General features: G+C 69.9%; 52 protein-coding genes and 1 tRNA gene (2 of these 53 cut by a window edge). 19 read left to right on the forward strand and 34 right to left on the reverse strand.

Translation table 11 applies throughout. The features are described from left to right. The 4 genes from ligA to GA0111570_RS08785 form a co-directional block, all read right to left on the reverse strand. Positions 1–1,222 carry the 5' portion of an NAD-dependent DNA ligase LigA gene (gene ligA, locus GA0111570_RS08770; protein ID WP_217634102.1) on the reverse strand. It extends 902 nt beyond the left edge of the window, so 1,222 of the gene's 2,124 nt are visible here — the first part of the coding sequence; the start codon lies at positions 1,220–1,222; the stop codon falls past the left edge of the window. Between the two features lie 141 nt (positions 1,223–1,363). Further along, positions 1,364–2,368: a uroporphyrinogen decarboxylase/cobalamine-independent methonine synthase family protein gene (locus GA0111570_RS08775; RefSeq protein WP_092609430.1), complete on the reverse strand. Its 1,005-nt coding sequence runs from the start codon at positions 2,366–2,368 to the stop codon at positions 1,364–1,366. After that, positions 2,365–3,450, reverse strand: coding sequence for a tRNA 2-thiouridine(34) synthase MnmA (gene mnmA, locus GA0111570_RS08780; protein WP_092609434.1), 1,086 nt, complete (start codon positions 3,448–3,450; stop codon positions 2,365–2,367). The genes GA0111570_RS08775 and mnmA overlap by 4 nt, the downstream gene beginning before the upstream one ends. Before the next feature lie 46 nt (positions 3,451–3,496). Further along, a complete protein-coding gene (locus GA0111570_RS08785; protein WP_092609437.1) occupies positions 3,497–4,696 on the reverse strand; it encodes a cysteine desulfurase family protein in 1,200 nt (399 codons plus the stop codon). Between the two features lie 117 nt (positions 4,697–4,813). Between GA0111570_RS08785 and glgX the strand changes: the two genes are divergently transcribed. After that, a complete protein-coding gene (gene glgX / locus GA0111570_RS08790; protein ID WP_092609440.1) occupies positions 4,814–7,009 on the forward strand; it encodes a glycogen debranching protein GlgX in 2,196 nt (731 codons plus the stop codon). Positions 7,010–7,219: 210 nt separating this feature from the next. Here glgX and glgP read toward each other — a convergent pair whose 3' ends face one another. After that, positions 7,220–9,775 (reverse strand): alpha-glucan family phosphorylase, encoded by a 2,556-nt coding sequence (gene glgP / locus GA0111570_RS08795; RefSeq protein WP_092609443.1) that lies wholly within the window; start codon positions 9,773–9,775, stop codon positions 7,220–7,222. 126 nt (positions 9,776–9,901) lie between these two features. Here glgP and GA0111570_RS08800 point away from each other — a divergent pair, with 126 nt between their 5' ends. From GA0111570_RS08800 to glgB, 4 genes are read left to right on the forward strand one after another with little or no spacing between them, the layout of a single operon-like run. Then, complete coding sequence (locus GA0111570_RS08800; protein WP_245703092.1) at positions 9,902–12,241, forward strand: alpha-1,4-glucan--maltose-1-phosphate maltosyltransferase; 2,340 nt, start codon at positions 9,902–9,904, stop codon at positions 12,239–12,241. A gap of 10 nt (positions 12,242–12,251) precedes the next feature. Beyond that, on the forward strand, positions 12,252–14,027 hold the full coding sequence (gene treS / locus GA0111570_RS08805; RefSeq protein WP_092609449.1) for a maltose alpha-D-glucosyltransferase: 1,776 nt from the start codon (positions 12,252–12,254) through the stop codon (positions 14,025–14,027). Beyond that, positions 14,008–15,465, forward strand: coding sequence for a phosphotransferase (locus GA0111570_RS08810; protein ID WP_092609452.1), 1,458 nt, complete (start codon positions 14,008–14,010; stop codon positions 15,463–15,465). Before treS ends, GA0111570_RS08810 begins: the two co-directional genes overlap by 20 nt. Positions 15,466–15,469: 4 nt before the next feature. Next, a complete protein-coding gene (gene glgB, locus GA0111570_RS08815) occupies positions 15,470–17,383 on the forward strand; it encodes a 1,4-alpha-glucan branching protein GlgB (protein WP_092609455.1) in 1,914 nt (637 codons plus the stop codon). Between the two features lie 109 nt (positions 17,384–17,492). Here the strand turns inward: glgB and GA0111570_RS08820 are convergent, their stop codons facing one another. After that, positions 17,493–18,401, reverse strand: a complete 909-nt coding sequence (locus tag GA0111570_RS08820; RefSeq protein ID WP_092609458.1) for a co-chaperone YbbN — start codon at positions 18,399–18,401, stop codon at positions 17,493–17,495. Positions 18,402–18,505: 104 nt separating this feature from the next. Here GA0111570_RS08820 and pgm point away from each other — a divergent pair, with 104 nt between their 5' ends. Beyond that, a complete protein-coding gene (gene pgm, locus GA0111570_RS08825; RefSeq protein WP_092609461.1) occupies positions 18,506–20,143 on the forward strand; it encodes a phosphoglucomutase (alpha-D-glucose-1,6-bisphosphate-dependent) in 1,638 nt (545 codons plus the stop codon). 154 nt (positions 20,144–20,297) lie between these two features. Further along, positions 20,298–21,356 (forward strand): YihY/virulence factor BrkB family protein, encoded by a 1,059-nt coding sequence (locus GA0111570_RS08830; protein WP_175557413.1) that lies wholly within the window; start codon positions 20,298–20,300, stop codon positions 21,354–21,356. Positions 21,357–21,430: 74 nt separating this feature from the next. Here the strand turns inward: GA0111570_RS08830 and GA0111570_RS08835 are convergent, their stop codons facing one another. Together GA0111570_RS08835 and GA0111570_RS08840 are read right to left on the reverse strand one after the other, a co-directional pair. After that, positions 21,431–21,988: a PH domain-containing protein gene (locus GA0111570_RS08835; protein ID WP_245703094.1), complete on the reverse strand. Its 558-nt coding sequence runs from the start codon at positions 21,986–21,988 to the stop codon at positions 21,431–21,433. A 12-nt stretch (positions 21,989–22,000) separates the two neighbouring features. Beyond that, positions 22,001–22,156 (reverse strand): hypothetical protein, encoded by a 156-nt coding sequence (locus GA0111570_RS08840; protein ID WP_217634109.1) that lies wholly within the window; start codon positions 22,154–22,156, stop codon positions 22,001–22,003. A 231-nt stretch (positions 22,157–22,387) separates the two neighbouring features. Between GA0111570_RS08840 and GA0111570_RS08845 the strand changes: the two genes are divergently transcribed. Beyond that, the gene (locus GA0111570_RS08845) at positions 22,388–22,639 is read left to right on the forward strand and encodes a hypothetical protein (RefSeq protein WP_092609470.1); all 252 of its coding nucleotides are present in this window, start codon (positions 22,388–22,390) and stop codon (positions 22,637–22,639) included. A 201-nt stretch (positions 22,640–22,840) separates the two neighbouring features. On the opposite strand, the gene meaB is transcribed toward GA0111570_RS08845, so the two are convergent. Then, positions 22,841–23,812: a methylmalonyl Co-A mutase-associated GTPase MeaB gene (gene meaB, locus GA0111570_RS08850; RefSeq protein ID WP_245703095.1), complete on the reverse strand. Its 972-nt coding sequence runs from the start codon at positions 23,810–23,812 to the stop codon at positions 22,841–22,843. 123 nt (positions 23,813–23,935) lie between these two features. On the opposite strand from meaB, the gene mce reads away from it, so the two are divergent. Continuing rightward, positions 23,936–24,430 carry a methylmalonyl-CoA epimerase gene (gene mce, locus GA0111570_RS08855; protein WP_245703097.1) on the forward strand — a complete coding sequence of 165 codons (495 nt, stop codon included), beginning with the start codon at positions 23,936–23,938 and terminating at the stop codon, positions 24,428–24,430. A 123-nt stretch (positions 24,431–24,553) separates the two neighbouring features. Next, positions 24,554–26,035, forward strand: coding sequence for a DivIVA domain-containing protein (locus GA0111570_RS08860; protein WP_092609476.1), 1,482 nt, complete (start codon positions 24,554–24,556; stop codon positions 26,033–26,035). Positions 26,036–26,062: 27 nt separating this feature from the next. Here GA0111570_RS08860 and nucS read toward each other — a convergent pair whose 3' ends face one another. Continuing rightward, on the reverse strand, positions 26,063–26,779 hold the full coding sequence (nucS, locus tag GA0111570_RS08865; RefSeq protein WP_092609478.1) for an endonuclease NucS: 717 nt from the start codon (positions 26,777–26,779) through the stop codon (positions 26,063–26,065). 65 nt (positions 26,780–26,844) lie between these two features. On the opposite strand from nucS, the gene GA0111570_RS08870 reads away from it, so the two are divergent. Beyond that, positions 26,845–27,117 carry a hypothetical protein gene (locus tag GA0111570_RS08870; protein ID WP_092609481.1) on the forward strand — a complete coding sequence of 91 codons (273 nt, stop codon included), beginning with the start codon at positions 26,845–26,847 and terminating at the stop codon, positions 27,115–27,117. Then, a complete protein-coding gene (locus tag GA0111570_RS08875) occupies positions 27,114–27,935 on the forward strand; it encodes an alpha/beta fold hydrolase (RefSeq protein WP_092609484.1) in 822 nt (273 codons plus the stop codon). Before GA0111570_RS08870 ends, GA0111570_RS08875 begins: the two co-directional genes overlap by 4 nt. 76 nt (positions 27,936–28,011) lie before the next feature. Here the strand turns inward: GA0111570_RS08875 and GA0111570_RS08880 are convergent, their stop codons facing one another. Next, complete coding sequence (locus GA0111570_RS08880; protein WP_092609486.1) at positions 28,012–28,764, reverse strand: peptidylprolyl isomerase; 753 nt, start codon at positions 28,762–28,764, stop codon at positions 28,012–28,014. A gap of 53 nt (positions 28,765–28,817) precedes the next feature. On the opposite strand from GA0111570_RS08880, the gene GA0111570_RS08885 reads away from it, so the two are divergent. Further along, positions 28,818–29,516: a cob(I)yrinic acid a,c-diamide adenosyltransferase gene (locus GA0111570_RS08885; protein WP_092609489.1), complete on the forward strand. Its 699-nt coding sequence runs from the start codon at positions 28,818–28,820 to the stop codon at positions 29,514–29,516. 27 nt (positions 29,517–29,543) lie between these two features. On the opposite strand, the gene GA0111570_RS08890 is transcribed toward GA0111570_RS08885, so the two are convergent. From GA0111570_RS08890 to lysA, 20 genes are all read right to left on the reverse strand, one after another. Next, positions 29,544–30,011: a DUF2550 family protein gene (locus GA0111570_RS08890; protein WP_092609492.1), complete on the reverse strand. Its 468-nt coding sequence runs from the start codon at positions 30,009–30,011 to the stop codon at positions 29,544–29,546. A 127-nt stretch (positions 30,012–30,138) separates the two neighbouring features. After that, entirely contained in the window at positions 30,139–30,570 is a 432-nt protein-coding gene (locus tag GA0111570_RS08895; protein ID WP_092609495.1) for a F0F1 ATP synthase subunit epsilon, read from the reverse strand. Positions 30,571–30,573: 3 nt separating this feature from the next. Then, a complete protein-coding gene (gene atpD / locus GA0111570_RS08900) occupies positions 30,574–32,025 on the reverse strand; it encodes a F0F1 ATP synthase subunit beta (RefSeq protein WP_092609498.1) in 1,452 nt (483 codons plus the stop codon). A 20-nt stretch (positions 32,026–32,045) separates the two neighbouring features. Continuing rightward, positions 32,046–32,999, reverse strand: coding sequence for a F0F1 ATP synthase subunit gamma (locus GA0111570_RS08905; RefSeq protein ID WP_092609501.1), 954 nt, complete (start codon positions 32,997–32,999; stop codon positions 32,046–32,048). A gap of 1 nt (position 33,000) precedes the next feature. Next, positions 33,001–34,635, reverse strand: coding sequence for a F0F1 ATP synthase subunit alpha (gene atpA, locus GA0111570_RS08910; RefSeq protein ID WP_092609523.1), 1,635 nt, complete (start codon positions 34,633–34,635; stop codon positions 33,001–33,003). A gap of 103 nt (positions 34,636–34,738) precedes the next feature. After that, a complete protein-coding gene (locus tag GA0111570_RS08915; RefSeq protein ID WP_092609526.1) occupies positions 34,739–35,545 on the reverse strand; it encodes a F0F1 ATP synthase subunit delta in 807 nt (268 codons plus the stop codon). Beyond that, the gene (locus GA0111570_RS08920) at positions 35,542–36,078 is read right to left on the reverse strand and encodes a F0F1 ATP synthase subunit B (RefSeq protein WP_092609529.1); all 537 of its coding nucleotides are present in this window, start codon (positions 36,076–36,078) and stop codon (positions 35,542–35,544) included. The genes GA0111570_RS08915 and GA0111570_RS08920 overlap by 4 nt, the downstream gene beginning before the upstream one ends. 8 nt (positions 36,079–36,086) lie before the next feature. Then, on the reverse strand, positions 36,087–36,308 hold the full coding sequence (gene atpE / locus GA0111570_RS08925; RefSeq protein ID WP_092609532.1) for an ATP synthase F0 subunit C: 222 nt from the start codon (positions 36,306–36,308) through the stop codon (positions 36,087–36,089). An 85-nt stretch (positions 36,309–36,393) separates the two neighbouring features. Continuing rightward, positions 36,394–37,227: a F0F1 ATP synthase subunit A gene (gene atpB / locus GA0111570_RS08930; RefSeq protein ID WP_092610196.1), complete on the reverse strand. Its 834-nt coding sequence runs from the start codon at positions 37,225–37,227 to the stop codon at positions 36,394–36,396. 70 nt (positions 37,228–37,297) lie between these two features. Further along, a complete protein-coding gene (locus GA0111570_RS08935) occupies positions 37,298–37,585 on the reverse strand; it encodes an AtpZ/AtpI family protein (RefSeq protein WP_092609536.1) in 288 nt (95 codons plus the stop codon). 36 nt (positions 37,586–37,621) lie between these two features. Continuing rightward, complete coding sequence (locus GA0111570_RS08940; RefSeq protein WP_092609539.1) at positions 37,622–38,131, reverse strand: hypothetical protein; 510 nt, start codon at positions 38,129–38,131, stop codon at positions 37,622–37,624. A gap of 90 nt (positions 38,132–38,221) precedes the next feature. After that, complete coding sequence (locus GA0111570_RS08945; RefSeq protein ID WP_092609542.1) at positions 38,222–39,358, reverse strand: glycosyltransferase family 4 protein; 1,137 nt, start codon at positions 39,356–39,358, stop codon at positions 38,222–38,224. 3 nt (positions 39,359–39,361) lie between these two features. Then, on the reverse strand, positions 39,362–40,234 hold the full coding sequence (locus GA0111570_RS08950) for an L-threonylcarbamoyladenylate synthase (protein ID WP_092610199.1): 873 nt from the start codon (positions 40,232–40,234) through the stop codon (positions 39,362–39,364). Between the two features lie 13 nt (positions 40,235–40,247). Next, the gene (gene prmC, locus GA0111570_RS08955) at positions 40,248–41,114 is read right to left on the reverse strand and encodes a peptide chain release factor N(5)-glutamine methyltransferase (protein ID WP_092609545.1); all 867 of its coding nucleotides are present in this window, start codon (positions 41,112–41,114) and stop codon (positions 40,248–40,250) included. Then, positions 41,111–42,217: a peptide chain release factor 1 gene (gene prfA, locus GA0111570_RS08960; RefSeq protein ID WP_092609548.1), complete on the reverse strand. Its 1,107-nt coding sequence runs from the start codon at positions 42,215–42,217 to the stop codon at positions 41,111–41,113. The genes prmC and prfA overlap by 4 nt, the downstream gene beginning before the upstream one ends. Positions 42,218–42,314: 97 nt before the next feature. Next, positions 42,315–42,536 carry a 50S ribosomal protein L31 gene (gene rpmE / locus GA0111570_RS08965; RefSeq protein ID WP_092609551.1) on the reverse strand — a complete coding sequence of 74 codons (222 nt, stop codon included), beginning with the start codon at positions 42,534–42,536 and terminating at the stop codon, positions 42,315–42,317. Positions 42,537–42,667: 131 nt separating this feature from the next. Continuing rightward, a complete protein-coding gene (gene rho / locus GA0111570_RS08970) occupies positions 42,668–44,788 on the reverse strand; it encodes a transcription termination factor Rho (protein ID WP_092609554.1) in 2,121 nt (706 codons plus the stop codon). 259 nt (positions 44,789–45,047) lie between these two features. Further along, positions 45,048–45,941 (reverse strand): homoserine kinase, encoded by an 894-nt coding sequence (gene thrB / locus GA0111570_RS08975; protein ID WP_092609557.1) that lies wholly within the window; start codon positions 45,939–45,941, stop codon positions 45,048–45,050. Between the two features lies 1 nt (position 45,942). Continuing rightward, a complete protein-coding gene (locus tag GA0111570_RS08980; protein ID WP_092609560.1) occupies positions 45,943–47,247 on the reverse strand; it encodes a homoserine dehydrogenase in 1,305 nt (434 codons plus the stop codon). Between the two features lie 99 nt (positions 47,248–47,346). Next, positions 47,347–48,762 (reverse strand): diaminopimelate decarboxylase, encoded by a 1,416-nt coding sequence (gene lysA, locus GA0111570_RS08985; RefSeq protein WP_092609563.1) that lies wholly within the window; start codon positions 48,760–48,762, stop codon positions 47,347–47,349. A 128-nt stretch (positions 48,763–48,890) separates the two neighbouring features. Here lysA and GA0111570_RS08990 point away from each other — a divergent pair. The 4 genes from GA0111570_RS08990 to GA0111570_RS09005 all read left to right on the forward strand — a co-directional run bounded on the left by GA0111570_RS08990 (position 48,891) and on the right by GA0111570_RS09005 (position 54,614). After that, positions 48,891–48,962: transfer RNA gene (locus GA0111570_RS08990), tRNA-Arg, on the forward strand. 112 nt (positions 48,963–49,074) lie between these two features. Next, positions 49,075–50,355 (forward strand): glycosyltransferase family 87 protein, encoded by a 1,281-nt coding sequence (locus tag GA0111570_RS08995; protein ID WP_092609566.1) that lies wholly within the window; start codon positions 49,075–49,077, stop codon positions 50,353–50,355. Between the two features lie 224 nt (positions 50,356–50,579). Beyond that, a complete protein-coding gene (locus tag GA0111570_RS09000; RefSeq protein WP_092609569.1) occupies positions 50,580–54,419 on the forward strand; it encodes a multifunctional oxoglutarate decarboxylase/oxoglutarate dehydrogenase thiamine pyrophosphate-binding subunit/dihydrolipoyllysine-residue succinyltransferase subunit in 3,840 nt (1,279 codons plus the stop codon). Positions 54,420–54,425: 6 nt separating this feature from the next. Beyond that, positions 54,426–54,614, forward strand: coding sequence for a DUF6104 family protein (locus GA0111570_RS09005; RefSeq protein ID WP_092609572.1), 189 nt, complete (start codon positions 54,426–54,428; stop codon positions 54,612–54,614). 98 nt (positions 54,615–54,712) lie between these two features. On the opposite strand, the gene GA0111570_RS09010 is transcribed toward GA0111570_RS09005, so the two are convergent. Beyond that, positions 54,713–55,126, reverse strand: a complete 414-nt coding sequence (locus GA0111570_RS09010; RefSeq protein ID WP_092609574.1) for a hypothetical protein — start codon at positions 55,124–55,126, stop codon at positions 54,713–54,715. 234 nt (positions 55,127–55,360) lie between these two features. Here GA0111570_RS09010 and GA0111570_RS09015 point away from each other — a divergent pair, with 234 nt between their 5' ends. Further along, the gene (locus GA0111570_RS09015; protein WP_092609577.1) at positions 55,361–55,612 is read left to right on the forward strand and encodes a WhiB family transcriptional regulator; all 252 of its coding nucleotides are present in this window, start codon (positions 55,361–55,363) and stop codon (positions 55,610–55,612) included. 42 nt (positions 55,613–55,654) lie between these two features. On the opposite strand, the gene GA0111570_RS09020 is transcribed toward GA0111570_RS09015, so the two are convergent. After that, entirely contained in the window at positions 55,655–57,106 is a 1,452-nt protein-coding gene (locus tag GA0111570_RS09020) for a sensor histidine kinase (RefSeq protein WP_092609580.1), read from the reverse strand. A 154-nt stretch (positions 57,107–57,260) separates the two neighbouring features. On the opposite strand from GA0111570_RS09020, the gene GA0111570_RS18415 reads away from it, so the two are divergent. Next, positions 57,261–57,335, forward strand: a complete 75-nt coding sequence (locus GA0111570_RS18415) for a 50S ribosomal protein bL37 (protein WP_369797015.1) — start codon at positions 57,261–57,263, stop codon at positions 57,333–57,335. 100 nt (positions 57,336–57,435) lie between these two features. On the opposite strand, the gene GA0111570_RS09025 is transcribed toward GA0111570_RS18415, so the two are convergent. Beyond that, positions 57,436–57,470, reverse strand: partial view of an anti-sigma factor family protein gene (locus GA0111570_RS09025; protein ID WP_425438621.1) — the end only. It continues 361 nt past the right edge of the window; only the last 35 of its 396 coding nucleotides appear in the window; its start codon lies beyond the right edge, outside the window — the gene reads right to left on this strand; the stop codon is at positions 57,436–57,438.

A 57,470-nucleotide genomic window follows, 5' to 3' on the forward strand; every position in this document is an offset into this window, starting at 1 on the left:
ACGGGTGCTCGGTGCCGTCCCGCAGGTCGACCACCGGGCCCAGCACCTCGGGGATCACGTCGCCGGCCTTGCGCAGCACCACGGTGTCGCCGATCAGCACGCCCTTGCGGACCACCTCGGTGGCGTTGTGCAGGGTGGCCTGGGCGACCGTCGACCCGGCGACCACGACCGGCTCCATCACCGCGTACGGGGTGACCCGACCGGTCCGTCCCACCCCGACGCGGATGTCGAGGAGCTTGGTGGTGACCTCCTCCGGCGGGTACTTGTAGGCGATCGCCCATCGCGGGGCGCGCGAGGTGAAGCCCAGCCGGTCCTGCAGCGCCCGGTCGTCGACCTTGACCACCGCGCCGTCGATCTCGTGCACGAAGTCGTGGCGACGCTGGGCGACCTCCTCCACGAACGCCCAGACCTGCTCGCTGTCGTCGACCAGCCGGGAGTACTGGCTGACCGGCAGGCCGAAGTCGGCGAGCACCTCGTACGCGTGGGACTGGCGGGCCAGCTCCAGCCGGGTCCCGGGCTCGTCGGAGCTGGCGCCCCAGCCGTGGGCGGTGAAGCCCAGCCGGCGTGACCGGGTCACCTCCGGGTCCTTCTGGCGCAGGGATCCGGCTGCGCTGTTGCGGGGGTTGGCGAAGGGCGCCTTGCCCGAGGCGACCAGCTCCTCGTTGATCCGCCGGAACTGCTCCAGCGACAGGTAGACCTCGCCGCGCACCTCCAGCAGGGCCGGCACGGGCTGCCCGGAGTGGGAGACCAGCCGGTCGGGGATCACCTGGATCGTCCGTACGTTGGCGGTCACGTCCTCCCCCACCCGGCCGTCGCCGCGTGTGGCGGCGCGGACCAGCGCGCCGTCCTCGTACACCAGGTCGACCGCCAGCCCGTCGATCTTCAGCTCGCAGACGAAGCCTCCCGCGCCCGGATGCTCCCCCAACCGGTCGACGGTCCGGTCGACCCAGGCGAACAGCTCCTCCTTGCTGAAGACGTTGTCCAGGCTGGTCATCGGCTGCAGGTGGGTGACCGGGGAGAACGTCGCGCCGGTGGGCGCCCCGACCTGCTGGGTCGGCGAGTCGGGGGTCCGCAACTCGGGGAACCGGTCCTCGATCTGCTCCAGCTCGCGCATCAGCGCATCGAACTCGCCGTCGGAGATCGTCGGGGCATCCAGCGCGTAGTAGCGGTGCCGGTGCTCGGTGATCTCGGTCGCCAGCTGGTCGTGGCGTTCGCGGACCACCTCGTCCGGCGCGGCGGCGGGGTCCGCGGGCGAGACGGGGTCCGAGGGCGAGTCAGGATCCGAGAATGGGGCAGCAGGGTCCGGGCGGGAGTCGGTCACGGGCCCCAATCTAGTGAGGACGCCGCCGGATCGGCACCAGGCTCAGCGGGCCAGCTCCTCGTCCACGATCGCGGCGGCGGAACCGAGCCGGCGCAACAGCTCGGTCGCGGGACGTACGGTCCAGCCCGCCAGCCCGCAGGCGGGGGTGAGTACCACCTGGTCTGCGATCGCCGGCCCGAGCTCCAGCGGGCGCAGCACCCCGAGGGCCTGACGGGCGAGCGCGTCGACGGTCGGCAGCACGTCCGGCACGGCGGTGGGCGCCACCCCCAGGTGCAGCACGAGCCCGCCCTCGAGCAGGGCTGCGAGCTGGTCCAGGTCGGGGCGCGCCAGCATGTCGGCGTCCACCCCGATCCCGCCGATCCCGGCCGCGACGAGGTCACCGATCCCGGCATGGCGGGCACACGAGTGGACCAGGGTGGCGGCCCGGGCGGTGCCCCGGGCGACGACTTCCTCGACCAGCACCCGCAGGTGCTCGGAGGTCTCGTGGGCGCCCCAGGCCGGGTAGCGGCGCAGGCCCGACGCCGTCGGGACGGCGCCCTCGCGGACCGATCCGAGCAGCGGTTCGTCCCACTGGATGCCGACCTCGGCGCCGGGCACCCGGCGGTGGACCTGGCTGACCAGGTCCACCGAGGCCTCCACCAGCGCATCGCGCAGGTCACGGGTCGCGCCGGCATCGCCCAGCACCCGGCCCCCGCGGGGCAGCTCCACGGCGGCGGCGAGGGTGAACGGGCCGGTGAGGGTGACCCTCAGCGGGCCCGCGAAGCCCTGGGACTGCTCCTCCAGCACGTCCAGGTCCTGGCGCAGCAGCGAGCGGGCCCCGCGCTGGGCCAGCGAGCTGCCGTCGGTCAGTCGCCAGCCGGCCGGCTGCAGGTCGAAGGCGAGCGCTCGGATCGCACCGCACGTGCGGCCGACCATGTCGGAACCCGGCCCGCGCCCGGGCAGTTCGGGCAGGTAGGCGCCCGTGGGCAGTTCGCCCAGGGTGAGGCGGACGGTGGCGGCCATGTCCGCGCCGGGCCAGGAGCCGACGCCGCTGTGGGTGACGCTCATGCCGCGGCCCGATGTGCGGTGGAGTCGATGGTCGCCGAACCGACCACCCGGTCCTGGTCGTACAGCACCACGGCCTGTCCGGGGGCGATCCCGTGCGCGGCAGCGTCCAGCAACACCCTCACGCCGTCGTCGCTCGCCTCCACGCTGCAGCCGAGCGGCTCACCGTGGGCGCGGACCTGGACGCTGGCCCGCCACCGGCCGGGACGCTTCGGGCCGGCCCAGCTGGGCCGGCCGGCGGTGATGGTGTCGACCGCCAGTGCCTCGTGCGGCCCGACCGTCACCGTGTTGGTGACCGGGCTGATGTCCAGGACGTACCGGGGGCGGCCGTCGGGGGCGGGGATGCCCAGGTGCAGCCCTCTGCGTTGCCCGACGGTGAAGTGGTGGGCCCCGTCGTGCCGGCCCACCTCGGTGCCGTCGGCGTCGACGATGGCGCCCTCGGCCGTGCCGAGCTCGCGGTCCAGGAACGCGGCGGTGTCCCCGTCGGGGATGAAGCAGATGTCGTGCGAGTCCGGCTTGCTCGCCACCGTCAGCCCGCGGGCGGCGGCCTCGGCGCGCACCTGCGACTTGGGCGAGTCGCCCAGCGGGAAGAGCGAATGTGCCAGCTGCTCGGCGGTCAGCACGCCCAGCACGTACGACTGGTCCTTGTCCGGGTCGACCGCCCGGTGCAGCTCGACGCCGTCGGGCCCCTGGACCAGGCGGGCGTAGTGACCGGTCGCCACGGCGTCGAAGCCGAGCGCCAGCCCGCGGGCCAGCACCGCGGAGAACTTGATCGACTCGTTGCAGCGCAAGCAGGGATTGGGCGTACGCCCGGCGCGGTACTCAGCGATGAAGTCCTCGACCACGTCGACCCGGAACTCCTCGGACAGGTCCCAGACATAGAACGGGATGCCGAGCGCGTCGGCCGCCCGCCGGGCGTCATGGGAGTCCTCCAGCGAGCAGCATCCCCGCGCCCCGGTGCGGAACGACTGGGGGTTGCGGGACAGTGCCAGGTGCACCCCGGTGACGTCATGGCCGGCGTCGACCATCCGTGCCGCCGCCACGGCGGAGTCCACTCCGCCCGACATCGCCGCCAGAACCTTCATCGCCGGTCTCCTCCCTGATGGTGCCGACCGATGGTAGCGCGGGCCCTCACCGCCTGGATCCGAACGTCGCGCCGCGGGCCCGTCGGGCCCGCTCGAGTGCCTCGGGCAGCACCCGGAGCAGGGTGTCGACGTCGGCCTCGCCGGTCTCGGCGCCGAAGGAGAAGCGCAGGGTGGAGCGGGCCTCGTCCTCGGCCAGCCCGGCGGCGAGCAGCACGTGGCTGGTCCGGCTGACCCCGGCGGTGCAGGCCGACCCGACCGAGGCGTCGACGCCGGCGGCGTCCAGCAGCAGCAGCAGGTCGTCGGCCTCGCAGCCGAGGAAGGCCACGTTGACCAAGGACGGGCTGGCGGTCTCCGGCAGGTGGGGGCGTACGTCGGGCAGTCCGGCCAGTCCGTCGAGCAGCCGGGTACGCAGGCGCCGCCATCGGGCGGCGTGCTCCTCGAGCCGGGCCACCGCCTCGACCACCGCAGCGGCAAATCCGACGGCGAGCACCGGCGCGAGCGTGCCCGAACGGATCCCCCGCTCCTGGCCGCCGCCGAAGACGATCGGCGCCGGGGACACGCCACGGCGGACCAGCAGGGCGCCGATACCTACCGGGCCGCCGACCTTGTGTGCCGTGACCGTCGCCAGGTCAAGCCCGCTGGCCGCGAAGTCGAAGGGGACGTGCCCCACCGCCTGGACGGCGTCGGAGTGCGACCAGGCGCCTGCGCTGCGGCAGGCCTCGGCGAGGGCCTGGACCGGCTGGACCGCGCCGGTCTCGTTGTTGACCCACATCAGGGATGCCACGGCGGTCTCGCGCCCGGCCGCACCGGCCAGCGCCCCGGCCAGGACCGCCGGGTCGGCGATGCCGTCGGGACGGACCGGCAGCCGGTCGACCACTGCCCCGTCCCGGACCAGGGCGGGGACCAGGTCGTGCAGGGCGTGGTGCTCGATGCTGCTCAGCAGGACGCGCGGGCGGCCGTGCGGCTCGCCGGGGCCGGCGGCACGCCGGGCGATCCAGGACCCGTGGACGGCCAGGTTGTCCCCCTCCGTCCCGCCCGAGGTGAACACCAGTTCCGTAGGATGGGCACCGAGGGCCGCGGCGACCTCCTCGCGGGCCTCCTCGAGCACGCGGCGGGCAGCGCGTCCGCTGGCGTGCAGGCTCGAGGCGTTGCCCACGAGGCCCGATCGCGCCCACATCGCTGCGGCAGCGGTCGCGGTGAGTGGGCTTGTGGCGGCATGGTCGAGGTACGTACGTGGAACGTCCATCGTGTCCCTTTCGACCGAAAACAGAACTGTACGGTATTCTCGCATGGCTCTTGGCCAGTCGATCCCACGGCAACGGCGCCGGCCCGCGACTGTCCCATCCGAATCTAAGGACGTGTCATGAGTGGCGTCACCCTTCCGGCTCCCACCGACTCCAGCGTGCTCGGCGCGCGGATGCTCGACGGCGGTGTCCGCTTCGGCTTGTGGGCGCCCCGGGCCACGCGTGTGGAGTTGGCCCTCGTCGCCGCCCTCGACCGCAGCCAGAAGAACTTCGACATGGACCGCGGTGAGGACGGCGTCTGGACCGTCTTCGTTCCCGGCGTCCCGGCCGGCCAGCAGTACGGCTACCGCGTCCACGGCGAGTGGTCCCCCGAGACCGGTGAGCGGTACAACCCGGCCAAGCTGCTGCTGGACCCGTACGCCCGGTCCATCACCGGTGGCGTCGACTACTCCGGCCCGATCCTGGACCACACCGCCGAGTCGGACTACCTGCCCGACCCGATGGACTCGTTCGCCTCGGTGCCGCTGAGCGTCGTGGTCGCCGACACCGCGCCCCCCACCCCGATCGCGGCGCGTCGCCCGCTGTCGGAGAGCGTGATCTACGAGGCCCACGTCAAGGGCCTCACCCACCTGTACCCGGCCGTCCCCGAGCACCTGCGCGGCACCTACGGCGGCCTCGCCTACCCCGCGGTGATCGAGCACCTGCAGGACGTCGGGGTGACGGCGATCGAGCTGCTGCCGGTGCACCACTTCGTCTCCGAGCCCTTCATCATCGGCCGGGGCCTGGTCAACTACTGGGGCTACAACACCCTGGGCTACTTCGCCCCCCACGCGGCCTACTGCTCGGTCGGCACCCGCGGCGAGCAGGTGGCGGAGTTCAAGTCCATGGTCAGTGCCCTGCACGAGGCCGGGATCGAGGTGATCCTCGACGTGGTCTACAACCACACCGGCGAGGGGGGCCACGAGGGCCCGACGCTGTCCTGGCGTGGCATCGACCACGGCGCCTACTACCGGCTCACCTCCGACATGCGCAACGACTACGACGTGACCGGCTGCGGCAACTCGGTCGACACCTCCCAGCCCGGCGTGCTGCAGATGGTGCTGGACTCGCTGCGCTACTGGGTCACCGAGATGGGCGTGGACGGCTTCCGCTTCGACCTGGCCACCGAGCTGATCCGCAACGACAAGCACTACGTCGTCCAGGAACACGAGTTCAAGCAGTTGGTCGCCGCGGATCCGGTGCTGCGCGACATCAAGATGATCTCCGAGCCGTGGGACATGGGCCCGTACGGCTACCAGGTCGGCGCCTGGGGACCCGGGTGGAGCGAGTGGAACGACAGGTTCCGCGGCTACACCCGCGACTTCTGGCGTGGCGCCGTGCACGGGGTGCAGGAACTGGCCACCCGGTTGTCCGGGTCCGGTGAAATCTTCCAGCACTCCGGACGGCTGCCCGATGCCTCGGTCAATTTCGTCACCGCCCATGACGGCTTCACCATGCGCGACCTGGTCACGTACGACGTGAAGCACAACAACGCCAACGGCGAGGCCAACCGCGACGGCTCCGACGACAACCGGTCGTGGAACTGCGGCGTGGAGGGCGAGACCGACGACCCCGAGATCAACGCGCTGCGACACCGCCAGGTCCGCAACATGATGGCGACCCTGCTGCTGTCCACCGGCGTCCCGATGATCACCGCGGGGGACGAGATCGGCCGGACCCAGATCGGCAACAACAACGCCTACTGCCAGGACTCCCCGATCTCCTGGGTGCACTGGGACACCTCCGAGGAGTGGGCCGACGTGACCGAGCTGGTGCGTACGCTCACCAGGCTGCGGGCGGACCACCCGGTGCTGCGGCCCTCGGAGTGGCGCAACGGCGAACCGGTCCTCGGTCCGGAGGGCCAGGACCTGGGACGCAAGAACCTCGCCTGGTTCGACGGTGACGTGATGGAGATGGACGAGGAGGACTGGCGCGACGGTACCCGCCGGACCCTCGGCATGTACGTCTCCGACGAGACCGAGGCGTTCCTGGTCTGGGTGCACGGCGGCGAGGAGCCGACCGAGGTGCCCCTGCCCGGCACCCCCTGGGCCGAGAGCTACACCGTCGTCGCGCACACCGGAGAGCCCGACGAGCTGCCGGTCGGCCCGCTGCCCCACGGGGCCGGACTGGGCCTGCCCGGGCGTTCGGTGACCGTGCTGGCGGTGACCCTCCCGAGCCCCGAGGCGCTGCTGCCCGCCGAGGCCCTGGCGGACGTCGACCCGGTCGGCGCCGAGGGACAGGTCGGACTCTCCGACGACGAGGCCGAGGAGGCCTGAGCCCGGGCCCGACTGTCCTGCAGGACCGACCAGACCCGACGGTCCGGCCACCACGGCCCAGCAACAACGGCCCAGCAACAACGGCCCAGCAACAACGGCCCAGCAACAACGGCCCAGCAACAACGATCCGACCACGACGGAGGCCGGCACCCCGCGGGGTGCCGGCCTCCGTCGTCCGGCGGGGCGCGCCTGCGGTCGGCGCGCCGACCGTCAGTCGGTCGAGAGGGCGGCCAGGCCCATCTCGGCGATGTTCGACAGCTGGTCGTGCCTGGGCACGACCCGGCAGGTCACGCCGACCGAACCCGGCCGGTCCAGCTCGATCGTCGCCCGGTAGCGACGGGCTCCGTCCACCACCTCGCCAGCGGTGGCCGTGATCGTGCGGATCGAGTGCAGCTCGTCGTCGTCGTCGACCTCGCCGACGACCATCTGGACGTCGACGTCGTCGGGGGTGAGCTCGCCGAGGTTGACCAGGGCGTTGATCTCGAGGGCAGTGCCCAGCGACATCGCGCTCTGCTCCAGCCCCTCGACCCGCGAGACCGAGACCTGCGGCCAGGCTGCGCGGATCCGCTGCTTCCATGCGGCGGTGTCGGCCGCGGTACGACCCTGGGCGATCTTGGCCGAGGCCTTCGCCGTCGGCACGTACATCGTCTCGGTGTACTCACGTACCATCCGCGAGGCCAGGATCTTGGGGGTGAGGCCCGAGGTGATGTCGCGGATCATCTGGATCCACTTGGTGGGCAGCCCGTTGCCGTCGCGCTCGTAGAACCGCGGGACGATCTCGTTCTCGATGATGTCGTACAGTGCCGCGGCCTCCTGCGCATCGCGCTGGTCGGCGTTGGCGATGTTCTCCATCGAGGGGATCTCCCACCCGAACTTCGGGTCGTACCACTCGTCCCACCAGCCGTCCCGGACCGAGAGGTTGGCGGCACCGTTCATGGCGGCCTTCATCCCCGAGGTGCCGCAGGCCTCCTGCGGGCGCAGCGGGTTGTTGATCCACACGTCGCAGCCCGGGTAGAGCGGGCGGGCCATCGACATGTCGTAGTCCGGCAGGAACACCAGTCGCTCGCGCACGTCCGCCGCGTCGGCGAAGCGGACCATCTCCTGGATCAGGCCCTTGCCGATGTTGTCGGCGGGGTGCGCCTTGCCTGCGATGACGATCTGGATCGGGCGCTGCGGGTCGTTCAGCAGCTTCTTGAGCCGCTCGGGATCGCGCAGCATCAGCGTCAGGCGCTTGTACGAGGCGGCGCGGCGGGCGAACCCGAAGGTCAGGATGTTCGGATCCAGCGCATGCTCGACCCACTCGGAGTTGCCGGAGAGTCCCCGGTTCCGGATCGAGGCTGCGAGGCGCTCGCGGGCCATGTTGACCAGCTCGCCACGCATCCGCTGCTTCAGGCTCCAGATGGTGTTGTCGTCCACCCGGTCCAGGGCGGACCAGTCGTAGCCGTCGATGACGGTCTCGCTGTCACCGGTGGGGGTCTCCAGCAGTTCCAGCAGGCCGGAGTGGATCCAGGTCTTGTGGTGCACGCCGTTGGTGACCGACCCGATCGGGACCTCGGAGACGTCGAAGGAGCGCCACAGGCCCTGGAACATCTCCCGGGACACCTCGCCGTGCAGCTGGGAGACGCCGTTGGCACGCTGCCCCAGCCGGAAGCCGAGCACGGCCATGTTGAACACGCCGTGGTCACCCCCGACGTAGTCCTCGGTGCCGAAGGCCATGATCTGGTCCAGCGGCAGCGGAGCGAAGTTGCGGAACTGGTCCACCACCATGTCACGCGGGAACCGGTCGATACCGGCCGGCACCGGGGTGTGGGTGGTGAACAGGGAGCCTGCCCGGGTGTACTCGACGGCGGTCGGGAAGTCGATGCCGTCGTTCATGTACTCGCGGATGCGCTCCAGGCCGAGGAAGCCGGCGTGGCCCTCGTTGGCGTGGTACACCGTCGGGGTCGGCTCGCCGGTGATGCGGCAGTACTCGCGCAGCGCACGGACGCCACCGATGCCCAGCAGGACCTCCTGGGCCAGCCGGTGCTCGACGCCGCCGCCGTACAGGCGGTCGGTCACCGAGAGCGCGGCGTCGGAGTTGCCCTCCACGACGGAGTCCAGCATCAGCAGCGGGACACGCCCGACCTGGGCGATCCAGATCCGGGCCCGGTAGGTCTCCTGGCGCAGCGGCACCTCGACGGTGACCGCCTCGCCGTCGGCGTCGCGCAGCAGGGTCAGCGGCAGGTCCAGGGGCGCGAGGAGCGGGTAGCGCTCCTGCTGCCAGCCCTGGGCGTCGAGGGACTGGCGGAAGTACCCGTGCCGGTAGAGGAGGCCGACACCGATGATCGGCACCCCGGAGTCGGAGGCCGCCTTCAGGTGGTCGCCGGCGAGGATTCCCAGGCCGCCGGAGTACTGCGGGAGCACCTCGGAGACACCGAACTCGGCGGAGAAGTATGCGATCCGCTCCGGGGCGTCCTCGACGTCCGCGGAGTACTTCTGGTACCAGCGGTCCATGGTCAGGTAGTCGTGCAGGTCCCGTTGGGCGTACTCGACCTGTCGGGTGAACCGGGTGTCCTTGGCGAGCGACTGGAGTCGCCCGGCGTCGATCTGGGACAGCATCTTGCGGGGATCGTGACCCGTGGACTCCCACAGGGACGGATCCATCGCCCGGAACAGCTCCTTGGTCGGCCCGTTCCAGTACCAGGAAAGGTTGAGGGCCAACTCCTCGAGGGGCTTGAGGGACTCGGGCAGCACGGGATGAACCGTGAATCGTCGGATTGCTCGCACGGATGCAGCCTATCGGCCCGGCCGACCCGTCTCGCACCTCGGAGCCGCAACTTGCCACGGGGCCACCGACCGCCCGATCAGACCCCCTTCCTGTTCACCGGCCTCGGGGCCCGCTAGGTTGGACCCGTGACTCCCGAGATGCCCTCAGACGAGACCACCACCCCGCAGCCGACCGCCAAGGCCACGACCCGCAAGGCCGCCGCCAAGAAGAGCCCGGCCAAGAAGGCCGCGACGAAGAAGGCGAGCACGACCGCGCGCAGGTCCACTTCCACGGCCGCGGCCACGGAGACCGACGGCACGACGCCGGCGACAGCAGCGGCCGCACCGGCCGACGCCCCCGCACCGGCGGTCTCCGACACGCCGGTCGCCGGAGGGAAGTTCCCGGCCCGGCACACCCCCGAGGAGTTCGCCGCCGACACCCCCGCGGCACCGGCCCCCCGGACCGAGCTGTCCGCGGTCGAGCCCGGGGCCCCTGCCGTCGGCAGCCGCTTCGGGCGCATCCCGGTGACGGATGTCTCCCCCGTCCTTGCCGGTGGCGCCTACCCCGCGAAGGCGGTGGCCGGTGAGGCGTTCCCGGTCCGCGCCACTATCTTCCGCGAGGGCCACGACGCTGTCAGCGCCTCGGTGATCACCATCTCCCCGGAGGGCGAGGAGACCCGGACCGACATGCAGCGCGCCGGTACGCCGGGGCTGGATGGCTGGGAGGCCTGGGTCACGCTGCCGACCGAGGGTGACTGGCGCTTCCGCGTCGAGGGCTGGGACGACCCCTGGGCCACCTGGCTGCACGCGGCCGAGATCAAGCTCACCAAGAAGATCGACGTGGACCTGGTCTGCGCGGAGGGACAGCTGCTGCTCGAGGGCGCGGCACTCCGCGCCGAGCAGGCCGGCAAGCGCTCCGACGCCGCGGTCCTGCGCGGCGCCTCGATCGCCCTGCTGGCCGAGCGCCCCGTCGACGAACTGGTCGAGCTGATCGACAGCAACGGAGTCCGCCGGGCGATGCGACTGCACGGGCCCCGCCTGCTGGTCTCCCCGTCCCCGGAGTACCCGGTGCGCGCCGACCGGGAGCGCGCCCTCTTCTCCAGCTGGTACGAGTTCTTCCCGCGGTCCCAGGGTGCCTACCAGGACGAGGACGGCCTGTGGCACTCCGGCACCTTCGCCGGCTCGATCGAGCGGCTCGAGGACGCCGCGGCGATGGGCTTCGACGTGGTCTACCTGCCACCGGTCCACCCGGTCGGCCAGGCCTTCCGCAAGGGCCGCAACAACACCCTGACCCCGGAGCCGGGCGACCCCGGCTCGGTCTGGGCGGTGGGCTCCGCCGAGGGCGGGCACGACGCGATCCACCCCGACCTGGGCACCTTCGAGGACTTCGACAGGTTCGTCGGTCGGGCCAAGGAGCTCGGCGTCGAGGTCGCCATCGACCTGGCCCTGCAGGCCTCGCCGGACCACCCCTGGGCCAAGGAGCACCCCGAGTGGTTCACCGAGCGCGTCGACGGCACCATCGCGTACGCGGAGAACCCGCCGAAGAAGTACCAGGACATCTACCCGATCAACTTCGACCGCGACCCGGAGGGGATCTACCACGAGGTCCTGCGGATCGTACGGCTGTGGATCGACCACGGCGTGACGATCTTCCGCGTCGACAACCCGCACACCAAGCCGCTGAACTTCTGGGCCTGGCTGCTGGCCGAGGTGCACCGGACCAACCCCGAGGTGCTCTTCCTCGCCGAGGCGTTCACCCGCCCGGCGATGCTGCAGTCGCTGGGTCGGATCGGCTTCCACCAGAGCTACACCTACTTCACCTGGCGCACCGAGCGCTGGGAGCTGGAGGAGTACGTCAACGAGCTGGCCTACGAGACCGCAGCGTGGGTGCGGCCGAACTTCTTCGTCAACACCCCCGACATCCTGCACGCGTACCTGCAGTACGGCGGCCCGGCGGCGTTCACCATCCGCGCCGTGCTGGCGGCCACGCTCTCGCCCAGCTGGGGCATGTACTCGGGCTACGAGCTGTTCGAGCACGAGGCCGTACGCCCGGGGTCGGAGGAGTACCTCAACTCCGAGAAGTACGAGTACCGCCCGCGCAACTACGACCAGCAGCCCAACCTGAAGCTGCTCGTCGGCAAGCTCAACGCCGCACGCAAGGCCCACCCGGCCCTGCAGCGGCTGCGCAACATCCAGTTCCAGAACTCGGAGAACCCGCAGGTCATCGCCTACATCAAGCGGACCGGCGAGGGGGACGACGCCGACGCGGTGATCGTGGCGGTGAACCTGGACTCGCAGCACACCCAGGAGTCGACGATCCACCTCGACATGGGCCTGTTCGGGCTGGGCGAGGCCGACAAGCTCCGCGTCCGCGACGAGCTCACGGGACAGGAATTCGACTGGGGGGCCCACGACTTCGTGCGGCTCACCCCGCAGCAGCCGGCGCACGTGCTGGCTGTCATCTCGACCGAACAGCACCAGGACTGACCGGGGGACCATGACGGCGGCAGCCGATACACAGTGGTTCAGGACCGCTGTCTTCTATGAGGTGATGATCCGCAACTACGCGGACTCCGATGGCGACGGCATCGGCGACCTCGCGGGGCTGGCAGATCGCCTCGACTACCTGCAGTGGTTGGGGGTGGACTGCCTGTGGCTGCCGCCGTTCTTCCCGTCTCCGCTGGCGGACGGCGGCTACGACATCAAGGACTACCGCGGGGTGATGCCCGAGCTCGGGACGCTCGACGACTTCCGTACGTTCGTCGACAACGCCCACGAGCGAGGCATCCGGATCGTCATCGACTTCGTGATGAACCACACCTCGGACCAGCACCCCTGGTTCCAGGAGTCGCGCCGGGACCCCGAGGGTCCGTACGGCGACTACTACGTGTGGCGCGACGAGGCCGAGGAGTACCTCGACGCGCGGGTGATCTTCGTGGACTCCGAACCGTCGAACTGGAGCTACGACGAAGTGCGCGGCCAGTACTTCTGGCACCGCTTCTACCACCACCAGCCCGACCTCAATTTCGAGAACCCCCGGGTCCTCGACGAGATGCTGTCGGCGCTGCGCTTCTGGGCCGACATGGGCATCGACGGGTTCCGGCTCGACGCGGTCCCCTACCTGGTCGAGGAGGACGGGACCAACTGCGAGAACCTGCCCGGCACCCACGACCTGCTCAAGGCGGTGCGCCGCGAGCTGGACGAGCACTACCCGGGAGTGGTGCTGCTGTGCGAGGCGAACCAGTGGCCGCACGACGTGGTGGAGTACTTCGGGGATGGGGACGAATGCCAGATGGCCTTCCACTTCCCCGTCATGCCGCGGCTCTACATGGGGCTGCGCCAGCAGGACCGGACCTGCATCTCGGACATCCTCGCCGACACCCCGCCGATCCCGGAGGGATGCCAGTGGGGGACGTTCCTGCGCAACCACGACGAGCTGACGCTGGAGATGGTCTCCGACGAGGACCGCGAGTACATGTGGAACGAGTACGCCCCCGATCCGCGGATGAAGTGCAACATCGGGATCCGTCGCCGGCTGGCCCCCCTGGTCGACGGGGACCACACCCGGATCCGGTTGCTGCACGCCCTGTTGCTCGCCCTGCCCGGTTCCCCGTGCCTCTACTACGGCGACGAGATCGGGATGGGCGACAACATCTGGCTGCACGACCGGGACGGGGTACGGACCCCGATGCAGTGGCGCGACGCCCCCGGCGCCGGCTTCTCCACGGCGGAGGAGAAGGACTTCTACCTACCGCTGATCGTGGACCCGGAGTACGACCGCTCGATGGTCAACGTCGAGGCGCAGATGATGGATCCGGGCTCGCTGCTGCAGTGGGTCCGGGCCATGTTGGTGATCCGCCGCGCCCATCCGGTTTTCGGGACCGGCGACTTCACCGACCTGGGCGGGGACAACACCGCGGTGTTCACCTTCCTGCGCCACGACGCGCACGAGACGCTGCTGTGCCTGAACAACCTCTCCCCCGAGCCCCAGTCCGTCAGCCTGGACCTGTCTGCCTATGCGGGCCGTACGCCCCGGCACCTGGCCCGCGACGAGGTGCACCCGAGGATCGGCACCGAGCCGTACACCATCCAACTGCCCGGCCACGGCTTCAGCTGGCTGGTGCTGGAGGAGCAGGAACAACTGCCGCCGGTCGTGATGGCGGCTCCGGCGGTGTCGCCGGGAACACATCGCGAACACGCCCACAGCGGCGGGTCCCGACGCCATGATGGACAGAACCCCCAGGAGGCAGCACGTGGTCGACAGCTTCGATGACCTCGCGACGCGGGCCCTCGGCTCGGCCCGGTGGTACGCCGGCAAGGGGCGGCCGCTGCGCATCATCGCCGTGACCGCGCTGCCGTGGTACGGCGAGGGCCCGGGCCGTCCCGGAGCCGACGAGGGCACCGGCCTGGTCGGCGTCCGTCCCGTGCTGGTCACCGTCGGGCATGACGACGTGCGACCCGCGGACGTCGACACCTACCAGTTCCTGCTGGCGGTCAGGCACCCGGGCCGGGCCCCCGCGCCCGGCTCGTACGGAACCTGCGCCGATCGCCGGGTGACCGACAGCCGTGAGCCGCTCGAGGTCGCGGATGCGACCCAGGACCCGGAGGCGATGGCGATGGTGCTGGCCGCGATCTCCACCGCCGAGAAGCCGGACCCGACCCCGGGTGGCACGATCAGGCACCACTCACTGGTCGAGCTGCCCCACACCGACCTCTCCCCCCACCCGTTCCGCGGGGAGCAGTCGAACACGTCGGTCTTCTTCGGCGACGCCCTGATGCTGAAGGTCTTCCGGCGGCTGGAAGCGGGCCACAACCTCGACATCGCGGTGCACGCGGCCCTCGGCAAGGACAACGCCAGCTCCACCGCGGTGCTGTACGGCTGGACCGAGGGCCACTGGCGCCACGGCACCGACGAGACGACCGCCGACCTCGCCATGCTGGTCGAGCGCTTCCGCGAGGCCGAGGACGGCTGGGACCTGGCCTGCGCGGCCTGCACCGCCGGGGAGGACTTCGCCACGGAGGCCGCCGCCCTCGGACGTGCCCTGCGCGAGGTCCACGAGGGGCTGGCCCGGCACTTCCCCACCGCCCGGGTCGATGCCGGCCCGATCGGGGCGCGGATGGGCGAGCGGCTCGACCAGACCTGTGGCATCGCACCGCAGCTGCTGCCGTACGGCACGGGGCTGGGCGCGATCTTCGCGGCGCTGGACGAGCACGTGCTGGACGTCCAGCACGTGCACGGGGACTTCCACCTCGGCCAGGTGCTGCGCACCCCCGACGGCTGGCGCGTGATCGACTTCGAGGGCGAGCCGCTCAAGACGCTCACCGAGCGATGGGCCCCCGATTCGCCGTGGCGCGACGTGGCGGGCATGCTCCGCTCCTTCGACTACGCGGCCGCGACCGGCGCCCAGCTCCGCACCAGGGCAGCGGCCGCCGCCGGTGACCCCGGCTCCGCCGGACCAGGGCTCACGCCGCGCCAGTGGCGGCAGAATTGCCGAGACTCGTTCCTCGAGGCGTACCACCAGGGCACCCCGACGGGCTTCGATCTGGCAGTCTTGCGAGCGTACGAGGCCGACAAGGCCGTGTACGAAGTCGTCTATGAAATCCGCAACCGTCCCGACTGGGTATCCATCCCGCTCGGCGCGGTCGCGGAGCTCGTCTCACCGTCGCCGATCACCAACGACGGGCAGTCACCGATCCATGAGGAGAAGTAACGCCATGCATGACTACTTTGGAGGGCTGACGGGGTGGGACCTCGAGGGGTTCCACCAGGGCGGCGACACTGAGGTGTGGCGCCGGCTGGGGGCCCACCTGTGCACCGTCGAGGACGACGAGCGAGGCACGCTGCACGGCACCCGCTTCGCCGTCTGGGCGCCCAACGCCCGTGAGGTCCACCTGGTCGGCGACTGGAACGGCTGGCAGCACGGCGCCCAGCAGATGCAGCTGATCCCCGGATCCGGCTGCTGGGGCGCCTTCGTCGAGGGCGTCGGCGAGGAGGCACTCTACAAGTTCAAGATCCTCGGTGCGGACGGCCAGTGGCACGAGAAGGCCGACCCGATGGCCCGCAAGGCCGAGGGCCCGCCGAACACCGCGTCCATCGTCACCGTCGACAACTACCCCTGGCACGACCACGGCTGGATGGAACGCCGCCGCGAGTCGCACCTCTGGCAGGAACCGATGAGCATCTACGAGGTGCACATCGGCTCCTGGAAGCCCGGCAAGACCTACCAGGAACTCGCCGAGGACCTGGTCGAGTACGTCAAGTGGCAGGGCTACACGCACGTGGAGTTCATGCCGCTGGCCCAGCACCCGTTCTCCGGGTCCTGGGGCTACCAGGTCACCGGCTACTTCGCCCCGATGTCGAAGTACGGCAGCCCGGACGACCTGCGCTTCCTGATCGACCGGCTGCACCAGGCCGGCATCGGCGTCATCATGGACTGGGTCCCGGGCCACTTCCCGAAGGACGCCTGGGCGCTCGGCCGCTTCGACGGCACCGCCCTGTACGAGCACGAGGACCCGCGCCTGGGCGAGCACCCGGACTGGGGCACGTACATCTTCAACTTCGGTCGAAACGAGGTGAAGAGCTTCCTGGTCTCCAACGCGCTCTACTGGCTCAGCGAGTTCCACGTCGACGGCCTGCGCGTCGACGCGGTGGCGTCCATGCTCTACCTGGACTACTCCCGCGAGGAGGGCCAGTGGGTGCCCAACCAGTACGGCGGCAACGAGAACCTCGAGGCCATCGACCTGCTGCGCTACACCAACCGCCACATGTACGAGCGTGAGCCCGGCTGCGTGATGATCGCCGAGGAGTCCACCTCCTTCCCCGGCATCACCAAGCCGGTCGACCAGGGCGGCCTGGGCTTCGGGTTCAAGTGGAACATGGGCTGGATGAACGACACGCTGCGCTACCTGGGGCACGAGCCGATCCACCGCCAGTACCACCACAACAACATGACCTTCGCGATGGTCTACCAGTACTCGGAGAACTTCGTGCTGCCGATCAGCCACGACGAGGTCGTGCACGGCAAGGGATCGATGCTCGGCAAGATCCATGGGGACGACTGGCAGCGGTTCGCCACCCTGCGGTCCTACTACGCCTTCATGTGGTCCCACCCGGGCAAGCAGCTGCTCTTCCAGGGCTGCGAGCTCGCCCAGCGCGGCGAGTTCAACGACCAGCAGGGCGTGGACTGGCTGGCCCAGCCGCACTGGGGCCACCACGGCATGCAGGAGCTGGTCAAGGACCTGAACGCGATCTACAAGGCCACCCCGGCCCTGTGGGAGCTGGACCAGGACCCGGCCGGGTTCCGCTGGATCAACGCAGACGACGCGGCCGCGAACATCTTCAGCTTCGTCCGGTTCGACAAGAGCGGCAACGCCCTGGCCGCGGTGCTCAACTTCTCCCCCGTCCCGCACGCCAACTACCGCATCGGCCTGCCGATGCCCGGAGTGTGGAAGGAGGTCCTGAACACCGACGCCGAGATCTACGACGGCTCCGGTGAGTGGGGCAACCTGGGCGAGGTCCACACCGAGGAGGTCTCGAACAACGGCCTGCGCCAGAGCGCCTCCGTGGTGGTACCGCCGCTGGGGGCGGTCTGGTTCACCCACCAGGCGGACAACGTGCTCGAGGGCTGACCACCGGTGGCCGCTGCGCGTCATCGGCCACCACCCGCAGCTCTGTCGGACATGCGAGGGCCGCCCTTCCCGGGAACGGGGAGGGCGGCCCTCGTGGTGCTACCGGAGCTCAGAAGAGGGCGCTGGCCAGGTCGCGGCGGGCCTTCAGCACCGCCGGGTCGTTCGGGTCGAGGGTCTCGAACAGGTCCAGCAGTCGCTGGCGCAGCGGCTCGCGGTCCTCACCGTACGTCGTGCGGATCAGGCCGATGATCAGGCCGAAGGCCTCCTCCGGGCGCCCCTGGACCAGGGCGAGGTCCGCACCGTCCAGCACGGCGTCGACGTCCTTCGGCTGCGCGGCCAGCCGGGCCCGGACCTCGGCCTCGTCGAGCCGACCGGCGCGCGCCCACAGGCCGGCCTGGACCTTGCCGAGGCGGGCCTCGGAGTCCGAGGGCTGGACCTTCAGCAGGGCGGCGAAGGCCTCCTCCGCCGCCGCGAAGTCACCGGTCGCCATGGCCTGGTCGGCCGCGGCGTACTTGGGATCGCGGGCCGCTTCCGGCGCGTCCTCATCGGTCTGGACCAGCACGGGCTCGGCCCGGCCGGCGATGCCGTTCGCCAGCGCGGCCTGCAGCAGCTGGTCGATCACCCCCGCGATGTCGTCCCGGGAGACGACACCCTGGAACATCGGCAGGGCCTGGCCGGCGAGCAGGCCCAGGACGGTCGGCAGTGCCTGCACCTGGAGGGCGCCGGCGATCTCCGGGTGGGCGTCGCAGTCCACCCGCCCGAGCAGCCAGCGGCCCTCGGCGGCGTTCGCCAGAGCGGCCAGGTCGGCCGAGAGCCGATCGGCACCCTGGGCGCGCGAGGAGGTGAGCTCCAGCACCACCGGGTACTGCATGGAGCGCCGGATCGTCGCCTCCAGGTTGGACTCGTCGACCGACACCACCCAGCTGTGCCTGGTGCCGCGGGCCCCCGCCGTCGGGCGTGGCCGCTGCAGTCCCGAGAGGTCGACGGCACCGGGTCGGTTGAAGGTGGGATCAGTCATCGTTGCTCCGTGCTCCTGGTCATCCGAGAAAAGAGTAGGCAACAGCCCCCGGAATCCGGGTGAAGGCCTGCGGGGTCAACCCTACTAGGGGGCATGATGACCTCATGGCTCACGAACGCGCTGGTCAGCCAGCACTCCCCGAAGATCTCATCGACGTCGACGACGTCCTCTCCGCCTACTACGACCTGACGCCGGACCCCGCAGACCCGAACCAACAGGTCGTCTTCGGCACCTCGGGCCACCGGGGCTCGAGCCTGGACCGGGCGTTCAACGATGCGCACATCGCCGCGATCACGCAAGCGATCGTCGAGTACCGCACCGAGCAGGGCTTCACCGGCCCGCTCTACATCGGCAAGGACACCCACGCGCTGTCCCTGCCCGCCTGGCGTACCGCGATCGAGGTCCTGGTCGCCAACGGCGTGGACGTCCGCGCCGAGCGCGAGGACGAGTACACCCCGACGCCCGCCGTCTCGCGCGCGATCGTGGTCCACAACCGCGACAAGGCGGACTCCGCGGCGCCCGCCGACGGCATCGTCGTCACCCCCTCCCACAACCCGCCGCGTGACGGCGGCTTCAAGTACAACCCGCCGCACGGTGGGCCGGCCGACACCGATGCGACGTCCGTCATCGCCAGCCGCGCCAACGCCCTGATCGCGGACCCGTCCGACATCAAGCGGATCAGCTACGAGCAGGCCGACCCCCAGGTGACCCGCTTCGACTACCGGACGGCGTACGTCGAGGACCTCGCCAACGTGATCGACCTGGACGCGATCCGCAAGGCAGGGGTCCGGATCGGCGCCGATCCGATGGGTGGCGCCTCGGTACAGTACTGGCAGTACATCGCCGAGACCCTCGGGCTGGACCTGACGGTGGTCAACCCGAAGGTCGACCCGACCTGGTCCTTCATGACCCTCGACACCGACGGCAAGATCCGGATGGACTGCTCCTCGCCGAACGCGATGGCCTCGCTGATCCAGAACAAGGACACCTACGACATCGCCACCGGCAACGACGCGGACGCCGACCGGCACGGCATCGTCACCCCCGATGCGGGACTGATGAACCCGAACGCCTACCTGTCGGTCGCCATCCAGTACCTGTACACGCACCGCCCCCAGTGGCCGCAGGGCTGCGCCATCGGCAAGACCCTGGTGTCCTCCTCGATGATCGACCGCGTCGCCGAGGACATCGGCCGGGAGCTGATCGAGGTCCCGGTCGGGTTCAAGTGGTTCGTCCCGGGCCTGCGCGACGGTTCGGTCGGGTTCGGCGGCGAGGAGTCCGCCGGCGCGTCCTTCCTCACCCTCGACGGGCAGACCTGGACCACCGACAAGGACGGCATCATCCTCGACCTGCTGGCCAGCGAGATCAAGGCCGTCACCGGTCGTACGCCCTCGGAGCTCTACGCCGACCTGGTCGCCACCCACGGCCAGCCGTACTACGCGCGCACCGACGCCGACGCGACCCGGGACCAGAAGGCGCGACTGAAGGCCCTCAGCCCCGCCGACGTCACGGCCGACACCCTGGCCGGGGAGCCGATCACGGCGATCCTGACCGATGCGCCCGGCAATGGCGCCGCGATCGGCGGCCTGAAGGTGACCACCGAGCACGCCTGGTTCGCCGCCCGCCCGTCCGGCACCGAGGACAAGTACAAGATCTACGCGGAGTCGCTGGTCAGCGCAGAACACCTCGCGCAGGTCCAGCAGGAGGCCCAGCAGCTGGTCTCCGCGGTCCTCGACGCCTGATCCGCCCCACCCCGGCCGCCCGGTGGTCCCGTTCCTCGGGATCCACCGGGCGGTCGCGTACGCCATGGGCCGGCAGGCCGGCACCAGCTCGGGGGCACGCGCCGACCGAAGGTGCAACTTCGACCCCCGGACCGGTTCGTGGTACGACATACGCATGGTGCACATGCCCGGCGCGGGACCAGTCGGGCCAGGACGACGCCGTGGGCTCCCCACGCACGGCGAGCTCCCCCGACGGTGGCGGGACCTCGGCGGGACGCTGTGGTGGTACGCGGCCCGGCGCTCCTTCGACAGCTTCCTCCGGTTGCAGTGCATCGACCTGGCCGCCGCACTGACGTTCTACTCGGTACTGGCCCTGGTGCCCGCCTTCATGATCCTGGTGCACCTGCTCAGCTTCCTGGACCTCGACCAGCAGACCGTACGGCTGATCCTGTCGGTCCTGGACGCCGTCGCACCCGACAGCGTCGCCGAGTCCCTCGCAGATCCGCTCTACGGGTTCACCCACTCCGGCCTGCCCCCGTTGACGCTGGCGGTCGTCCTGCTCCTCACGGTCGCCACCGCCAGCCTCTACCTGGGGGCAACGGCACGCATGCTCAATCGCGTCCACGAGGTGATGGAGGGTCGCCCGCTGCTGCTGCTCCCCCCGATCCAGTACGCCACGACGCTGGCACTGGTGACCGGGGCCGCGGCCATGGTCACGCTGCTGCTGGGCAGTCCCGTCATCGTCGGTGCCTTCGGGAACCTGCTCGGCATCCCGGACACCATCCTGAAGTTCTGGAACGCGTTGCGCTGGCCAGGACTGATCGTGATCTCGCTGCTCACCGTCATGGTGATCTACCGCTCCGCGCCCAACGTACGGCACCAGGGCACCCGCTGGCTCCTGCCGGGCGCCATCGTCGCGGTCACCCTGGGCGGGGCCGCCTCGTGGGCCCTCACCGTGTACGTGGCCCGGATGTCCCCCCGCCTGGACCTCAACTACGGCGCCCTGTCCGGACTGATCGTGCTGCTGATGTGGCTGTGGGTGACGAACCTGGCAGTGATCACCGGCGGGGTGGTCAATGCCGAACTGGCCCGGGCCCGCCGGCTCGCCGCCGGGCTCCCGGCCGAGGACGACCAGCTGTCCCCGCCGATCGACACGCGTCGATCCTCCGGCTTCGCGGCCCGCCGGCGCCGGCTCGTCCTGGAGGGGCGCCGACACCGCCACCGCCGGCACTGACCCACGTCCGACCATGTCCGTAGGACCCAGGTGTCGTCGTGCTCAGGTGCCGTCGTGCTCAGGTGCCGTCGTGCTCAGGTGCCGTCGTCGGCGGGATCCTCGACCGCCACCCGGAAGGCCTTGCGCTGTCCGGACCGCTGGATCACCCGCTGGATGGTCAGGTCACGCTCGTCGGGGCGGCCGACGTAGCGGATGTCGCGCAGCCCCTGGTCCTGGGCCGCCGACTCGAAGGTGAAGTGGCCGTACCCGAGCACCCGTCCGACCACCGGTTTGTGCACATCGATGTCGAGGATCCGGGTCATCGGGACGGTGGCGATGCGCTGGCTGAAGACGCCGTGGACCCGGAAGACCCGCATGTTGGTGATCACGAACCGGTCCATGAATTCCTCCTGGATCCGGTAGAGGCCACGCCCCACGACCCCGATCCCGACCACCAGCAGCAGCCACCACAACTGGCCGACGAACGGCATGCCGAGGATGGCCGCCACGCCGAGCAGCACCACACCGACGGGCTTGATCATCACGACCCAGTGGTGCGCGACCTCGTCGATCACCACCTCACCCTCGTCGGAGATCAGGTGGCGGTCGATCCGGGGATCGAGCCAGCGCTCCAGGAACCCACGTCGCCTCACCGTGGCCTCCGATCAGCCGTTGGCCAGGGCGGTGAAGAAGGTCGCGATCGACCCGAAGAGCCCGAAGAACCCGCGGACCGCAGCAGCTGCCCCTGTCGGGTTGGTGAACAGGTAGAACACGGCGAACGCGATCGCCATGACCACGATCACCTTTCTGAGCCACTTCAACACGTCGACCTCCGATCGGGGCAGGGGGAAGGGAAGGGATGCAGACATGCCACAGCACATCACTATCGCATGCACAGGCGGTCCCCTATCGTCCCACGCCGATACGGAGTAATCTTGGATCAATTCAACCAGAAGGGGGATTCAACGCACACGCGGAAAGTCAACGTCTGGTAACCGCAGCCTTTTGTGGTCCGCATCTCGGCGTGAGTCCTGTTAACAAGGGGGTTCACCATGACTCTGGCCGCACCCATCCGCCGCCACCGCAGTCACACCGCGCCCAAGCCGCCGCCTACCGAGTGGGACAGGCTCGTCGAGCACAGACTCGCTTTCGAGGCCGCCCAAGAAGGTCTTCGCCTGGCGAAGACCTGCGTCTCCACCGTCGCCGCACCTTACTACCTGTACAGCGTGCGCACGAATCGCCTACTCGCCGTCTCCGAAGGCGGCATGACGCTGGATGAGGTCGCCCGCTATCTCTTCCGCTGATCCGATCCCCTCCCGCGCCGCCAGCCCCCCATCGCCCCCCAACGAACTCGCCCGCACACCGTGGTCCAGCCGCACACCAGTGCCGTAGACCAGGTGTGCGGTCGCATGTTCGGGCCCGGATCCTGCCGACGTGCGGTCGCGACCCCGGCTGACGGACCCCGAGAGGGCATGACCCGGACCGTCATGGCCGAGGTCGTGGGGTCAGGTCGTGGGGTCCTGGCCGAGTGATGCCAGCACGGCATCGGCCGCACTGTAGGGGTCCATCCGACCGTCGCGCACGTCCGCCGCGATCGACTCGAGCCGGTCCTGGCCCCAGTGCAGGAACCGCTGCCGTACGTTCCCCAGGGCGAGCGCCTCCACCTCGGCCCGGGCACGTTCCAGCCGACGGGATTGCCAGGCGGCCGTACGCTCCGCATGTACCCGGTGGGCCTGGATCTGGTCCACCAGTTCGATGATCCCCTCGCCCTTGCTGGCGACGGTCTTCATGATGGGCGGCTTCCAGTCCTCCGGGCCGAGCGAGGCCAGGGCCACCATGTTGCGCAACTCGCGGATCAGCGACTGGGTGCCGTCGTGGTCGGCCTTGTTGACGACGAAGATGTCGGCGATCTCGAGGATGCCAGCCTTCGCAGCCTGGATCCCGTCGCCCATCCCCGGGGCGCTCAGGACCAGCACGGTGTCGGCGGTCCGGGTGATCTCCACCTCGGACTGGCCCACGCCCACCGTCTCGACGATGACGGTGTCGAACCCGGCGATGTCGAAGACCCGCAGGGCCTGCGGCGCCGCGGCCGACAGTCCACCGAGGTGACCGCGGGTCGCCATCGAGCGGATGAAGACGTCCGGGTCCAGGGAGTGCTTCTGCATCCGGATCCGGTCCCCCAGCACCGCCCCTCCGGAGAACGGCGAGGACGGGTCGACGGCCAGGACCCCCACCCGCTGGCCCCGGGCCCGCAACTCGGTGACGAGCGCGGAGGTGCTGGTCGACTTGCCGACCCCGGGGGAACCGGTGATCCCGACGATGTGGGCCCGGCCTGTGTCGGGGGCCATCAGCTCCATCGCCTGCCGCAGCCTCGGCGAGTTGTTCTCGACCAGGGTGATCAGGCGCCCCAGTGCTCGCGGCTTGCGCTGGCGTGCTCCCTCGATCAGCTCGGTCACGGTGGGCTGGGTGCGGGCCACAGGGCACGTCCTTTCCGGTGTCACGCCTACGTCTACGGATCCCCACCAGCCTAGTGGGACGGTTGCACCCGCTTCACCGCCCCCACCGTCGACGCGCCCGGGGCCCGTGAAAAAATGGGGGCCATGAGCGAGTCATCTGTTGTGAGTGAGAACCAGGACGTCTTCCTTTGCGTCGACCACGTCGGCTTCGCCGTGCCCGACATGGAGGCCGCCATCAAGCTGCACACCGAGGTGCTCGGCTGGCACGTGGTCTTCCGCGGCCGGAACGAGGAGCAGGGCGTCGAGGAGGTCATGCTCGGCACCAACGGACACGACTACACCGATCGCGACGCGGAGATCCAGCTGCTGGCCCCGCTGAACGAGGACTCCACCATCGGCAAGTGGCTGGCCAAGAACGGCGGCCGTGGCGGCATCCAGCAGGTCGCCTACCGGGTGGCCGACGTCGAGAAGGCGGCCGAGATCCTCACCTCCCGCGGGGTCACGATGCTCTACGACGCACCCAAGCACGGCACGTACGGCTCCCGGATCAACTTCTGCCACCCCAAGAGCACCGGCGGCATCCTGCTGGAGCTGGTCGAGCGGCCCGCCGAGCCCGAGGGCTTCCAGCCGATCGCCTGACCGCACCCCGTCCACGCACCACCGCCGCCGCCCGATCCGGGGCCCCGCGCGGTGGTGCGTCGTTTCGTCCCCGGGGCTGGGTAGCCTAGGGGGCAGACGTCAGACCAGGAACAGGAGACGTACGTGGCAACCGACAACGAGGGACTCGATCTCTTCGACGAGAACGCCAGCGCAGCGGGGAGCTTCCCGACTGCGGCATGGGGCGGCTACAACAAGGCGTCGGTCGACGAGTACCTTCACTCACTCGAGGTCCAGATCGCCGACCTGAAGCGGGTGCAGCGGGATCTTCGTCACACCGTCGACCAGCAGCGCGCGGAGCTGGACAAGCCGGTGCAGATGGACTTCTCCAGCCTGGGCGGCCACACCACGCAGATCCTGTCGACCGCCGAGGCCCAGGCTCGCGAGATCACCGATCGGGCCAACTCGCAGGCCGAGCAGTTGCTGGCCGAGGCCCGCCACCAGGCCGCCGAGACCCGTCATGCCGCCCAGCAGGACGCCGAGGACCTGCGCACCACCACACTCGTCGACGCCACTGCCCTGCGCGAGCGCTGGGAGGCGGAGACCCAGGCCATCCTCGAACGCAGCCGCGCCGAGGCCGAGGCCATGGTCAACGCTGCCGCCCAGCACGCGGACGCGGTCAAGGGCCAGGCCGACGCCCACGCCGAGATGGTACGGACCGGAGCGGACGTCGAGGCGCGGACGATCCTCGCCGACGCCGACCGTGCCGCGACCGAACTGCGCGACTCCGCCACCACCGAGGCCGCAGCCACCCGGTCCGCCGCGGAGGACGACGCCCGGCGGATCCGGGACGAGGCGGCCGAGAAGGCGCGACTGACGCTGGAGGGCGCCCGCGACCAGGCCCGTACGCTGCTGGCCGACGCCGAGGACCGCTCGCGGCGCCTGCTCGAGGAGGCTCGGGCCGAGGCCGCACGACTGCAGGAGGAGACGTCGGCAGAGGCCGCCACCCTGCGCGAGAGCGTCGCCCTGGAGGCCCGCACGACCCGCCGCCAGGTATCCGACGAGCGCGACGCCACGCTGGCACTGCTCCGGGACGAGGTGGTGCGGGTGCGCGAGCAGACGCAGACGCTCCTCGAGGACGCCACCGCCCGGCACGAGGCGCTGCTGGCCTCGGTCGCCGAGGAGTCCGAGCGTGCCCAGCGCCTGCGCACCGGAGCACTGGCCGAGGCGGAGCAGACGAAGGTGCTCGCGTCCCGGGAGGCCCAGCAGCTGGTCCACCAGGCCCAGCAGGAGGCCGAGACGGCCCACCAGAAGGTCGCCGACCGATGGCAGGAGCGCCAGAGCAAGCTCCGCCGGGAGGCGGACATGCTGGCCCAGCGCAAGCGCGCCATCCTCGCCCAGCTGTCCAGCCTGTCGGCGCTGGCCGGCACCAGTGCCGAGGACTTCCCGGACATGGAGTTCGGCGCGCTCGACGACTTCAGCCGTGATCCGGTCATCGACCTGCCCGACGACCCGGACGACCACGAGTCCGAGCACGGCGACGAGGCGACGGTGGTTCTCGACCGCGAGTCTGCCGAGCGGCTGGAGGAGCAGCGCCTGGGCGACAAGAAGCTGCAGGACGGTGAACCGGCGGCCAGGAGGCCCTGACGGCGTGGGGCGGGACCGCCCGGCGGATCAGAAGAGCCGGTCCTCCGAGTGGTCCATCCCGCGCAGCGCGTCGTAGTCGACTGTCACGCAGGTGATGCCGCGGTCCTCGGCGAGCACCCTGGCCTGGGGCTTGATCTGCTGGGCCGCGAAGATGCCCCGGACCTTGCCCAGCCTCGTGTCGCGCCGCATCAGCTCCAGGTAGCGGGTGAGCTGCTCGACGCCGTCGATCTCGCCGCGGCGCTTCACCTCGACCGCGACGTACGCCCCGTCGGAGTCCTTGCAGAGCAGGTCGACCGGGCCGATCGCCGTCGGGAACTCCCTGCGGACGGTCGTCCAGCCGGCCCCGAAGGTCTCCGGGTTCTCGGCCAGCAGGGCCTGCAGGTGCGCCTCGACGCCGTCCTTCTGCAGGCCGGGATCGATGCCCAGCTCGTGCTCGGAGTCGTGCAGGAACTCGGCAATCGAGATCTGCAGCTGCGAGGGCTCCTTGCCCGAGCCGCGCACCGTCCATACCTCGAGGATCTGCGGGTCGAGGTCGGCGACCACCGCCGCCTCGTCCGCCTCTGCCGGGCGCACCTCCAGGGTGCACGGCGCACTCATCCAGTTCAGCGGCTTGTAGGCGCGGTCGTCGGCATGCACCGACACGGAACCGTCCGCCTTCACCATGATGAGCCGATTCGCCATCGGCAGGTGGGCGGTCAAGGCCCCCGCGTAGTCGACCTGACACCTAGCAATCACCAATCGCACCGTTCCACGCTACCTGACTATGCTGGGGGCGCACGACCACCGATGAGCGGCGACCGAGGAGGAGCATGAAGCGGCGACCCAGCAAGCACCTCCAGGCCCCGCGGCCCCTGGGCGCCAGCCATGCTCGCGCGGACAGCAAGGCCGACGGCCGCTGGGTCGTCCGGACGATGGCCGGCCAGCACGCGGTGAAGTCGTACGTGTGCCCGGGCTGCAACCACGAGATCCGGCCGGGCACCCCGCACCTGGTCGTCTGGCCCCATGACCCGGGGCCGGGAACCGACAGCGCCGTGGGGCAACGCCGCCACTGGCACACCGCCTGCTGGAGCCGACGCCCATGAGCCCTGTACCTGACCTGTTCTCCATCACGTTCGGACGCAGCGGTCCGCTGGTCGTGTTCTGCCACGGCCTGCTCGGGCAGGGGCGCAACTTCGCCATGGTGGCCAAGCACCTGGGCCTCAACGGAGCCCGTACGGTGCTGCTCGACATGCCCAACCATGGCCGCTCCCTGTGGACCGAGCACTTCGACTACCGCGAGACCGCCGACATCGTGGCCCGCTGGCTGACCGCCTCCCCGGAGGTCGGCGGGGAGCCCGCCGTCCTGGTCGGGCACTCGATGGGGGGCAAGATCGCGATGCTGATCGCCCTGGAGCATCCCGAACTGGTGGACCGGCTCGTCGTGGCGGACATGTCGCCGGTGACCTACCGCCGCAACCACGCGTTCCGCGACATCGTCGATGCCATCAAGCACCTCGACCTGGCCAACCTCAAGGACCGGGAGCAGGCCTCCGAGGTCCTGCGCCAGTACCTGCCCGACCACGCCATCCGGGCGTGGGTGCTGCAGAACCTGGCACGGGACGGCAGGTCGTGGCGCTGGCTGCCGAACCTGGACCTGCTCGACGCCGAACTGGACCGCGTCCTCGGGTGGCCGGAGGGGGTCGAGGGCAGCTGGCCCGGTCCCACCCTGTGGATCAAGGGGGCTGACAGCGACTACGTGCTGCCCGAGTACACGCCGGTGATGAAGAGCTACTTCCCGGCCACGCTGAAGGTCACGATCAAGGACGCCGGCCACTGGGTGCACACCGAGCAGCGGGAGGTATTCACCAGCACGGTGGAGCGCTTCGTCCTGCCGGCGCCCGCCCCCGCCGCTGCGCGCTGATCCCGGAACGAACTGGCCCGGGACGAGCGGGCCCATGCCCGGCCGGGCCTGGGGGGAGGTCCCCCGCCGGCGGCGCTCAGCCCAGCTTGACCGCCGTGATCCGGGCCGCGTTGTTCGGCCTACCTGTGCCGTCGGCGTTCGAGCCGTCCTGGCCCTCGGCGGCGATCCGGGTGACCACCCCGGTGGAGGCCTGGTCCATGTGCCCCAGCACGGTGTACCGGGGAGGGAGCCGCGAGTCCTGGTAGACGAGGAAGAACTGGGAGCCGTTCGTGTCCGCACCGGCGTTCGCCATCGCGACCGTCCCTGCGGTGTACACCGTGGCCGGATCGACCTCGTCGACGAAGCGGTAGCCCGGACCGCCCATCCCGGTCCCGGTCGGGTCCCCGCACTGCAGCATGAACAGGCCGTTGTCGGCCAGCCGGTGGCAGGCGGTGTCGGTGTAGAAGCCCTGGGCGGCCAGGGACTCGAAGCTGTTGGTCGCACACGGTGCCGTGGCCCGGTCCATCGTGACCACGACGTCGCCCACGGCAAAAGACAGCGTCACGGCCGCAGAACCGGTCGAGGGCGCCTGGGCCGGCGGGGGGTCCACCGGCTTGGCCGGCTCGCCGCTCGGCCGGTAGCTGCAGGTGACGGTGGCGACCGTGCTCGTCGCAGCGGGGGCGCCACCCGTCGTCGCTGCGGTGGGAGCGGAACCCGCGGCCGGCGCCGCGGCCTCGTTGCCCCGCGGGGCACAGGCGCCCAGGGCGACGGCGGCCAGTCCGGCCAGGGCCAGTGCGGACACGGTCCGCACGCGGCGCTCGATCCTGCGACGCACACCTGAACCGGGCATCCCGCACTCCTCCAGCCTCCGTCGCCGACGTACGCATCCCGTACGCTGGCCCCATGGTCAACCTCAACCGAATCTACACGCGGACCGGCGATGCGGGCTCCACCCGGCTCTCCGACATGTCCTGGGCGCGCAAGACCGACGCCCGGGTGAGGGCGTACGGGGACGTCGACGAGGCGAACTCGGTGATCGGCCTGGCACTGGCCATGGGCGGGCTGAGCGATGAGGTGGCCGACCTGCTCCGCCTGGTCCAGAACGAGCTGTTCGACCTGGGCGCCGACCTGTCCAACCCGCTCTCGGAGAACCCGCCCTATCCCCCGCTCCGGATCGAGCAGGCCTCGATCGACCGGCTCGAGGCATGGTGCGACGAGTTCACCGAGCGGCTGCCCAATTTGGCCTCCTTCATCCTGCCGGGCGGCAGCCCGGCCGCCGCCCACCTGCACCAGGCCCGCACGGTGACCCGCCGGGCCGAACGGAGTGCCTGGGCCGCCGTGGAGGAGTACGGGACGGACCCGAGCAGTTCCGAGGACGTGCCGGGCGGTGTCAACCAGTTGGCGCTGACCTACCTCAACCGGCTGTCGGACCTGCTCTTCATCCTGACCAGGGTGGTCAACGGCGAGGCCGGTGACATCCTCTGGGTGCCGGGTGGGGACCGCCGCCCGCAGGACCCGCGGGCGGTGCGCCGGCGGGAGCGGATCACCTCCCGGCCGAACGCGATGGACGCCGCCCACGAAGCGGGTGGCGAACCGTCCTGACCCCTCCGCGGCCGACCGGCCGGAGGATCACCCGGCGTCCAGCTCGGGTCGGCGTCGGTGCCCCCTCCCGGGCGGTGCCGCCTCGAGCCAGCTGAGGACGGCGGTGACGGCCTCCGGCGCCATCGCCAGGTCCCAGACGGCGGTTCCGCCGCCGATCTGGCGGCGCAACGGGACCACCCGGTACTCGGCGAACTCGCCGTCCTCGTGGTCCTCGGCCAGGGCCTGGCTCGGCAGGGCTGTGGTGCGGTCGCGCGGGAAGCGGAGCTTCGGCACGAATGACCAGCCGAAGTCGGGGTACCACCACAGCTCCTCACCCCTGAAACGCCCGACTCCGGACACCCAGAGGGCGCCCGGAGTCGCGGAGTCGAGCTTGGCGCTGCAGTCGAAGGCCCCGTCCGCGCGCAGCAGCCAGATTCGTCGGACGATCAGGACGACGGCGGGGATGGCCAGCACCACAAGGACCACGAGGGCGAGCTTGAGGATGGCCAGCAGCATGCGGCACAGTCTACTGACAATTTCCCTGCCGCTGAACGTTCCCTGCCACTGAACGCGCACGCCACGGGGGCGGGACCACCGTAGTGGTCCCGCCCCCGTGTGCGGTCAGTTGCAGCTGTCCCCGGCCTCAGACGGCCAGGGCGGCACTGGACTTCCCCGTGAACTTCTCGGCCGCACGCACCTGGGCGCGGGCCCGCGCCATCTGCTCGCGGGTCGCCACGTCGTCGGTCTCGTGGTCGAGGCGATCCTTCGCCTCGAGGTACTCCCGCTCGGCCTCCGCGAGGTCGATCTCGCCACCGAGTCGTGCGAACGAGCTCAGGATCGAGACCCGGCCCTGGGCGACGGAGATGAATCCGTCGTCCACGGCCACGATCTCCCGGTTGCCCTCAGGGGTGTAGATCTCCACGGCCGACGGCTGCAGCAGCGCGACGACCGGGGAGTGCCCCGGGAGGATACCGATGTCACCGTCGACGGTGCGGGCGATGATGTTCACGGCCTCGCCCGACCAGATGCTGCGCTCGGCCGAGACAACCTCGACGTGGAGGGTGCTCGTCGCCATGGCTCAGCCTTCCTTCTTCATCTTGTCCCAGGCGCGGTAGACGTCCTCGATGCCACCGACGTTGAAGAACGCCTGCTCGGCGATGTGGTCGACCTCGCCGTCGCAGATCATCCGGAAGGACTCCACGATCGCCGGCATCTCCACCGTCGAACCCGGGACACCGGTGAACTTCTCACCGGTGTAGGTGTTCTGCGACAGGAACTGCTGGATGCGACGGGCACGGTTGACGGTGATCTTGTCCTCTTCGGACAGCTCGTCCATGCCCAGGATGGCGATGATGTCCTGCAGTTCCTTGTTCTTCTGCAGGATCGACTTCACCCGGGTGGCCACGTCGTAGTGCTCCTGGCCCACGTACTGCGGGTCGAGGATGCGCGAGGACGAGGTCAGCGGGTCGACGGCCGGGTAGAGACCACGCGAGGCGATCGAACGGCTCAGCTCGGTGGTGGCGTCCAGGTGGGCGAACGTCGTGGCCGGGGCCGGGTCGGTGTAGTCGTCGGCCGGCACGTAGATGGCCTGCATCGAGGTGATCGAGTGACCACGCGTCGAGGTGATGCGCTCCTGCAGGGCGCCCATCTCGTCCGCCAGGGTGGGCTGGTAGCCCACGGCCGAGGGCATGCGGCCCAGCAGGGTCGACACCTCCGAACCCGCCTGGGTGAACCGGAAGATGTTGTCGATGAAGAACAACACGTCCTGGCCCATGACGTCGCGGAAGTACTCCGCCATCGTCAGGCCGGTCAGGGCGATGCGCAGACGCGTGCCCGGCGGCTCGTCCATCTGGCCGAAGACGAGGGCGGTGTCCTTGAGGACGCCCGCATCCTCCATCTCGAAGATGAGGTCGTTGCCCTCACGGGTCCGCTCACCCACGCCGGCGAACACCGAGGTGCCACCGAAGTTGTGGGCGATACGGAAGATCATCTCCTGGATCAGCACGGTCTTGCCGACGCCGGCGCCGCCGAACAGGCCGATCTTGCCGCCCTTGACGTACGGGGTCAGCAGGTCGAGGACCTTGATGCCGGTGTACAGCTGCTCGGTCTTCGACTCGAGCTGGTCGAACGGCGGCGGGTCGCGGTGGATCGGCCAGCGCTCGGTCACCTCGAACGAGTTCGGGTCGATGTTCAGCACATCGCCCGTCACGTTCCAGACCTTGCCCTTGGTGACCTCGCCGACGGGGACCGAGATGGGAGCGCCGGTGTCCTTGACCTCCTGGCCGCGGACCAGGCCGTCGGTCGGGTTCAGGGCGATCGCACGCACGGTGTTGTCACCGATGTGCAGCTCGACCTCGAGGGTCATGGTCCGCTTGTGCCCCATCACGTCGACCTCGAGGGTCAGCGCATTGAGGATCGCGGGCATGCCGTTCGGCGGGAACTCGACGTCCACCACCGGGCCGATGACGCGCACGATGCGGCCTGTGGCGCCGGGCTTCGCCTCGGCATTCTGTTCAGCAATCGCAGTCATATTCTCCACTCACTTCGCTCTCACGCGCTCTCGGACAGCGCGGCGGCGCCACCCACGATTTCGGTAATTTCCTGGGTGATCGATGCCTGGCGCGCCTGGTTGGCCTCGCGCGTCAGGTCCCTGATGATGTCACTGGCGTTGTCGGTCGCCGACTTCATCGCGGCCTGGCGGGAAGCCAGCTCGGATGCGGCGGCCTGCATCAGCGCGTAGTACACGCGGTTGCCGATGTAGAGCGGCAGGAGGTGGTCCAGGACCGCCTCCGGGTCCGGCTCGAAGTCGAACGGGGTCTCGACCCTGTTCTCCTGGTCGGCCGGCGCATGGTGCAGCTCCGTCATCCGCGCACCGCTCTCGGCACGCTCGGCGGCCTCCTCCTCGGAGACGACCTCCAGCGGCAGCAGCCGGATGATCTGCGGGACCTGCTTGACGCGCGACACGAAACGGGTGAAGACGAGGAAGATCTCGTCGACCCCGCCCTCCTCCGTGGGGGTGAGGAACGCATCCAGCAGGACCCTCGAGATCTCCTCGGCATGCTTGTAGCCGGGTGCCTCGGAGAAGCCCTCCCACGCCTGCGTGACCTCGCGGTCACGGAACTCGTAGAACGCCGCGCCCTTCTTGCCGGTGATGTAGGTGTCCATCTCCCGGTGGTGCTTGACGGTCAGGTAGTGCCGGACGGACTCGCCGGCCCGCAGCACGTTCGTCGAGTAGCCGCCGGCGAGGCCACGGTCGGAGGTGACCAGCAGCACCGCGGAGCGACGGGGATGCTCCAGCTCGGTGAGGAGCGGGTGGTCCATGTCGCCACGGCTGGCGACGGCCGCGAGGGCGCGCGTCAGCTCACGGGTGTACGGGTCCGCCGCCTCGGCGACCTGTTGGGCCTTCCGGATCCGGCTCGCCGCGATCAACTCCATCGCATGGGTGATCTTCTTCGTGGTCTGGACGGATTTCGTCCGATCACGTAGTTCGCGAAGGGTAGCCACGTCAGGCCTTCTTCACGACGATCTGCGTGTGGTCCACGTCCTCGTCGCCGATCTTGGTCGGCTCGGCCTCGGTGCCCAGGATGTGGCCCTCGCTGGTGCGGAACTCCTTGCGGAACTCGCCGAGTGCCTGCTCCAGGCCGGCCTTCGACTCGTCGTCCAGCTTGCCGGAGTCGCGGATCGTGGCCAGCAGGCCGGTGTTGCGACGCAGGTACTCGAGGTACTCGGCCTCGAAGCGCAGCACGTCCTCGACCTCGACCTCGTCGAGCTTGCCGGTGGTGCCGGCCCAGATGGAGACGGCCTCGTCCTCCATCGCGTACGGGGAGTACTGCTTCTGGCGCAGCAGCTCGGTCAGGCGGGAGCCACGGGCCAGCTGACGCTTGGTGGCGTCGTCCAGGCTGGAGGCGAACATCGCGAAGGCCTGCTGGTCGCGGTACTGGGCCAGGTCGATCTTCAGGGTGCCGGAGACACCCTTCATCGCCTTGGTCTGGGCCGCGCCACCAACACGGGACACCGAGATACCGACGTCCACGGCGGGACGCTGGTTCGCGTTGAACAGGTCGGACTGCAGGAAGATCTGGCCATCGGTGATGGAGATGACGTTGGTCGGGATGTACGCCGACACGTCGTTCGCCTTGGTCTCGATGATCGGCAGGCCGGTCATCGAGCCGCCGCCCTTGGCGTCGGAGAGCTTCGCGCAGCGCTCCAGCAGGCGCGAGTGCAGGAAGAACACGTCACCGGGGTAGGCCTCGCGGCCCGGGGGACGGCGCAGCAGCAGCGACATGGCACGGTAAGCCTCGGCCTGCTTGGTGAGGTCGTCGAAGACGATCAGGACGTGCTTGCCCTGGTACATCCAGTGCTGGCCGATGGCCGAGCCGGCGTAGGGGGCGATGTACTTGTAGCCGGCCGGGTCGGAGGCGGGGGCGTGGACGATGGTGGTGTACTCCATCGCGCCGGCCTTCTCCAGCACGCCACGGACCTCGGCGACGGTCGAGCCCTTCTGGCCGATGGCGACGTAGATGCAGCGGACCTGCTTCTTCGGGTCGCCGGACTCCCAGTTGGACTTCTGGTTGATGATCGTGTCGATGGCAATGGCGGTCTTGCCGGTCTTGCGGTCACCGATGATCAGCTGGCGCTGGCCACGGCCGATCGGGGTCATCGAGTCGATGGCCTTGATGCCGGTCTGCAGCGGCTCGCGGACCTCCTGGCGGTCCATGACGCCGGCAGCCTGCAGCTCGAGGGGACGACGCCCCTCGATGTCGGCGATGTCGCCGAGGCCGTCGATCGGGTTGCCCATCGCGTCGACCACACGGCCGAGGTAGCCCTCGCCGACGGGGACCGAGAGGACGTCGCCCGTGCGGTACACGGTCTGGCCCTCGTCGATGCCCTCGGACGAGCCGAGGACGACGACACCGATCTCGCGGGCCTCGAGGTTCTGGGCGATGCCCAGCGTGCCGTTCTCGAAGCGCAGCAGCTCGTTGGCCATGGCCGAGGGCAGGCCCTCGACGCGGGCGATGCCGTCGCCGGAGGAGACAACCGTGCCAACCTCTTCACGAGAGGAGGTCTCCGGGGTGAATTGCCGGACGTACTGGTCCAGCGCGTTCCGGATTTCCTCCGGACGAATAGTGAGTTCCGCCATCTTCTGCGTCCTTGTTCTCGTTGTCAGTGAGTGTCGTAGTTCAGGGGTCGGAGAGACCGGTGCGGGAGGCCATGCATCCCTGTGCGGCGGGGCCGCGGCGCCGTCACGAGAAGAGCTTGCGAGCCTCGTCCAGGCGAGACGCCACGGTCCCGTCGATCACCTCGTCGCCGACCTCCACGCTGACGCCGCCGAGGACCGTAGGATCCTCGATGACGTGCATGGTGACCGGGCGACCCAGCTGCTTGGTCAGGGCGGCGTGCAGTCGGTCGGACTGCACACCCGTCAGCGGGCGGGCCACCCGTACGGTGGCGACAGCGCGGTTGCGCTGGGCCGCCGCGAGAGCGACATACCCGTCCACGGTGTTGGCGAAGGTCCGCTGATGAGCCGCCACGCCACGACGCACCAGGGTGATCGTGACGGGCGTGGCCTTCCCCGCGAGAAGTCCGGCCGCCATGTCCTGCCGGGCCACCAACGGGCGCCGGTCGTCGGAGAGCGCGTCGCGCAGCTCCGGCGATCCGGCCACCGTCCGGTTGACGTGGAAGAGTTCGTCCTCCACCTGGTCCAGCTGGCCTGCGACCTGTGCCTGGGCGAGAGCAGCGCGGATCGCCTGGCGCTCGACAGCGGACACGAAGGTCCCCGCCGTGCGCCACCGCAGTCCGGCAGCCTCCCGCAGGACGGTGAGGGCCTCCTCGGAGACCCTGCCGCCGAGCAACCGGCTGACGAGCTGCTGACGAGCCTCCACCGGCGCCCCCGGATCCGTGACCGCACGCCGCAGCGCGGGGTCCGAACCGAAGAGGTCGGCGGCCATGAACAGCTCCTCGGCCAGGCCCGGATGCGGATTGCGTGCGTCCAGGACCAGGTCCAGGCTGTTCAGCCGGGGCTCATCGATGCGATCCGTCTGGGGGCTCATGCCTTCTCCGTCTCCGTCTGCGACTCCAGATCAGCCAGGAAACGCTCGACCGTACGGCGGGCACGCTCGTCGTCGTCCAGGGACTCCCCGACGATGCGACCGGCGAGCGTGGTGGCCAGGCCACCGAGCTCCGTGCGGAGCTCACCCATGGCCTGCACACGCTCGGCCGCAAGCTGCGCCTGGGTCGTCGCGTGCATACGCTCCGCCTCGGCGTTCGCCTGCTCGCGCATCTCGGCGATGATCTGGGCGCCCTGGTTCTTGGCGTCCTCGCGGATGCGAGCCGCCTCCGTACGGGCCTCGGCGAGCTGGGACTTGTAGTCGGCCAGCGCAGCCTGCGCCTCTTCCTGGGCCTTCTCGGCCTTCTCCATGCCACCCTGGATGGCCGCGGTGCGCTCTTCGTACATCTTCTCGAACGCAGGCACGACCTTCTTCCACATGACGAGGAAGATGAGGATCATCAGCACCGCGCCGACGATCAGCTCCGAGATGTGGGTGGGCAGGAGCGGGCCGAGGTCGATTGCCATCGGCACCATTTGAATCATCACTGCAGGACGAACGCCAGGGCGATGCCGATGATGGCGAGGGCCTCGACGACGGCGAAGCCGATGAACGCGGTGCTCATCATCGCGCCACGGGCCTCAGGCTGGCGCGCGGTGCCGTTGATGACGGAGGCGAAGATCCAGCCCACGCCGATGGCCGGGCCCAGGGTGGCGAGGCCGTAGCCGAGCATGTTCATGCTGCCAGCGATTTCCAACGGGGTCATTCTTGTTCCTTTCGGATGATTCTTCTCAGGGATGAAGGTGCAGTGAGAAGAGAACTGGGGTGGGAAGGGAAACCCTTGCCAGGCGTCAGTGCGCCTCGGCGAGGGAGGAATGGACGTACTGGGCGGTCAGGACCGTGAAGATGTAGGCCTGCAGGGCGCCGATGAACAGCTCAAGGAAGAGGATCGCGAAGCTGAACAGGAGCGAGACCGCACCGGAGACGTTGTAGAACAGGTTGCTCTCGTACGTCAGCAGGAATGCGCCGCCGGCGACGAACACCAGCACCACGAGGTGGCCGGCGAACATGTTGGCGAAGAGACGCAAGCCGAGCGTGAGCGGCCGGGTGATGAAGTTCGAGAGGAACTCCAGCGGGATGATGACCGGCAGCAGGTACACGGGCACTCCCGCGGGGACCAGCTGCATCTTCATGTAGTGGCCGAAGCCGTGTCGGTGGATGCCTGCGCCGATGTAGATCAGCCAGGACATGATCGCCAGGGCCCAGGCGTAGCCGATGTTGGAGAACGTCGGCAGCATGAACAGGAAGGTCTCGCCGAACCAGTTGTTGACCAGCAGGAAGCTGAACAGGCCGAGCAGGTACGGCAGGTAGCGCCGGTACTCCGGACCGAGGATGTCGCGGGCCACACCGTTGCGGATGAAGCTGTAGACGTACTCGGCGAAGAACTGTCCCTTGCCGGGGACCTTCTTCAGGTTGCGCGAGGCGATCAGCCAGAGCACGATGACCAGCGCGGCACCGATGACGGCCTGCCAGAACGGCTTGTTCATCCAGTCGACGCCGAACGTACAGCCGGCGAGCGCGTGGCCGCTGGTGACCTCGGGGTTGTCCGCACAGAAGTAGCGGAAGTCCTTCACGCCCGGGGATTCATAGTGTCCGCCTTCCAGCGGGACGAGCGCGCCCACCAGGGCCGGCAGTGTCATCGGACCCACCGTTCCTCCTCAACATCGATGTCGTACGTCATGGTTTCGTCTCGGCTCAATTCTTCGGCTTGGTCTCTGGAGGCTGGTCGAAACGCCTGATGATCGCGTACATGGCCAGGACCACGCCGATGATGAGCCCGAGGGGCAGCAGGAAGCTCGTGCCCAGGAACTTGTCCCCGAGCCAACCGAGCCCTCCGTAGAAGAGGAGGCCGGCTGCGATGTAGGAGAGGATGCGGTACCCCGTCTCCATCCCGACCGGTTCACTACCGGGGAGGAGGGAGGCGTCGGGCTTGCCGGACTTGCGGCGCCGAGCTTCCACGGTGGTGACCTCCTCGTCCTTCATCGCGCTTCGGACACTATCAGTTGCCATGTCTTGGCGTCACTTTCCGGAACGGGGCGGACGGGGGGTGTAACCGAGGTCATACACAGGCATCCGCATCCGCGCGAAAGCGACCACCTCGGCCGTTGTCCAGAGCAGAACGGTGGCAACGACGCCCAGCGAGGTGGCGGTCCGATCGAGGATCTGGAGTCCCGCTCCCTCGTACAGGGAGAGGGCACCGGCGAGGCCGGCGATCCGTACGCCGTACGACCCGAGGGCGGCGACCAGGAGTCCGGAGCCGTTGCGTTCGGCGTAGCGGAGCACGACCGCCTGGCCGAGGCTGAAGAACAGGATCGCGACCACCGACCCGACGGCGGCGGAGGCTGCCGCCACTCCCCCGCGGACCGCGGCGAACACGGCCACCGAGCCGATCAGGCCGAGGTGGCCGCCGAGCAGGCCGGCGAAGAGCAGGTGGCGGGCGTACGCGGTGGCGGCGCCGGTGGCGGGACGGTCCGGAACGGGGCCGGCCGGGGTCGGATCTACGACCCCCGGCTGCTCATCCACTGCCATGACCGTGCTCATCTTGCGGTGATTCCCACTCCCACGTTGGTGCGGTTCGGCACCCCTCGGCGCCCGCTTGTGAAAAGTAACACAAAGTACCTACCGCTGCCTTCTGCGTGCCGCTGCGCGATCGGCGGATCCGCGGACGCGCCGGCCGGTCGACCCGACGGTCGAGACCAGGGTCACGACGGCGGCGACGACCCAGGCGATGATCACCCAGCGGTTCTGGCTCAGGCCGATCGTCATCACCCCGAAGGACAGCACCGCACTCCAGACGTACATCACCAGGACGGCCCCACGGTGGGAGTAACCACGCTTGATCAGCTGGTGGTGCAGGTGGCCCTTGTCCGCCACGAACCACCAGTTGCCCTGGTTCGCCCGGCGGATCCAGGCCAGCACGAGGTCCAGCAGGGGCAGCCCGAGGATGGCGACCGGGAGGACCAGGGGCAGGTAGGCGGGCAGCAGGTCGCCGCCGCCGGGCTGGATCCTGGAGGAGTCGTACTGGCCGGTCAGGCTGACGGTGGAGATGGCCAGCAGGAAGCCGAGCAGCATCGACCCCGAGTCACCCATGAACATCTTAGCCGGGTGGAAGTTGTGCGGCAGGAAGCCCAGGCAGACGCCCACGATCGCCACCGACACCACGCTGGCCGTGGTGGCCCGGACCAGGTCCTGCTCCACGGCCAGGACGTAGGAGTAGACGAAGAAGGCCGCAGCACCGATGCCCACCACCCCCGCAGCCAGGCCGTCCAGCCCGTCGACGAAGTTGACCGCGTTGGTGCACAGCACCACGAAGAACACCGTCAGCACGATCGAGGATGCCGAGTCCAACGACACGACCCGGTCGGGAAGCGGGATCCACAACAGCCGGACCCCGGCCTGGACCACGATGCCGGCGGCCAGCACCTGGCCGGCGAACTTGGTCACCGCTCCGATGTCGAGCAGGTCGTCGATGATCCCGACGGCGCACAGCACCGCGACTGCGACCAGGATCCACAGCGCATCGTGGCGGACGATCTCGTGGCGGCCCAGGAACGGCAGGTTCATCGCCAGCAGGAACGCCACCGCGACGCCGAGCAGCATCGCCAGTCCGCCGAAGTAGGGGGTCGGCACGACGTGGACGTCGCGCTCGCGCACCTTGGCCACAGCCCCGAAGCGAATGGCCGCCCGTCTGGCCCAGCCGCTGAGCTGGTAGGTGACGGCCGCGGCCGTCAGCAGGACGAGGATGTATTCGCGCATGGGCTAGCGGGCGTCGCGTTCCCCGTCGACGGTGGCAGGACCGGTCTCCTCGACGGGCACCTCGGTCCCCGCCGGCTCCTGGTCGGCAGGGGCTACCGGCCGCTCGGCGGCTACCGACTTCTCGGCGGCTACCGACTGCCCAGTGGGCTCCGGCTCGGCCGCGGGCACCTCGGTCTCCAGGGCTCCGAGGACCCCGGGCGCGGTCTCGCGCAGGACGGCGAGGGTCAGGATTCCCTCGCGTACGACGCGTCCCTCGGGCTCGACGGTGAAGTCGACGATCGTCGAGGGCACCGGACCGGGGGTGGGACCGCCGTCGAGGTAGAGCGCCACGTCGAGGCCGAGCTGGTCGGCCGCGTCCCGGACGTTGGTGGCCGACGGCTGCCCCGAGACATTGGCGCTACTGACGGCCATCGGGCCGGTGCGGCGGAGGATGTCACGGGCGAGATCATGGTCGGGCACCCGGATCGCGATCGTTCCACGGGTCTCGCCCAGGTCCATCCGCAGGCTCGGCTGGGCCTTGCAGATGATGGTGAGGGGGCCCGGCCAGTGCACGGCGACCAGGCGCTGGGCGGCCTCCGGCACCTCCCGGGCCAGGGCCGACATGACGCCGTCGTCGCTGATCAGGACCGGCGGCGGCATGTCCCGGCCACGGTGCTTGGCGGTGAGGAGGCGCTGGACCGCGTGCGCGTCGAAGGCGTCGGCGCAGATGCCGTAGACCGTGTCGGTCGGCATCACCAGGCAGTGCCCCCCGGCGATGACCTCCTTGGCGGCCTGCAGGGCCGGTCCCAGGTCGCCACCGGTGGTGCAGTCGACGATGCGCGGCTGCGGCAGTGGTGGGATGACCGATGCTTCGATGTTGTTGCTGTCCTCCGACATCTCGCTCACGCGCTCATCCTGCCACCTCGCTGCGCGTCCCGGTGACCCAGCGGGGTCTGCCGGACAGGTCGCGATGGTCGGCGACGTCGGTCCAGGCCAGCCCCCGGAAGATGGCCGGGGCGGACGTCCCGTGGGTGTCGTCGTGCTCGCAGACGACCAGGCCCCCGGGCCGCAGCAGGCGGCGGGCGACCTCCTCCACCACGACGATCGCCTCCAGCCCGTCCTGGCCGGAGAACACCGCCGCCTCCGGGTCGTGCAGGGTGACTTCGCGCGGCAGGTCGTCTCGGACCGCGAGCGGGACGTACGGCGGGTTGACCACCACGACGTCGACCCGGCCGTCCAGGTCATGGGCTGCCTCGGCCATGTCCTCGTGGCGGACCTCCGCCGTGGTGCCGGCCAGGTTCCGGCGGCACCAGCGGACCGCGGCGGCGTCACGTTCGACCGCGACCACCCGGCAGCCGGGGACCTCGTCGAGCAGGGCTGCGCTGATCGCTCCCGAACCGGCGCACAACTCCACCACCAGGGGCATACGGCCGACGGAGCGGAGCCGACCGGCCCGCTCGATCGCGGCGCCGGCAACCGACTCGGTCTCGGGGCGCGGGATGAAGACGCCGGGGCCGACCTCCACCCGGACACCGCGGAACCAGGCCTCCCCGGTCAGGTGCTGCAACGGCACCCCGGAGGCCCGGATCTGCAGGAGCTCGGCGTAGCGCTGCTCCTGTGCCGGCGTGGCCGTACCGGCCGCCACCAGGTCACCCGGGCGGCACTGCAGGACGTGGCTGAGCAGGAGGCGGGCATCGACCTCCGGCGAGGCGACGTGGCCCCGCAGGATCTCGGCCCCACGCCGCGCCCGCAGTGTCGGGCGCTCCCCCACCGTCATGCCCCCGCCGCCCGGAGCCGGTCGGCGGTGTCGGCCTCCTGCAGGGCCGCGACGACCGGACCGAGGTCGCCGTTGAGGACCTGGTCGAGGTTGTGGGCCTTGTAGCCGATCCGGTGGTCGGCGATCCGGTTCTCCGGGAAGTTGTAGGTACGGATCCGCTCGGAGCGGTCGACCGTACGGACCTGCGAGCGACGGGCCTCGGAGGCGGAGGCCGCCGCCTCCTCCTCGGCGCGGGCCACGAGCCGGGCGCGCAGGATGCGCATCGCCTGCTCCTTGTTCTGCAACTGGGAGCGTTCGTTCTGGCAGGTCACGACGATGCCGCTGGGCAGGTGCGTGATCCGGACCGCCGAGTCGGTGGTGTTCACCCCTTGGCCACCCTTGCCGCTGGAGCGGTAGACGTCGATGCGCAGGTCGTCGGGATTGATCTCGATCGCGTCATCGTCGTCCACGTCGGGGACCACCAGGACGCCAGCCGCCGAAGTGTGGATCCGCCCTTGGGACTCGGTCACCGGTACCCGCTGGACGCGGTGCACGCCGCCCTCGAACTTCAGCGTCCCGTACGGCATCTGGTCCGGGTCGCCGGCCGACGGGGCGTGCACGGCGAAGGTGAGTGACTTGTACCCGCCCAGGTCGGTGTCCTGGGAGTCCAGCACCTCGATCTTCCAGCCGCGCGACTCTGCGTACCGCCGGTACATCCCGAACAGGTCCCCGGCGAAGAGTGCGGACTCCTCGCCGCCCTCCCCCGACTTGATCTCGACCAGCGCGTCGGCGGAGTCGTTCGGGTCGCGCGGGGCGAGCAACCGGGTCAGCCTGGCGTCCACGACGGCGAGCTGCTCCTCGAGTTCGGCGGCCTCCTGGGCGAACGACTCGTCCTCGTCGGCGAACTCGCGGGCCGCGGCCAGGTCCTCGCTCAGCCGGCGGTGCTCGTCGGCTGCCTTGACCACCGGGCCGAGCTCGGCGTAGCGGCGACCGACCCGGCGCATCGCCCGCTGGTCGGAGACGACGGACGGGTCGGACATCCGTGCCTCGACCTCGCGGTACTCCGCCCGCAGGGGATCGACCGCGGCGAGCAACGACCTGAGGCGCTCGTTGGGCTCGGACATGGAGGACCCTCCTTGGTGCTGACGTGGAGCGGGGAGACAGGGTGGAGACGACGAACGCCGGGGCGCAGCCACGCTGCACCCCGGCGTCCCGGGAAGACTACTTCTTGCCCTTCTTGAAGCTGCCGTAGCGCTGCTCGAAGCGGGCGACGCGGCCGCCCGTGTCGAGGATCTTCTGCTTGCCGGTGTAGAAGGGGTGGCATGCCGAACACACGTCCGAGCGGATCTCACCACCGGGGGCCGTCGAACGGGTCGTGAAGGTGTTGCCGCAGGTGCAGACGACCTTCGTCTCGTGGTAATCGGGGTGGATACCCTGCTTCATGGTGTGCTCCTAGTCGTGTGGTGGCGCCGGGTCGTCCGCACAGGGTGGAGATACCTGCAGGCGTGAACCGGACCGAGGATTGATTATGCCCTAGCGCGGGCGATCCACCAAATGGTCGCCCGCGCCGTGCATCAGAAGCCGTCCCGGTTGGGGGTGTTCTTGGAGATCTGGATCAGGAACTCCGCGTTGGACTGCGTCTTCTTCATCTGCTTCTGCAGCATCTCCAGTGCCTGCTGGCCATCCATGTTGGCCAGCACCCGGCGCAGCTTCCAGACCACGGCGAGCTCCTGGGCACCCATCAGCAGCTCCTCCCGGCGGGTGCCGGACTGGGCCACGTCGATGGCCGGGAAGATCCGCTTCTCGGCGAACTCGCGGCGCAGGCGCAGCTCCATGTTGCCGGTGCCCTTGAACTCCTCGAAGATGACCTCGTCCATGCGCGAGCCGGTCTCGACCAGCGCCGTCGCCAGGATCGTCAGCGAGCCGCCGTTCTCGATGTTGCGCGCGGCGCCGAAGAACCTCTTCGGCGGGTACAGCGCTGCCGAGTCGACACCACCGGACAGGATGCGACCCGACGCGGGCGCGGCCAGGTTGTAGGCGCGGCCCAGTCGGGTGATGCCGTCCAGCAGCACCACCACGTCCTTGCCGAGCTCGACCAGACGCTTGGCCCGCTCGATCGCCAGCTCCGCCACCGTGGTGTGGTCGTCCGCCGGCCGGTCGAAGGTCGAGGAGATGACCTCGCCGGCGACCGTGCGCTCGAAGTCGGTGACCTCCTCGGGACGCTCGTCCACCAGGACCACCATCAGGTGGACCTCGGGGTTGTTGCGCGCGATCGAGTTGGCGATCGACTGCATCACGAAGGTCTTGCCGGCCTTCGGCGGGGAGACGATCAGGCCACGCTGGCCCTTGCCGACCGGGGCGACCAGGTCGATGATCCGGCCGGTCAGGTTGCCCGGGTCAGTGGCGAGGCGCAGCTGCTCGTCGGGGTAGAGCGGCGTGAGCTTCTGGAACTCGGGCCGCTCACGCATCGTGGAGGGCTCGGCCCCGTTGACCGTGTCGATCCTGACCAGGGGGTTGAACTTCGCCTTGTGCTCGCCCTCGCGCGGCTGGCGTAGCGCGCCGGTGACGATGTCGCCCTTGCGCAGGCCGTACTTCTTCACCATGCCCAGCGAGACGTACGCGTCGTCCGGACCCGGGAGGTAACCCGAGGCGCGGACGAAGGCGTAGCTGTCCAGGACGTCCAGGACGCCGGCCACCGGGGTGAGGACGTCGTCCTCGGCCACTGTCGGTTCGTTCTCGTAGCGATCCATTCCGCTGCTGCGGCCACTGGTGCGGCGCGGCTGGCGCTCACGCTCGCGTTCCCCGCCCCGGTCCCGGTCGCGGCCACGACGGCGTCGGCTCCGACGGCCACCGCCCTCGGCGCCGCCACGATCCTCGGCGGAGCGGTCCTGCCCCTGGTTCTGGCGGTCCTGCTTGTTGCCACCGTCCTGGCGATCCTGGCGGTTCCCACCGTCCTGCCGGTCCTGGCGGTTCCCACCGTCCTGCCGGTCCTGGCGGTTCCCACCGTCCGGCCGGTCCTGGCGGTTGCCACCCTCCTGGCGATCCTGACGGTTGCCGCCCTCCTGACGATTGCCACCCTCCTGGCGCTCCTGGCGAGTTCCACCGTCCTGGCGGTTCCCGCCGTCCTGGCCGTCCTGGCGGGGCTGTTCATCCTGCCGCTTCTGGTCCTGGGCCTGGTCGGGGCGGCTCTGCTCGCCTGCGACGGCCTGTTCACCGCGGGAGCGCTCGGCCTGCGCGGCTCGACGCTCGGCGCGGGCGGCTGCCTGCTCGGCCCTACTCGGACCGGTCCGCTCGGTCTGCGAAGGGCTGCCGGCGGCCTGGTCTGTGGTCTTCCCGGCCTGGCGCGGGGTCTCTGCTGTCTGGCGCGGAGCCTCGGCGGCGCGCTGTTGCGGCTCGGCTGCGGTCTCGCCCTGGGCCTGGGGTGCACCCTGGCCACGACGGCTCCCGCGGCCGCTCGGCGGCTTCGTCCCCGTGGTCGATCCTGCTCCCCCCTCGGCGCGCTGGCCGGACTGCGCCGTACGAATGGCGGCGATCAGGTCGGCCTTGCGCATTCCGGAGGTGCCCTTGACGCCAAGGCCACCGGCGACGCGTTTCAGGTCCGGCAGGACCATGCCTTCGAGCCCACCGGAGGCGCGCTTGGCGGGCGCCTTGGACTCGGATACCGCCGGGTTCGTCGGATTCGACGTTTCGGTCACGGGTTTCCTTTCGGAGGCCGGGACGAACTTCGTCACACCGGCCCTGGGCCTTCGACGGCCCGCTGGTTCGGAGCTGGTGGCACGGGGGATCCTGGAAGACCTGCGGAATCTCTGGTCCGGGGTTCAGGAGCCGCGCCGCCACGCGCACCCATCCGATCATGGTGATCTGGGCGCGATGCGTCGCCCAGAACGGGCGAAGCGCTGGGCCAACAGTAGCACCACTGCCCGCTGGCCGTATACCGACCCGCGAGAGGGCCGATCAGGCCTCGGCCACCGAGACGATGTGCGCCGGCCCACCGACGCGCAGCAGCCGTCGATCGAAGCCCGGCACCGGTGTACGGGCGAGCTCGTCCAGCATCGGCTCCGTCCCCAGCACCACGACCGTCGGTCCGGCCCCGGAGATGATCGCCGCATGCCTCTCGGCGCGCAGCAGCGTGACCAGTTCGGCGGACCGGGGCATCAGCTGCGCGCGGTAGCGCTGGTGCAGCCAGTCCTCGGTCGCGTCGAAGAGCAGGTCAGGTCGTTGGGCCAGGGCATGGACCAGCAGCGCGGCACGGCCGGTGTTGGCGGCGGCATCCGCGTGCGAGACCTGCTGCGGCAGGACGCGCCGGGCCTGGACCGTGGGAACGGCCTGGTGCGGGATGAAGGCGAGGGCACGCATGTCACCGGAGAGCGGGGCTGACACGGCCCGGCCGGCCTCCGCCGATCCCCAGGCGATGGCGAGGCCGCCGAGGATCACGGCCGCGACATTGTCCGCGTGGCCCTCCAGCTCGGTGCCGATCCGTTCCATCCACTGGCGGTCGGGCTGCGCCTGCGGGTGGGCGTACGCCCAAGCGAGCAGCAGGCCGGCGGTGATGGCGGCCGAGGAGGACCCGAGTCCTCGCCCGTGCGGGATCGAGTTGTGGGCCGCCAGGCGCAGGCCGGCGGGTGGCCGGACCTGCAGCGACGCCAGTCCGGTCAGGAAGGTCTGGACGATCAGGTGCGAGGAGTCCCGGGGCACGTCCTCGGAGCCCTCGCCGGTGACGTCGACCTCGATGCCGGAGTCCAGCGTCGTCAGCGTGACCTCGTCGAACCAGTCCAAAGCCATGCCCATGCAGTCATACCCGGGACCGAGGTTGGCGGAGGAGGCGGGCACGCGAACCGCGATGCGCATCTCAGCGGCCCTCGACCCGCATCAGGCTGGAGACCTCGAACACCTCGGGGATCGCGACCAGCTCGTCCACCGTCGCCTCGACGTCGGCGTTCCGCGCGGCGTGGGTACCCAGCACCAGCCGAGCCGTGCCGTTGGCGTCCTCCTGGCGCATGGTCATGATGGAGACGTGGTGGTCGGCGAGGACCTGGGCCACCTTGGCCAGCACTCCGACTGTGTCCTCGACCTCCAGGGCGATGTGGAAGCTGGTGATGACGTCGCCGATCGGCGCGATGGGAAGCTCGTTGTAGACCGCCGAACGGGCACCGCGCCCACCCGAGACCCGGTGCCGGGCCACCGTGACCAGGTCCCCGAGGACCGCGGAGGCGGTGGGAGCCCCGCCGGCGCCCTGGCCGTAGAACATCAGCTGGCCGGCCGACTTGGTCTCGACGAAGACGGCGTTGAATGCTCCGCCGACGGAGGCCAGCGGGTGGCGTACGGGCAGCATCGCGGGGTGGACCCGCACCGAGACGCGCCGGGTACCGTCCTCGTCCTCCTCGAGCTCACAGATGGCGAGCAGCTTGACCACCATGCCCATCGCCTCGGCCGCCGCGATGTCGGCGCGGGAGACGTCGGAGATCCCCTCCCGGTAGACGTCGCCGAGCGTGACGCGGGTGTGGAAGGCGAGTGTGGCCAGGATGGCTGCCTTGGCGGCGGCATCGTAGCCCTCCACGTCGGCGGTCGGGTCCGCCTCGGCGTACCCCAATGCCTGGGCCTCGCTGAGCGTCTCGGCGAAGCCTGCGCCGGCGGTGTGCATCTTGTCGAGGATGAAGTTGGTGGTGCCGTTGACGATCCCCATCACCCGGGTGACCTGGTCACCCACCAGCGAGTCCCGCATCGGACGGATGATCGGGATGGCCCCCGCCACTGCGGCCTCGAAGTACAGGTCGACGCCGCGCTCGTCCGCGGCCGCGACCAGTGTCTGGCCGTCCTCGGCGAGCAGGGCCTTGTTCGCGGTGACCACCGACTTGCCGGCGTTCAGGGCCTGCAGGATCCAGGTCCGGGCAGGCTCCAGGCCACCGATCACCTCCACCACCAGGTCCACGTCGTCGCGCGCGATCAGCGACTCCGCGTCGGTGGTGAACAGCTCGGCCGGCAGCCCCTCGCGCTCGCGGTCGGCCCGGCGCACGGCGATGCCGACCAGCCGCAGCGGTGCCCCGACCCGGGCACCGATGTCACGCGCGTCCTCGAGCAGCAGTCGGGCCACCTGGCTGCCGACCACGCCACAGCCCAGCAGCGCGACGCCCAAGGGGCGGACCTGTTCATTCATCTGTTGACCTCACTGCTGTTCGTCGTACGGGCGCCCGTCCTCGGCCCACGATAGTGGGTGCCCCTGACGGATCCGGGCGGCTCCACGGGATTGGTGCGCTCAGGGCGCCGGGTCGTAGCCGACGTCGAGGCCCAGGAGGTCGTCAATCGTCTCGCGGCGGACCAGCGTGTGGATCCGGCCGTCCTTGACGGCCACCACGGGCGGCCGCGGGACCATGTTGTAATTCGATGCCATGGCCCGGCTGTACGCCCCGGAGCCGGGCACCGCGACCAGGTCGCCGGGGGTGATGTCGGCCGGCATGAACTCGTCGCGGACCAGGATGTCGCCCCCCTCGCAGTGCTTGCCCACGATCCGTGACAACCGCGGTGCGGCCGCGGAGCTGCGGCTGGCCAGCGTCGCGGAGTACTCGGCGCCGTAGAGCGCGGGGCGGATGTTGTCGCTCATCCCCCCGTCGACGGAGATGTACGTACGGGCCGCCCCGCCGTCCAGCACGACCTGCTTGACCGTGCCGACGCGGTAGAGGGCCATCGTGGTCGGGCCGACGATCGCCCGGCCGGGCTCGATCGACATCCGCGGAACGTCGACGTCCAGATCGCGGGCCTGCTCTTCCACGATGGCCCGGAGGGCCTCTGCGAGGGTGGCCGGCGACTCGGGCCGGTCGGTGGAGGTGTAGGCGATCCCGAACCCGCCCCCCAGGTCCATCTCGGGCAGCTGGCGGCCGAACTCCCGTGCCGCCTGGGCATGCAGCGCCATGATCCGCCGGGCCGCCACCTCGAAGCCGAGGGTCTCGAAGATCTGGGACCCGATGTGGGAGTGGATGCCGATCAGTTCCATGTGCGGATCCGACTCGCAGGCCCGCAGGGCCTCCAGCGCCTGCCCGGAGGCGATCGAGAAGCCGAACTTCTGGTCCTCGTGTGCGGTCGCGATGTACTCGTGGGTGTGTGCCTCCACGCCCGTGGTGACCCGGACCATCACCCGCGGGCGTGCGCCGCGCTCGGCGGCGGCCCGGCTGATCCGAGAGATCTCGTCGAAGGAGTCGACGATGATCCGCCCCACCCCGGCCTCCAGGGCCATCTCGATCTCGGCCTCGGACTTGTTGTTGCCGTGCAGCCCGATCCGCTGCCCGGGTACGCCACCCCGCAGCGCGACCGCCAGCTCACCGCCGGTGCTGCAGTCGACGAAGAGTCCGTCGGCCAGTGCCCAGCCGGCCACGGCGGTGGTCAGGAAGGACTTCCCGGCGTAGTAGACGTCCCAGCCCTCGAACGCCTCGACGAAGGAGCGTGCCCGCGCATGGAAGTCGTCCTCGTCCAGGACGTAGACAGGGGTGCCGCAGCGCTCGGCGATCTCGGTGACCGGCAGGCCACCCACCTGCAGCACCCCGTCGTCGCCACGCTTGACGGTGGTGCTCCAGAGGATGGGGAGCAGGGCGTTCACGTCCTCCGGCATCCGCAACCAGTGCGGGCCCGGGGCGATCGTGTCGGCGTGGATGGAGCCGGCGACGTGCATGTGCGTCATGTCCCCATACTCTGCCAGCCCTCGCCCCGTCGGAGGCACACCCGCCGACGTCTGGACGGAACCGCCCCGAGATGGTGCTATAGTTCCCGAGTTGCCACCGCACGGCGCAAGCCCTGCGGAACGCACGGGCCCCCATAGCTCAGGGGATAGAGCACCGCCCTCCGGAGGCGGGAGCGTAGGTTCGAATCCTACTGGGGGCGCCCACCACACTGACCGCTCGCGGACCCGAGGTCCACGGGCGGTCGTTGTCTTCAGATCCCACGCGAGCACGGATCGCGGTCCCCGCGGACTTCACCGGTAGCCTTGTCTGCCGTGACCCTCACCGAGCCCTCCCCCACGTCCCGCCGGAACGCCGCCCTCGGCGCCGCCGGAACCGCGCTGCTGTGGGTCGGACTGCGACTGGTGATGCTGGCCCTGTTCCTGGGCAAGGAGATGCACGCCCGGGGTGACGTGGGCTACTACTTCAGCAAGGTCACCGCCTTGCCCGCTGTCGGCCTGGACCGGACCCTGACCGAGTACCCGACCCCAGTCGTGTGGTTGCTGCAACTGCCGAGGCTGCTGGGCGCCCGAGACGGCGACTCCTACCTGGTCGTGTTCATGGTGCTGATGGCGCTGCTCGACGCAGGCCTGACGGCGTGGCTGTGGTGGCGCGACCGTGGTGCCCGCAGCCGCTCGGGCGCGGCGTCCTACTGGATGTTCTTCACTTTCCTGGTCGGCCCGCTGCTCTACCTGCGCTTCGACATCGTGCCGGCCGTCCTCGCCGCGGCCGCCCTGCTCCTGCTGACCCGGGTCCCCGCGGTCTCCGGCGGACTGGTCGCCCTCGGCGCGGCCATCAAGCTGTGGCCGGCGCTGCTGGTCGCCGGCCTGTTCGGGCGCCGAGACAAGCGGGCCGGGGTCTGGTGGGGCTTCGGCGCCACCGGCGTGGTGCTGGTGGCCGCCAGCCTGCTCGCCGGCGGGTGGGACCGGCTGGTCTCCCCGCTGGCCTGGCAGGGCGAGCGCGGCCTGCAGATCGAGTCGGTCTGGGCCACCCCGACCATGGTCAACGTGCTGGCCCACCCGGGCCGCTACTACATCCAGCTCTCCCCCTTCCAGGCCTACGAGATCTTCGGCCCGGGTGTCGGGGTGATGCTGGTGGTCGCCTCCGCGGCCACCGTCGTGGGTGGGCTGGCGATCATCGCGCTGGCAGTGAAGGCCTGGCGCTCCCGCGGTCACGACCTGGCCACCGCAGCGATGACCATGACGGCCATCGTCGCGGTCATGGTCGTCACCAACAAGACCTTCAGCCCCCAGTACCTGGTCTGGCTGGCCGGTCCGCTCAGTGTGCTCGTGCTCACGGGGGCGAAGCGCACCCGGACGGTGCAGGAGCGCGCGATGCTCGTACTGGCACTGGCCCTGGCCCTGCTCACCCATCTGGTGTACCCGCTCTACTACGGCTGGGTCACGGATGCCGGTCCCGGCCAGGGTCGTACGACCATGACCCTGGTGCTCGCGGCGCGCAACGTCGGGATGCTCGCCTTCACCGTGATGGCCTTCGGCCAGGCCTGGTCGATGCTCGGCGCGTTCCGCGGCCGGGAGCGGGATTCGATCGCCTGAGCCGGTACACCGTGCCAGCACACGGAACCGCGTTCCCCACAGTGTGCACACCACTCTGCGGACTGGTTACTTTCGGCTACGATCGACAGCGGCATCACAGGCAAGGTCTGTGGTGCGGATGTTGGACACGCCGCTGTGGACGGGTCATCCGGAGTACCCCTCGCAGGACCCGTACGCGGCGTCGTCAGACCAGGTGAACGACCCGCGACCGGAAGAAGGCGACAGTGGCCCCCGCGCCCGAATCAAATTCAACGACCAGCTCTGCAGACTTCGGAGCCAACGACTGGCTCATCGAGGACATGCTCGAACGATTCCGCACCGATCCCCAGTCGGTCGACTCGAGCTGGCAGACCTTCTTCGCGCAGCGGGGCGAAGCCGCCACGAAGGCTCCCGCGGCTCCTGCCACCCCCGCGGCTCCTGCCACCCCCGCGGCTCCTGCCACCCCCGCAGCTCCTGCCACCCCCGCAGCTCCTGCCGCCAGCTCCCCCGCACCGGCCACGGCTCCCTCGACCCCCTCGGCGGCCTCCAGCCCCGAGGCGAACGCGGCCGCCACGATGCCGCGCTCCTCGCGGGTCGAGCAGCCGAACCAGACGCGCTCCGGCCCGCGCCCGGTCCGCGCCGGCCAGGACTCCGGCGTCCCGGCGGACCCGCCGAACCCCTCGCTGCGTCCCGTCACCGGATCTGACGAGCCCGTCCGTACGGTGATGAAGGGTGCGCCGATGCGCACCGCCAAGAACATGGACCTGTCCCTGAGCGTGCCGACGGCCACATCGGTGCGCACGGTCCCGATGAAGCTGGTGATCGACCAGCGCTCCATGGTGAACAACCACCTGCGCCGGGCCCGCGGCGGCAAGGTGAGCTTCACCCACCTGATCGCCTACGCCCTCGTCCAGGCCGCCATCGACGTCCCGGCGATGAACAACGCCTACGAGACCACCGACGGCAAGCCGACGCTGGTACAGCACCCGCACGTGAACCTCGGCCTGGCCATCGACGTGCCCAAGCCCGATGGCAGCCGCCAGCTGCTGGTGCCGAACATCAAGGCCGCCGAGACCCTGACCTTCGCCCAGTTCTGGACCGCTTACGAGCAGTTGGTGCAGAAGGGCCGCACCAACAAGCTCACCGTCGACGACTTCGCGAACACCACGATCTCGCTGACCAACCCCGGACCGATGGGAACCCATCACTCGGTGCCGCGCCTGATGAGCGGCCAGTCGGCCATCATCGGCATGGGCTCGATCGCCTACCCGCCGGAGTTCGAGGGGTCCGACCCGGAGCGCCTGGAGGAGATGGGCGTCGGCAAGATCTGCACGCTGACCTCCACCTACGACCACCGCGTCATCCAGGGCGCCCAGTCCGGTGAGTACCTCAACCGGATCCACCAGCTGCTGCTCGGTGCGGACGACTTCTACGAGAAGATCTTCGCCTCGCTGCGCATCCCGTACGCCCCGTACAAGTGGACCGCCGACCGTGGCCACCAGCACGAGGATGCGATCTCCAAGCAGACCCGCGTGATGGAGCTGATCAACGCCTACCGGGTCAGCGGCCACTTCCTGGCCGACGTGGATCCGCTGGAGTACCACCAGCGCTCGTTCCCCGACCTGCAGCTGGAGTCGCACGGCCTGTCCATCTGGGACCTGGACCGCTCCTTCGCGGTCGGCGGCCTCGGCCCGGACCAGAAGCGCTTCATGAAGCTGCGCGACATCATCATCACGATGCGCGACGCCTACTCCCGCTCGGTCGGCATCGAGTACATGCACCTGCAGTCGCCGGCCCAGCGCCGCTGGATCCAGGACCGAGTGGAGCGCCGCTACACCCAGATCCCCGCCGAGGAGCACCTGCGGATCCTCGACAAGCTGAACGAGGCCGAGCTCTTCGAGACCTTCCTGCAGACCAAGTACGTCGGCCAGAAGCGCTTCTCCCTCGAGGGCGGCGAGTCGACCATCGTGGCGCTGGACGAGATCTGCGACCAGGCTGCGATGGACGGGCTCGACGAGGTCGCGATCGGCATGCCGCACCGTGGCCGGCTGAACGTGCTGACGAACATCGTCGGCAAGTCGTACGGCTCGGTCTTCCGCGAGTTCGACGGCAACCTCGACCCGCGCTCGGTGCAGGGCTCCGGTGACGTCAAGTACCACCTGGGCGCCGAGGGAACCTTCACCGCCCTGGACGGCTCGACCATCCGGGCCTCGGTGGCGGCCAACCCGTCCCACCTGGAGGCCGTCGACCCGGTCCTGGAGGGCATCGCCCGCGCCAAGCAGGACATGCTCGACCGCAGCTACGAGTTCCCGGTCCTGCCGGTGCTGCTGCACGGCGACGCGTCCTTCGCCGGCCAGGGTGTCATCGCCGAGACGTTCCAGATGTCGGAGCTGCGCGGTTTCCGCACCGGCGGCACGATCCACGTCATCGTGAACAACCAGATCGGCTTCACCACCTCGCCCGACTCCAGCCGCTCGACGTTCTACTCCTCCGGCATGGCCAAGGGCTTCGACGTCCCGGTGATCCACGTCAACGGCGACGACCCCGAGGCCGTCGTCCGCGCCTCGCGGTTCGCGTACGAGTTCCGTCGCGAGTTCCAGAAGGACGTCGTGCTGGACATCGTCTGCTACCGCCGCCGCGGTCACAACGAGGGTGACGACCCGAGCTTCACCCAGCCCACGATGTACAAGATGATCGAGAACAAGCGCTCCTCCCGCAAGCTGTACGCCGAGTCGCTGATCGGCCGAGGCCTGATCTCGGTCGAGGACGCCGAGGCGGTGATGGACCGGTTCCACGAGCGCCTCGAGAGCGTGTTCAAGGAGGTCCGCGAGGACACCGGCACCGACAGCGCGTACACGACCACCCCGGACTACCCGGAGAAGTCGGAGTTCGACAAGGCCACCGCGATCAGCCCCGAGGTCCTCAAGCGGATCGCCGACTCGTACGTGGACTACCCGGAGGGCTTCACGCCGCACCGCAAGGTCCGCCCCCAGCTCGAGCGTCGCTCGGCCGCCATCATGCAGGGCCCGATCGACTGGGCGACGGCGGAACTGCTGGCCATCGGCTCGGTGCTGATGGAGGGTCGTACGGTCCGGCTCACCGGCCAGGACACCCGTCGCGGAACCTTCTCGCAGCGCTTCGCCGCGGTGATCGACTCCGAGAACGGTGACGCCTGGGTGCCGCTGAAGCACCTGACCGAGGACCAGGGCAAGTTCCACGTGTTCAACTCGCTGCTCAGCGAGTACGCGGTGATGGGGTTCGAGTACGGCTACTCGGTCGCCCGTCCGGATGCGCTGGTGATGTGGGAGGCCCAGTTCGGTGACTTCGCCGACGGTGGACAGATCATCTCCGACGAGTTCATCGCCTCCGGCGAGACCAAGTGGGGCCAGAAGTCGGGTGTCGTGCTGCTGCTGCCGCACGGTTACGAGGGCCAGGGTGCCGACCACTCCTCCTCGCGGATCGAGCGCTGGCTGCAGATGTGTGCCGACGACAACATGGCCGTGTGCCAGCCGTCGACGCCGGCCAGCTACTTCCACCTGCTGCGCCAGCACGCGCAGGTCGGCTGGCACCGCCCGCTGATCGTGCCGACGCCGAAGTCGATGCTCCGCAACAAGCTGGCGACCTCCATGCCGGAGGACTTCACCGGCGGGAGCTGGCGCCCGTCGCTGCCGGACCCGACGATCACCGATCCCTCCAAGGTCGAGCAGGTCCTGGTCTGCTCGGGCAAGGTGCGGTGGGAACTGGTCGCGGCCCGCGACAAGAAGGGCCTCAACGACAAGGTCGCGATCGTCACCCTCGAGCGGCTCTACCCGCTGTCGACCGACGAGCTGCTGCAGGTCATGGCGCCGTACGCCCACGTGACCGACATCCGTTGGGTGCAGGACGAGCCCGCCAACCAGGGTCCGTGGCCCTTCCTCTTCTACACGCTGCTGCCCGACCTGAAGGCAAAGGCTCCGGACCGCGACTGGGACTCGATCCAGCTGGTGTCGCGCCCGGCCTCCGCCACCACGGCCGTCGGCAGCAAGAAGCGCCACGACGCCGAGGAGCGAGAGCTGATGGATGCGGCCTTCGCTCCGCGTGGATGATCAGTCATGTACTTCACCGACCGAGGGATAGAGGAGCTGGCGGCGCGCCGCGGGGAGGAGGAGGTCTCCTTCGCGTGGCTCGCCGAGCAGCTGCGGTTCTTCGTCGACCTGCACCCTGACTTCGAGACGCCGGTCGAGCGGCTGGCCACCTGGCTGGCACGCCTCGACGACGACGAGGACGCCCAGGACGACTGAGCACCGACCAGTCCGATGGTGGAAGGGCCCGTCCCCCCGGTTCGTGGGGGCGGGCCCTTCCGCATGCCCTGCCGGGCGGCAGGCGCGCTCAGGGGCGTTCAGGGGCGCCCGGCGGCTCCGGTCAGGTGACGGGTGGAGGCGGGGACCAGGACGAGCAGGACGACCGCCAGGGAGGTCAGCCCCAGGAGCAGGGTGACCCAGGTGGTCTGCCCGCCCCGGAAGCTCCAGGCGATCGGCAGGTGGATGATCTCGGCCGCGACCACCGGGCCCCGGGCCAGCAACCGTCCTCCCAGCATCGCCCAGCCACCGAACGCGAGCCCCAGTCCCCACAGGATCAGCAGCAACGCCGTCACGATCCCCGACACCACACGGCCGGCCGCCACCTGGGTGAGCTCGTAGCCCCCGAAGGCGACGAAGCCGAGGGCCTGGACGAGCAGGAGGGCGGCGGCGGCATGCAGCGGGCGGGGTGCCGCGGCCAGTCGCGACCGGAGGGCGGAAGGCAGGGATATCACCGGACCAGACTAGACGTCGCGCAACCGCCTCCGGAAAGTCGTAACGTGATTGTTGCCACAAGGCATGGTCATGTCCAAAGGAAAACCATAGACTACCGTTTGGTTTTTGGCCCCCGACCATCGGGGGCCCGGTACCCCCAGCATCGACCGGTTGGCTCGCGGGTCTTGTCTCGCAGTGGTTTACTTGCGAGGCTTGGGTAGTCCGGTACATCGACCAGGGAGTAGGAAATCGGTATGGATTGGCGCCACGAGGCTGCCTGCCTGGATGAAGATCCGGAGCTGTTCTTCCCCATCGGCAATACCGGTCCGGCACTCCTGCAGATCGAGGAGGCCAAGAAGGTCTGCCAGCGATGCAGCGTCCGGGAGGAGTGCCTCGCGTGGGCACTGGAGGCCGGGCAGGACCATGGCGTCTGGGGCGGCATGAGCGAGGACGAGCGTCGGGCGTTCAAGCGCCGGAAGGCTCGCTCGCGGGTACGGACCGCCTGAGGGGCCGCCTCTCCCCTGCCTGCCACCCCCGTCCCGGGCTCGTCACTCCCTCTCAGGAGCGGGCACCCGCACCACTGCAACGACACCTCCCTCGGGACGCGCGGTCAGCTCGAAGCTGCCGTGCATGTCGGCCACCAGCGTCGTCACGATCCCCAGGCCCAGGCTCGTCGTACGGTTAGGGTCGAAGCCCTCGGGTAGCCCCACGCCCTCGTCGAGGACGCGGACCTCGAGCCGCCCGTCCTCCCGCAGCGGAACGACGCGAACAGTTCCCGGCGAACCGTGGAGTCCGTGCTCGACGGCATTCTGGCACAGCTCCGTGACGACAAGGGACAGGTTCGTGGCGACCACCGGCGAGACCTTGCCGAAGGTCCCCTCGCGGACCACCACCGCGGGGCGTCCCGGGGTGGCGACGTCGCCCACCATCGCCAGGATCTTGTCGGCGACGTCGTCGAACTCCACCACCTCGGCGAACGAGTAGGCCAGCACCTCGTGCACCGCCGCGATCGAGGCCACCCGCGACATGGCCTCGGCCAGGGCCTGCTTGGCCTCGGGTGACTGGACGCGTCGCGCCTGCATGCGCAGCAACGCCGAGACGGTCTGCAGGTTGTTCTTCACCCGGTGATGGATCTCCCGGATGGTCGCGTCCTTGGTGATCAGCTGCTGGTCCAGGCGATGGATCTGGGTGATGTCGCGCAGGACAACACAGGCACCGGCGGACGCGCCGTCGGCATCGTGCAGCGGGATGAACCGGAAGCGCAGGGCGACGTTGGCCACCACCACCTCGCGCTCGGACACCTGAAGGTCGGTCATCAGCCGCAGCACCTCCTCCTCGCCCCCGAACTCCTTGCTGAAGCTCATCGGCGTGGCCGCCACGATGTCGCCCAGGAAACCGGCCCGGCGGTAGGCCGAGACGGCGTTCGGCGTCGCATAGCGGAACTCGCCCCCGGGGCCCAGCCAGAGCAGGCCGTCGCCCACCCGCGGGGACCGGGTGGGGTGGGACCGCGCGCCGGGGAGGGGGAACTCCCCACGGATCAGCATGTCGCGCAACACCTTCGCGATGGCGATGTACGCGTCCTCGAGGGCCCCGTTGGCACGTACGCCCATCTGGTTGGTGTGCTGCTCCAGCACCGCGATGATGCGGCCGCCATGGCGCAGCGGGATCGCGTGCATGTCCACCGGGATGCCGGTGGCGAGCTTGTTGTCACTGGTCTCGCACGGCTCGCCGGCCCAGAAGGCCTGCAGTGCCAGCGAGTCCGGGTCGTAGCGCACCGAGTCCCCGACGACGTCGTCGAGCAGGGCGGTCGGCCCGGTCGTCGGGCGGATCTGCGCGACGGCCCACATCTGGTTCGGGTCGCGGTCCGGCACCCACAGGATCAGGTCGGAGAAGGAGAGGTCGGCCAGCAGGTGCCACTCGTTGACCAATAGCCTCAGCCACTCCACGACCTCTTCGTCGTAGTCGGTATGGGTGGCCAGGAGGGTCGACATCTGTGGCATGGGGGCAGCCTACGCGAGCGGCGGACGACGGGTGGCGCGGAGGTCGCCCAGCGCCGACCGGTGGAGCCGACTTGCGACACCCGGGGTGGTCTGTGCGACAATGACGCGTTGATCTTTGCAGACCAACCTGTCCATCACAACCAGGGAGGCCCTTATGGGTAAGACCGGCCGCAAGCGCCGTGCGCGTCGCAAGAAGGGCGCCAACCACGGCAAGCGTCCCAACGCCTGAGTCCTCAGGCGCCAGGAACCGCAACAGCCCCCGGTGATCGTTTCGATCCCGGGGGCTTCGGCATTCCCGCGCCTGTGTCTTCCCTCGCCTGCGTCGGCGGTCAGTCGCGCTGGTCCTCGGCCCCACCCGGGGTGG

It is taken from the genome of Raineyella antarctica, from assembly GCF_900092135.1.
In the GTDB taxonomy this organism is placed as follows: Bacteria; Actinomycetota; Actinomycetes; order Propionibacteriales; family Propionibacteriaceae; genus Raineyella; species Raineyella antarctica.

Bases quoted from the DNA above. Each gene is read 5' to 3' on its own strand.
- GA0111570_RS09005 (WP_092609572.1), top strand. From the start codon at position 54,426: ATGTACTTCACCGACCGAGGGATAGAGGAGCTGGCGGCGCGCCGCGGG.
- GA0111570_RS08895 (WP_092609495.1), bottom strand. From the start codon at position 30,570: ATGGCGACGAGCACCCTCCACGTCGAGGTTGTCTCGGCCGAGCGCAGC.
- mce (WP_245703097.1), top strand. From the start codon at position 23,936: ATGAGCGAGTCATCTGTTGTGAGTGAGAACCAGGACGTCTTCCTTTGC.
- atpD (WP_092609498.1), bottom strand. From the start codon at position 32,025: ATGACTGCGATTGCTGAACAGAATGCCGAGGCGAAGCCCGGCGCCACA.
- GA0111570_RS08870 (WP_092609481.1), top strand. From the start codon at position 26,845: ATGAAGCGGCGACCCAGCAAGCACCTCCAGGCCCCGCGGCCCCTGGGC.
- GA0111570_RS08935 (WP_092609536.1), bottom strand. From the start codon at position 37,585: ATGAAGGACGAGGAGGTCACCACCGTGGAAGCTCGGCGCCGCAAGTCC.
- GA0111570_RS08775 (WP_092609430.1), bottom strand. From the start codon at position 2,368: ATGAGCGTCACCCACAGCGGCGTCGGCTCCTGGCCCGGCGCGGACATG.
- glgB (WP_092609455.1), top strand. From the start codon at position 15,470: ATGCATGACTACTTTGGAGGGCTGACGGGGTGGGACCTCGAGGGGTTC.
- treS (WP_092609449.1), top strand. From the start codon at position 12,252: ATGACGGCGGCAGCCGATACACAGTGGTTCAGGACCGCTGTCTTCTAT.
- GA0111570_RS08875 (WP_092609484.1), top strand. From the start codon at position 27,114: ATGAGCCCTGTACCTGACCTGTTCTCCATCACGTTCGGACGCAGCGGT.
- GA0111570_RS08920 (WP_092609529.1), bottom strand. From the start codon at position 36,078: ATGGTGCCGATGGCAATCGACCTCGGCCCGCTCCTGCCCACCCACATC.
- prfA (WP_092609548.1), bottom strand. From the start codon at position 42,217: ATGTCCGAGCCCAACGAGCGCCTCAGGTCGTTGCTCGCCGCGGTCGAT.
- GA0111570_RS08890 (WP_092609492.1), bottom strand. From the start codon at position 30,011: ATGCTGCTGGCCATCCTCAAGCTCGCCCTCGTGGTCCTTGTGGTGCTG.
- GA0111570_RS08940 (WP_092609539.1), bottom strand. From the start codon at position 38,131: ATGGCAGTGGATGAGCAGCCGGGGGTCGTAGATCCGACCCCGGCCGGC.
- GA0111570_RS09015 (WP_092609577.1), top strand. From the start codon at position 55,361: ATGGATTGGCGCCACGAGGCTGCCTGCCTGGATGAAGATCCGGAGCTG.
- prmC (WP_092609545.1), bottom strand. From the start codon at position 41,114: ATGACGGTGGGGGAGCGCCCGACACTGCGGGCGCGGCGTGGGGCCGAG.
- GA0111570_RS08845 (WP_092609470.1), top strand. From the start codon at position 22,388: ATGACTCTGGCCGCACCCATCCGCCGCCACCGCAGTCACACCGCGCCC.
- GA0111570_RS08830 (WP_175557413.1), top strand. From the start codon at position 20,298: ATGGTGCACATGCCCGGCGCGGGACCAGTCGGGCCAGGACGACGCCGT.
- GA0111570_RS09020 (WP_092609580.1), bottom strand. From the start codon at position 57,106: ATGCCACAGATGTCGACCCTCCTGGCCACCCATACCGACTACGACGAA.
- GA0111570_RS08785 (WP_092609437.1), bottom strand. From the start codon at position 4,696: ATGGACGTTCCACGTACGTACCTCGACCATGCCGCCACAAGCCCACTC.
- GA0111570_RS08820 (WP_092609458.1), bottom strand. From the start codon at position 18,401: ATGACTGATCCCACCTTCAACCGACCCGGTGCCGTCGACCTCTCGGGA.
- thrB (WP_092609557.1), bottom strand. From the start codon at position 45,941: ATGCGCATCGCGGTTCGCGTGCCCGCCTCCTCCGCCAACCTCGGTCCC.
- GA0111570_RS08980 (WP_092609560.1), bottom strand. From the start codon at position 47,247: ATGAATGAACAGGTCCGCCCCTTGGGCGTCGCGCTGCTGGGCTGTGGC.
- glgX (WP_092609440.1), top strand. From the start codon at position 4,814: ATGAGTGGCGTCACCCTTCCGGCTCCCACCGACTCCAGCGTGCTCGGC.
- GA0111570_RS08945 (WP_092609542.1), bottom strand. From the start codon at position 39,358: ATGCGCGAATACATCCTCGTCCTGCTGACGGCCGCGGCCGTCACCTAC.
- GA0111570_RS08885 (WP_092609489.1), top strand. From the start codon at position 28,818: ATGGTCAACCTCAACCGAATCTACACGCGGACCGGCGATGCGGGCTCC.
- atpA (WP_092609523.1), bottom strand. From the start codon at position 34,635: ATGGCGGAACTCACTATTCGTCCGGAGGAAATCCGGAACGCGCTGGAC.
- lysA (WP_092609563.1), bottom strand. From the start codon at position 48,762: ATGACGCACATGCACGTCGCCGGCTCCATCCACGCCGACACGATCGCC.
- rpmE (WP_092609551.1), bottom strand. From the start codon at position 42,536: ATGAAGCAGGGTATCCACCCCGATTACCACGAGACGAAGGTCGTCTGC.
- pgm (WP_092609461.1), top strand. From the start codon at position 18,506: ATGGCTCACGAACGCGCTGGTCAGCCAGCACTCCCCGAAGATCTCATC.
- mnmA (WP_092609434.1), bottom strand. From the start codon at position 3,450: ATGAAGGTTCTGGCGGCGATGTCGGGCGGAGTGGACTCCGCCGTGGCG.
- GA0111570_RS08950 (WP_092610199.1), bottom strand. From the start codon at position 40,234: ATGTCGGAGGACAGCAACAACATCGAAGCATCGGTCATCCCACCACTG.
- atpE (WP_092609532.1), bottom strand. From the start codon at position 36,308: ATGACCCCGTTGGAAATCGCTGGCAGCATGAACATGCTCGGCTACGGC.
- GA0111570_RS08880 (WP_092609486.1), bottom strand. From the start codon at position 28,764: ATGCCCGGTTCAGGTGTGCGTCGCAGGATCGAGCGCCGCGTGCGGACC.
- GA0111570_RS08915 (WP_092609526.1), bottom strand. From the start codon at position 35,545: ATGAGCCCCCAGACGGATCGCATCGATGAGCCCCGGCTGAACAGCCTG.